At 66.9% G+C, this 57,455-nt stretch carries 51 protein-coding genes and 1 riboswitch; of the genes, 20 read left to right on the forward strand and 31 right to left on the reverse strand.

What is annotated here, in order from left to right:
- Positions 1-142: 142 nt before the first annotated feature.
- The 3 genes from iolB to iolC are packed head-to-tail and all read right to left on the reverse strand — an operon-like array spanning position 143 to position 2,957.
- Positions 143-1,018, reverse strand: a complete 876-nt coding sequence (gene iolB / locus OSB52_RS13850; RefSeq protein ID WP_266062254.1) for a 5-deoxy-glucuronate isomerase — start codon at positions 1,016-1,018, stop codon at positions 143-145.
- A 12-nt stretch (positions 1,019-1,030) separates the two neighbouring features.
- Entirely contained in the window at positions 1,031-1,972 is a 942-nt protein-coding gene (locus tag OSB52_RS13855; protein WP_266062256.1) for a Cgl0159 family (beta/alpha)8-fold protein, read from the reverse strand.
- Positions 1,965-2,957: a 5-dehydro-2-deoxygluconokinase gene (gene iolC / locus OSB52_RS13860; RefSeq protein WP_266062257.1), complete on the reverse strand. Its 993-nt coding sequence runs from the start codon at positions 2,955-2,957 to the stop codon at positions 1,965-1,967. Before iolC ends, OSB52_RS13855 begins: the two co-directional genes overlap by 8 nt.
- A gap of 201 nt (positions 2,958-3,158) precedes the next feature.
- Between iolC and OSB52_RS13865 the strand changes: the two genes are divergently transcribed.
- From OSB52_RS13865 to OSB52_RS13890, 6 genes are all read left to right on the forward strand, one after another.
- The gene (locus OSB52_RS13865; RefSeq protein WP_266062259.1) at positions 3,159-4,388 is read left to right on the forward strand and encodes a Gfo/Idh/MocA family protein; all 1,230 of its coding nucleotides are present in this window, start codon (positions 3,159-3,161) and stop codon (positions 4,386-4,388) included.
- Positions 4,361-5,821 (forward strand): MFS transporter, encoded by a 1,461-nt coding sequence (locus OSB52_RS13870; protein WP_372512433.1) that lies wholly within the window; start codon positions 4,361-4,363, stop codon positions 5,819-5,821. Before OSB52_RS13865 ends, OSB52_RS13870 begins: the two co-directional genes overlap by 28 nt.
- Positions 5,822-5,982: 161 nt before the next feature.
- Positions 5,983-7,008, forward strand: a complete 1,026-nt coding sequence (locus OSB52_RS13875; RefSeq protein ID WP_235725112.1) for a substrate-binding domain-containing protein — start codon at positions 5,983-5,985, stop codon at positions 7,006-7,008.
- A gap of 22 nt (positions 7,009-7,030) precedes the next feature.
- Positions 7,031-8,089: an ABC transporter permease gene (locus tag OSB52_RS13880; RefSeq protein ID WP_235725111.1), complete on the forward strand. Its 1,059-nt coding sequence runs from the start codon at positions 7,031-7,033 to the stop codon at positions 8,087-8,089.
- 7 nt (positions 8,090-8,096) lie between these two features.
- The gene (locus tag OSB52_RS13885) at positions 8,097-8,909 is read left to right on the forward strand and encodes an ATP-binding cassette domain-containing protein (RefSeq protein WP_235725110.1); all 813 of its coding nucleotides are present in this window, start codon (positions 8,097-8,099) and stop codon (positions 8,907-8,909) included.
- A 154-nt stretch (positions 8,910-9,063) separates the two neighbouring features.
- Positions 9,064-10,212 (forward strand): LacI family DNA-binding transcriptional regulator, encoded by a 1,149-nt coding sequence (locus tag OSB52_RS13890; protein ID WP_266062262.1) that lies wholly within the window; start codon positions 9,064-9,066, stop codon positions 10,210-10,212.
- A gap of 96 nt (positions 10,213-10,308) precedes the next feature.
- Here OSB52_RS13890 and OSB52_RS13895 read toward each other — a convergent pair whose 3' ends face one another.
- The 6 genes from OSB52_RS13895 to OSB52_RS13920 all read right to left on the reverse strand — a co-directional run bounded on the left by OSB52_RS13895 (position 10,309) and on the right by OSB52_RS13920 (position 17,254).
- Positions 10,309-11,691 carry an NAD(P)/FAD-dependent oxidoreductase gene (locus OSB52_RS13895; protein ID WP_266062264.1) on the reverse strand — a complete coding sequence of 461 codons (1,383 nt, stop codon included), beginning with the start codon at positions 11,689-11,691 and terminating at the stop codon, positions 10,309-10,311.
- 26 nt (positions 11,692-11,717) lie between these two features.
- A riboswitch (ZMP/ZTP riboswitch) is annotated at positions 11,718-11,798 on the reverse strand.
- Between the two features lie 437 nt (positions 11,799-12,235).
- A complete protein-coding gene (locus OSB52_RS13900) occupies positions 12,236-13,234 on the reverse strand; it encodes a Gfo/Idh/MocA family protein (protein WP_266062266.1) in 999 nt (332 codons plus the stop codon).
- Entirely contained in the window at positions 13,231-14,121 is an 891-nt protein-coding gene (locus OSB52_RS13905) for a sugar phosphate isomerase/epimerase family protein (RefSeq protein WP_235725106.1), read from the reverse strand. The genes OSB52_RS13900 and OSB52_RS13905 overlap by 4 nt, the downstream gene beginning before the upstream one ends.
- Positions 14,122-14,191: 70 nt before the next feature.
- Positions 14,192-15,235 (reverse strand): Gfo/Idh/MocA family protein, encoded by a 1,044-nt coding sequence (locus tag OSB52_RS13910; RefSeq protein ID WP_266062269.1) that lies wholly within the window; start codon positions 15,233-15,235, stop codon positions 14,192-14,194.
- Positions 15,235-16,029: an SDR family oxidoreductase gene (locus tag OSB52_RS13915; protein ID WP_266062271.1), complete on the reverse strand. Its 795-nt coding sequence runs from the start codon at positions 16,027-16,029 to the stop codon at positions 15,235-15,237. Before OSB52_RS13915 ends, OSB52_RS13910 begins: the two co-directional genes overlap by 1 nt.
- A 31-nt stretch (positions 16,030-16,060) precedes the next feature.
- Entirely contained in the window at positions 16,061-17,254 is a 1,194-nt protein-coding gene (locus OSB52_RS13920) for a phytanoyl-CoA dioxygenase family protein (RefSeq protein WP_266062272.1), read from the reverse strand.
- Positions 17,255-17,412: 158 nt separating this feature from the next.
- Here OSB52_RS13920 and OSB52_RS13925 point away from each other — a divergent pair, with 158 nt between their 5' ends.
- The 3 genes from OSB52_RS13925 to OSB52_RS13935 all read left to right on the forward strand — a co-directional run bounded on the left by OSB52_RS13925 (position 17,413) and on the right by OSB52_RS13935 (position 20,734).
- A complete protein-coding gene (locus tag OSB52_RS13925; protein WP_266062274.1) occupies positions 17,413-18,435 on the forward strand; it encodes a LacI family DNA-binding transcriptional regulator in 1,023 nt (340 codons plus the stop codon).
- A 77-nt stretch (positions 18,436-18,512) separates the two neighbouring features.
- Positions 18,513-19,916 carry a chloride channel protein gene (locus OSB52_RS13930; protein WP_266062276.1) on the forward strand — a complete coding sequence of 468 codons (1,404 nt, stop codon included), beginning with the start codon at positions 18,513-18,515 and terminating at the stop codon, positions 19,914-19,916.
- Positions 19,917-20,002: 86 nt separating this feature from the next.
- Complete coding sequence (locus tag OSB52_RS13935) at positions 20,003-20,734, forward strand: GntR family transcriptional regulator (RefSeq protein WP_235725130.1); 732 nt, start codon at positions 20,003-20,005, stop codon at positions 20,732-20,734.
- A gap of 273 nt (positions 20,735-21,007) precedes the next feature.
- On the opposite strand, the gene rsgA is transcribed toward OSB52_RS13935, so the two are convergent.
- The 5 genes from rsgA to OSB52_RS13960 are packed head-to-tail and all read right to left on the reverse strand — an operon-like array spanning position 21,008 to position 25,727.
- A complete protein-coding gene (rsgA, locus tag OSB52_RS13940; protein ID WP_266062278.1) occupies positions 21,008-22,051 on the reverse strand; it encodes a ribosome small subunit-dependent GTPase A in 1,044 nt (347 codons plus the stop codon).
- Between the two features lies 1 nt (position 22,052).
- On the reverse strand, positions 22,053-23,318 hold the full coding sequence (aroA, locus tag OSB52_RS13945; protein WP_266062280.1) for a 3-phosphoshikimate 1-carboxyvinyltransferase: 1,266 nt from the start codon (positions 23,316-23,318) through the stop codon (positions 22,053-22,055).
- A gap of 48 nt (positions 23,319-23,366) precedes the next feature.
- Positions 23,367-23,753, reverse strand: a complete 387-nt coding sequence (locus tag OSB52_RS13950) for a VOC family protein (protein WP_235725098.1) — start codon at positions 23,751-23,753, stop codon at positions 23,367-23,369.
- Positions 23,754-23,990, reverse strand: a complete 237-nt coding sequence (locus OSB52_RS13955; protein WP_235725097.1) for a hypothetical protein — start codon at positions 23,988-23,990, stop codon at positions 23,754-23,756. It abuts the gene before it with no gap.
- A 33-nt stretch (positions 23,991-24,023) separates the two neighbouring features.
- A complete protein-coding gene (locus tag OSB52_RS13960) occupies positions 24,024-25,727 on the reverse strand; it encodes a nucleobase:cation symporter-2 family protein (RefSeq protein WP_266062281.1) in 1,704 nt (567 codons plus the stop codon).
- A gap of 115 nt (positions 25,728-25,842) precedes the next feature.
- On the opposite strand from OSB52_RS13960, the gene OSB52_RS13965 reads away from it, so the two are divergent.
- From OSB52_RS13965 to OSB52_RS14000, 8 genes are all read left to right on the forward strand, one after another.
- On the forward strand, positions 25,843-26,319 hold the full coding sequence (locus OSB52_RS13965; RefSeq protein ID WP_266062282.1) for an NUDIX hydrolase: 477 nt from the start codon (positions 25,843-25,845) through the stop codon (positions 26,317-26,319).
- A 149-nt stretch (positions 26,320-26,468) separates the two neighbouring features.
- The gene (locus OSB52_RS13970; RefSeq protein WP_266062283.1) at positions 26,469-27,629 is read left to right on the forward strand and encodes an XdhC family protein; all 1,161 of its coding nucleotides are present in this window, start codon (positions 26,469-26,471) and stop codon (positions 27,627-27,629) included.
- Between the two features lie 53 nt (positions 27,630-27,682).
- A complete protein-coding gene (locus OSB52_RS13975) occupies positions 27,683-28,573 on the forward strand; it encodes an FAD binding domain-containing protein (RefSeq protein WP_235725093.1) in 891 nt (296 codons plus the stop codon).
- Between the two features lie 52 nt (positions 28,574-28,625).
- Positions 28,626-29,153 (forward strand): (2Fe-2S)-binding protein, encoded by a 528-nt coding sequence (locus tag OSB52_RS13980; protein ID WP_235725092.1) that lies wholly within the window; start codon positions 28,626-28,628, stop codon positions 29,151-29,153.
- Positions 29,150-31,561 (forward strand): aerobic carbon-monoxide dehydrogenase large subunit, encoded by a 2,412-nt coding sequence (locus OSB52_RS13985; protein WP_235725091.1) that lies wholly within the window; start codon positions 29,150-29,152, stop codon positions 31,559-31,561. The genes OSB52_RS13980 and OSB52_RS13985 overlap by 4 nt, the downstream gene beginning before the upstream one ends.
- A 21-nt stretch (positions 31,562-31,582) precedes the next feature.
- Complete coding sequence (locus OSB52_RS13990) at positions 31,583-32,533, forward strand: XdhC family protein (protein ID WP_266062287.1); 951 nt, start codon at positions 31,583-31,585, stop codon at positions 32,531-32,533.
- Entirely contained in the window at positions 32,530-33,408 is an 879-nt protein-coding gene (locus tag OSB52_RS13995) for an AAA family ATPase (protein ID WP_266062289.1), read from the forward strand. The genes OSB52_RS13990 and OSB52_RS13995 overlap by 4 nt, the downstream gene beginning before the upstream one ends.
- Before the next feature lie 13 nt (positions 33,409-33,421).
- Entirely contained in the window at positions 33,422-34,627 is a 1,206-nt protein-coding gene (locus tag OSB52_RS14000) for a vWA domain-containing protein (protein ID WP_266062292.1), read from the forward strand.
- Positions 34,628-34,659: 32 nt separating this feature from the next.
- Here OSB52_RS14000 and OSB52_RS14005 read toward each other — a convergent pair whose 3' ends face one another.
- The 3 genes from OSB52_RS14005 to OSB52_RS14015 form a co-directional block, all read right to left on the reverse strand.
- Complete coding sequence (locus OSB52_RS14005; RefSeq protein WP_235725087.1) at positions 34,660-35,628, reverse strand: LysR family transcriptional regulator; 969 nt, start codon at positions 35,626-35,628, stop codon at positions 34,660-34,662.
- Positions 35,629-36,104: 476 nt separating this feature from the next.
- The gene (locus OSB52_RS14010) at positions 36,105-38,216 is read right to left on the reverse strand and encodes a heavy metal translocating P-type ATPase (protein ID WP_266062394.1); all 2,112 of its coding nucleotides are present in this window, start codon (positions 38,214-38,216) and stop codon (positions 36,105-36,107) included.
- Between the two features lie 88 nt (positions 38,217-38,304).
- Entirely contained in the window at positions 38,305-38,586 is a 282-nt protein-coding gene (locus OSB52_RS14015) for a DUF1490 family protein (protein WP_266062294.1), read from the reverse strand.
- A gap of 404 nt (positions 38,587-38,990) precedes the next feature.
- Here OSB52_RS14015 and OSB52_RS14020 point away from each other — a divergent pair, with 404 nt between their 5' ends.
- Positions 38,991-39,401: a L,D-transpeptidase gene (locus OSB52_RS14020; RefSeq protein ID WP_235725085.1), complete on the forward strand. Its 411-nt coding sequence runs from the start codon at positions 38,991-38,993 to the stop codon at positions 39,399-39,401.
- A 25-nt stretch (positions 39,402-39,426) separates the two neighbouring features.
- On the opposite strand, the gene OSB52_RS14025 is transcribed toward OSB52_RS14020, so the two are convergent.
- The 7 genes from OSB52_RS14025 to OSB52_RS14055 all read right to left on the reverse strand — a co-directional run bounded on the left by OSB52_RS14025 (position 39,427) and on the right by OSB52_RS14055 (position 47,484).
- The gene (locus tag OSB52_RS14025; protein ID WP_235725084.1) at positions 39,427-40,041 is read right to left on the reverse strand and encodes a TetR/AcrR family transcriptional regulator; all 615 of its coding nucleotides are present in this window, start codon (positions 40,039-40,041) and stop codon (positions 39,427-39,429) included.
- 41 nt (positions 40,042-40,082) lie between these two features.
- Entirely contained in the window at positions 40,083-41,894 is a 1,812-nt protein-coding gene (locus tag OSB52_RS14030) for a hydroxysqualene dehydroxylase (protein WP_266062295.1), read from the reverse strand.
- 198 nt (positions 41,895-42,092) lie between these two features.
- Entirely contained in the window at positions 42,093-43,589 is a 1,497-nt protein-coding gene (locus OSB52_RS14035) for a PH domain-containing protein (RefSeq protein ID WP_266062297.1), read from the reverse strand.
- Positions 43,576-44,076: a PH domain-containing protein gene (locus OSB52_RS14040; protein ID WP_235725081.1), complete on the reverse strand. Its 501-nt coding sequence runs from the start codon at positions 44,074-44,076 to the stop codon at positions 43,576-43,578. Before OSB52_RS14040 ends, OSB52_RS14035 begins: the two co-directional genes overlap by 14 nt.
- Positions 44,077-44,114: 38 nt before the next feature.
- Positions 44,115-44,897, reverse strand: coding sequence for an SGNH/GDSL hydrolase family protein (locus OSB52_RS14045; RefSeq protein ID WP_235725080.1), 783 nt, complete (start codon positions 44,895-44,897; stop codon positions 44,115-44,117).
- Between the two features lie 3 nt (positions 44,898-44,900).
- Complete coding sequence (locus OSB52_RS14050) at positions 44,901-45,662, reverse strand: SDR family NAD(P)-dependent oxidoreductase (protein WP_235725079.1); 762 nt, start codon at positions 45,660-45,662, stop codon at positions 44,901-44,903.
- Positions 45,663-45,708: 46 nt separating this feature from the next.
- The gene (locus tag OSB52_RS14055; RefSeq protein ID WP_235725078.1) at positions 45,709-47,484 is read right to left on the reverse strand and encodes an acyl-CoA dehydrogenase; all 1,776 of its coding nucleotides are present in this window, start codon (positions 47,482-47,484) and stop codon (positions 45,709-45,711) included.
- A gap of 107 nt (positions 47,485-47,591) precedes the next feature.
- Between OSB52_RS14055 and OSB52_RS14060 the strand changes: the two genes are divergently transcribed.
- Positions 47,592-48,173, forward strand: a complete 582-nt coding sequence (locus tag OSB52_RS14060; protein WP_372475213.1) for a TetR/AcrR family transcriptional regulator — start codon at positions 47,592-47,594, stop codon at positions 48,171-48,173.
- Positions 48,174-48,378: 205 nt separating this feature from the next.
- Here the strand turns inward: OSB52_RS14060 and OSB52_RS14065 are convergent, their stop codons facing one another.
- The 6 genes from OSB52_RS14065 to OSB52_RS14090 all read right to left on the reverse strand — a co-directional run bounded on the left by OSB52_RS14065 (position 48,379) and on the right by OSB52_RS14090 (position 54,723).
- Positions 48,379-49,629: an HNH endonuclease gene (locus tag OSB52_RS14065; protein WP_266062300.1), complete on the reverse strand. Its 1,251-nt coding sequence runs from the start codon at positions 49,627-49,629 to the stop codon at positions 48,379-48,381.
- Positions 49,630-49,871: 242 nt separating this feature from the next.
- Entirely contained in the window at positions 49,872-51,017 is a 1,146-nt protein-coding gene (locus OSB52_RS14070) for a helix-turn-helix transcriptional regulator (RefSeq protein WP_266062301.1), read from the reverse strand.
- Positions 51,018-51,115: 98 nt separating this feature from the next.
- A complete protein-coding gene (locus OSB52_RS14075) occupies positions 51,116-52,501 on the reverse strand; it encodes an FAD-binding oxidoreductase (protein ID WP_266062303.1) in 1,386 nt (461 codons plus the stop codon).
- A 98-nt stretch (positions 52,502-52,599) separates the two neighbouring features.
- Positions 52,600-53,010 (reverse strand): RidA family protein, encoded by a 411-nt coding sequence (locus OSB52_RS14080; RefSeq protein ID WP_235725073.1) that lies wholly within the window; start codon positions 53,008-53,010, stop codon positions 52,600-52,602.
- 109 nt (positions 53,011-53,119) lie between these two features.
- Positions 53,120-54,025: a carbohydrate kinase family protein gene (locus OSB52_RS14085; protein WP_235725072.1), complete on the reverse strand. Its 906-nt coding sequence runs from the start codon at positions 54,023-54,025 to the stop codon at positions 53,120-53,122.
- Positions 54,022-54,723 (reverse strand): class II aldolase/adducin family protein, encoded by a 702-nt coding sequence (locus tag OSB52_RS14090; RefSeq protein WP_308191723.1) that lies wholly within the window; start codon positions 54,721-54,723, stop codon positions 54,022-54,024. The genes OSB52_RS14085 and OSB52_RS14090 overlap by 4 nt, the downstream gene beginning before the upstream one ends.
- Before the next feature lie 156 nt (positions 54,724-54,879).
- Here OSB52_RS14090 and OSB52_RS14095 point away from each other — a divergent pair, with 156 nt between their 5' ends.
- Positions 54,880-55,545, forward strand: coding sequence for a DUF6891 domain-containing protein (locus OSB52_RS14095; RefSeq protein ID WP_372512434.1), 666 nt, complete (start codon positions 54,880-54,882; stop codon positions 55,543-55,545).
- Positions 55,546-55,597: 52 nt separating this feature from the next.
- On the opposite strand, the gene OSB52_RS14100 is transcribed toward OSB52_RS14095, so the two are convergent.
- Positions 55,598-57,379, reverse strand: coding sequence for a sigma-54-dependent Fis family transcriptional regulator (locus OSB52_RS14100; protein ID WP_504925957.1), 1,782 nt, complete (start codon positions 57,377-57,379; stop codon positions 55,598-55,600).
- Between the last annotated feature and the right edge of the window lie 76 nt (positions 57,380-57,455).

Genomic DNA, 57,455 nt, shown 5'->3' on the forward strand with positions numbered 1-57,455 from the left:
CCTCGGACTACTCGATCCACGGATCTCGATACGCCCTCGGCTAGCGCCTCGGACTACTCGATCAGCGTCGTGAGGATCGCGAGTGGTGTGCCGTTCTGCTGATCGAGTAGCCGCGAGCGTGCGAGTGGCGTATCGAGATCCATCAGCGTGTCCGCTTCTCGTGCAGGGGTAGTCGGGGATCGACGTCCTGGTGTTCCCAGCTGCCGCGCAGCCACGTGTGGGCCGGGTCGTCACAGATCTTCCAGGCGCGCTCGTCGCCGGGCCCGGCCATCACGTTGAGGTAGTACATGTGGTAGCCCGGTGCCGCGATCGACGGCCCGTGGTAGCCGTGCGGCACCAGGACGACATCGCCGCTGCGGACCTCCTCGAGCACCTCGATCGGACGTTCGGGCGTGCCGTAGACCCGGTGATAGCCGAATCCCGGTGAGCCGTCGGCGCCCTGATCGATCTCGAAGTAGTAGATCTCCTCGAGTTGTGATTCGTTCTCGGAGTTCTCGTCGTGTTTGTGCGCGGGATAACTCGACCAGTTCCCGCCCGGTGTGATGACCTCGCACGCGATGATCGAGTCGGCCTCGAAGACGCCGGCGGTGCCGAAGTTGTGTACCTGACGGCTACAGTTGCCGGCTCCGCGCAACTCGATGGGAACGTCGGCGGCCGGTACGTAACGGAACGGCAGACGGGCCTTCGCCCGTGCGCCGCACAGCGCGAACCGTCCGCCCGCTGCACTGGTCACGGTGAACTCGGAGTCGCGTCCCACGTAGGCGAAGTCGCTGGGCCCGTCGAACACGCTCGCGCGCCCCGCGAGGTCGAAGGTGACGCCGCCCGAGGACACGCTCGCCGACCCGGCGAGCGGTACGACGATGATCTCGTCATCGCCGGTTCGCCGTGTGATCGACTCACCGGCACCAAGCTCGACCACGAACAACGACGACTCGGTCCAGCCGGCCGACTCCGGTGTGATGTCGACGGTCAGCGGCACAGTGCCGGTGCCGGCCGGGATGTAGTACTTCGAGTTCACGCGAGTCTCCTCTCAGCTCACCAGGTTGACTGCGGTGTCGACCGCGGTGGCCACGTCGTCGTCGGCCGGGTACAGCAGCGTGCGTCCCACGATCAGTCCGCGAACCGATGGGATGCGCAGTGCGCGTTCCCAACTCGCGAAGGTTTCGTCCGGCGCCGTCTGCGGGTCGCCGCCGAGCAGCAGGGTCGGCAGCGTGGTGGCGTCCATGACGCGTTCCATCTCGTCGACCACCGGCAGCTTGAGCCAGGTGTAGGCCGAGGTGGACCCGAGTCCCTGGATGATGTGCATCGACTTGATCACCGCGTCGGCGGTCAGGTCGTTGCGAACCCTGCCGTCGATCCGAGACGACAGGAACGGCTCGAGCATCGCGATCGATTCGCCGGCGGCGAGCTCGTCGACGGCTGCTGCACACGCGGTCATCATGTTGAGCGTCCCCGGATCACCGAGGTCGACCCGACAGAGCATCTTCGCGCCGTTGAGGCCCGCGTCGATGGTCCACTTGGCGGTGGCGGCGGTCATCCGGTCGTCGAGTTCGAACGACGCCCCGGCCAACCCGCCGCGGTTCATCGAACTGAACACCACCTTGTTGTCCAGTGCGCCCAACAGCAGCAGGTCCTCGAGGATGTCCGAGGTGGCCAGGACGCCGTCGACACCCGGGTTGGCCAACGCGGTCCGCAGCCGGTCGAGCAGGTCGGATCGGCTGTTCATCGCTGTCGGGTTCGACCCGACCGACAGCGCCCCGCGGGCTGGGTGATCGGCGGCGACGATCATCAACCGGTCGTCACCGGTGACCGTCGGGCGTGGGCGCCGCTGCGCCCACGCCTCGGCGATCGCCTGCGGTCGGGTGGCCCGGATCGCGGTGACCTCGGCGTAGGTGGAGCACAGCGGGGAGACCAACGCAGCTGTGTCCAAAGTGGTTGCGGGAAAGTCCGCCTGGGTGGCGAGCTCAGACATTGAGTTTCTCCTGTGCGTTTGTGGCGAGTGCGGCCACCTCGTCGGCGGTGGGCATGGCGGTCGAACACTCGAGTCGGCCGGCGACGATGGACCCGGCGGCGTTGGCGTGACGGAGGATCTTCTCCAGTGGCCACCCCTGGAGCAGGCCGTGGCAGAGGCTGCCGCCGAAGCTGTCGCCCGCGCCGAGTCCGTTGACGACGTCGACGGGAATCGGTGCCACCTCGATGCTCTCCGAGCGGGTCTTGCCGAGTACACCCTTGGGCCCTTGTTTGACAATGGCCAGTTCGACACCCAGGTCGAGCAGCGCGTCGGCGGCCGCATGCGGATCGGTCTCGCCGACGGCGACCTCACATTCCTCGCGGTTGCCGACTGCCACTGTGACGTGCGACAGGGCTCGGCGTACCTGCTCGGTGGCCGATGCCGGCGAGGACCAGAACATCGGCCGGTAGTCGAGGTCGAGTACGGTCAGCGACTGCCGCCCGCGAGCCTCCCACGCCGCGAAATGCGCGCTGCGCGATGGTTCCTCGGACAGGCCGGTGACCGTCGACCAATACAACCGGGCATCGTGCACGGCCGCGGTGTTGATGTCGGCGACCTCGATCTGCAGGTCCGGGGCGGTCGGTTTGCGGTAGAAGTAGAGCGGAAAGTCGTCCGGGGGGAAGATCTCGCAGAAGGTGACCGGCGTGGCGTACTCGTCGTCGACGCCGACGAAGCGGTTGTCGACGCCCAGACGTGCGAGTTCGGCGCGGACGAATCGGCCGAACGGGTCGTCGCCGACTCCGGAGATCAGCGCGCTGCTGTGTCCGAGGCGGGCGGCGGCCACACTGACGTTGGCGGCGCTGCCACCGAGGAACTTGCCGAAGCTGCTCACCTCCTCGAGGCCCACGCCGATCTGCTGCGGATAGATGTCGACGCCGCTGCGGCCGATGGCGACAACGTCGAACGTCGGCGCCTGGGCCGAGTCGGAGGGCTGTTGTGCGGTCACGTACTGCTCCCTGCTCGTGGTTGGACAGGTGGGGCCCGGCGGTGCATCAGCGGGGCTCTCGTATCCACTGGCATCCACTGTGCGTCAGGCCACACCACAAAGTCAAGACTTTGTCCTGACATTCTTACCTGGCATAGTGAAGTGGGAGAGATCACAGACCCCGAACCGTAATCTCGGGTGAGACGAAATGGAGCTGATGAGATGACCGTGGAGACCCCCGCCAGTGCCGCTACCGGTGCGGCCGCACGCGACGACGTGCACGACGAGGCGGGCGTCGTCCTGCCGGTCGGGATCATCGGGTTCGGGTGGATGGGTCGGGCGCACGCTCAGGCGTACGCGCGTATCCGCCATCACTATCCCGACCTCACGCCGGTGCCGCGGCTGATGGTCATCGCCGACGAGGTGACCGATCGGGCGGCATCGGCCGCCGTCCAGTTCGACGTGCCGGCCACGGTGGCCGATTGGCGTGAAGTGGTGGCGGACCCGACCATCGGTGCGGTCAGCGTGACCGCTCCCAACTTCCTGCATCGCGATATCGGCTGTGCCGTCGCGGCGGCGGGCAAGCACCTGTGGATAGAGAAGCCGGTCGGGTTGTCCGCCGCCGACGCGCGGGCGGTGGCGTCGGCGGCCGCGACGGCCGGGATCCGAACAGCCGTCGGGTTCAACTACCGCAACGTGCCGGCGGTGGCGGCGGCGCGTGAGCTGGTGGCCGCCGGCGAGATCGGTGAGGTCACCCACGCCCGGTTCAGGTTGTTCAGTGACTATGCCGCACATCCCGACGGTGCTTTGAGTTGGCGCTTTCAGCGCGATCGCGGCGGTAACGGGGTGCTCGGCGACCTCGCATCCCATGGCGCAGATCTGGTGTGGTTCCTGTTGGGTGACATCGCGTCCCTGGTCGCCGACACCGCGATCTTTGTCGCCGAGCGCCCCAGGCCGACCGCAGCGACGGCCGGTCACCAGCTCGCCTCCGGCGGTGAGCGCGGTCCGGTCGAGAACGAGGACTATGTCTCGGCGCAGTTGCGCATGGCCGGCGGTGCCCGATGTGTGCTCGAGGCCAGCCGGGTGTCCGTCGGTGCGCAGAACTCCTACGGGTTCGAGATCCACGGCACCAAGGGGGTCGTGCGGTGGGACTACCGGCGGATGGGTGAACTGGAGGTCGGTGCCGGCGACACCTATCAGGATCTGTCGGTGGCCACGCGATTCGTTGGTCCCGGTAGCGGCGACTACGTGGCGTTTCAGCCCGGCGCGGCCAATCCGATGAGCTACGACGACCTGAAGGTGATCGAGGCGGCCCGCTTCTGTGGATCGATCGCCGATCCCACGCGCGCCGGCGCCACCATCGACGATGCGGTGCGCGCGGCGGAGGTGCTCGATGCGATGACCACATCGGTGCGTGAGGGCACCTGGGTCGCTCCCGCGTCGATGAGGTGAGCGTGCGGCGTCTCCTCGGGCGGGCGGGCACCGCCCGGGTGTCTGCGGACTTCCCGTATGCGCTCGCCCTGCTCGGGGCCGGGGCGATGTTCATGGAGATCCTCGACGCCACCATCGTCGCGACCGCGCTGCCGGCCATCGCCGCCGATCTCGGAGTGCGTCCGCTCGATGCCACGGTGATCGCGACCTCCTACCTGATCACCCTCGCGGTGCTGATCCCGCTGTCGGGGTGGGTTGCCGATCGGTTCGGTGTGCGCCGCGTGTTCCTGGTCGCGGTCGCGGTGTTCACCCTCGCGTCGGCGGGCGCTGCGCTGGCCCCGGATCTCACGGCCCTGGTGGCGATGCGGGTGCTGCAGGCGGCCGGCGGCGCGATGATGGTGCCGGTCGGTCGGCTGGCGGTCCTACGCACGGTGCCGCGCGGTGAGCTGGTGCGGGCGATCGCCTACCTGACGTGGCCGGCCCTGGTGGCGCCGGTGGTGGCACCATTGATCGGCGGTGCGATCGTCACGCATGCATCATGGCGGGTCATCTTCGCGATCAACCTGCCGATCGGTCTGGTCGGCATCATTGCCGCGTTTTGCTGGTGTCGGCCCGCGGACTCGGACACGGCACGACGCCGACTCGATGTGCTCGGGGTGCTGTGCACCACCGCGGCGGTCGGCGCGGCGATGTTCGCGGCGCAGGAACTGACTGCTGAATATCCGCGCTGGTGGGTGGTCGCCATCGGCGTACTCGCGGGGTCGGTCCTGGGCGTGGTGGCGCTGCGGCGGATGCGGTCGGCCCCGCATCCGTTGCTGAATCTCGACGTGCTGCAGGTGCGTTCCTTCGCCGCGGTGGTGGGGTTCGGCACGGTGTACCGCATCGGGATCAGCGCGGTGCCGTTCTTGTTGCCGTTGCTGTTCCAGCTGCGCTTCGGCTGGTCGGCGGTGGCCGCGGGCGCGATGGTGACCGCGCTGTTCGTCGGCAACGTCGCCATCAAGCCGCTGACCACACCACTGATGCGGCGCTGGGGCATCCGACGGGTGCTGGTGGCGGACCTGACGGCGTCGGTGGTGTCCTTCGGGGCTCTCGCATTGCTCAGCGCAACCACGTCGGCGGTGGTGATCGGCACGGTCTTGGTGATCTCCGGGGTGCTCCGCTCGATCGGCTTCTCCGCGTACAACACCCTGGCGTTCGCCGACGTCGGGCCCTCGGAGCTCAGCGATGCGAACGCGGTGCACGCCGCGGTGCAGGAACTCGGCGCCGCGTTCGGGGTTGCGCTTGCCGCCGTGGCGATCTCGGTGTTCGCAGGTCTCGATGTGCTGCCCGCCGGCGCCTACTCGGCGGCCTTCGTGCTGCTCGGGGTGCTGATGGCGGTCTGTGTGGTTGGGGCCGCGCGCCTGCCCACGGCGGCCGGTGAGCGAGCATTGCGGACGGTTCCTACCACCGCTTAGATCCGAATGTCTGGACAAAGTCTTGACATCGCCGGTGTGACGGGTATTACATCTAGTCCACAAGAGTGTTCGCCCGAACAGCACATCCCGGCAGGTTCCCGATCCGGGAACCCACGGACAGGGCGCCGATGACACTCTCGGATCGAAGGGAAGAGACAACGATGCACTCCACTGAACGTCGTCGGATCCGGCGGCCGCGTCGGCTCGTCGCGATCGCCGCCGCATGCGCATCCGCGATGCTGATCGTCGCCGGCTGTTCCAGCACGGGTGGTGCCCCTGACGATGACGGCGGCGACGGTGGCGGGACCGGCAACGCGGGCACCCCGGAGTTGACGATCGCGATGATCACCCACGAGGTGCCGGGTGACTCGTTCTGGGACCTGATCCGCAAGGGCGCCGAGATGGCCGCCCAGAAGGACAACGTCAATTTGCAGTACTCGTCGGACCCGGAGGCGCCCAATCAGGCCAACCTGGTGCAGACCGCCATCGACAGCAAGGTCGACGGGATCGCGCTGACCCTGGCCAAGCCCGACGCGATGGCTCCGGCCGTGCAACGCGCGATCGACGCCGGCATCCCGGTCGTCGCCTTCAATTCCGGTTTCGACAACTGGAAGGAAATGGGCGTGCAGCAGTACTTCGGCCAAGACGAGACCCTCGCCGGCCGCACTGCCGGCGAACGTCTGACCCAGGAGGGTCGCAAGAAGGTGCTCTGCGTGATCCAGGAGCAGGGGCAGGTCGCACTCGAATCCCGCTGCGCCGGTGTGCGTCAGGGCTTCACCGGAGGTGGCTTCGAGATCCTCAACGTGAACAGCAAGGACATGCCGTCGGTGGAGGCCACGATGACGGCGAAGCTGCAGCAGGATCCGTCCATCGACACCGTGGTGACCCTGGGCGCGCCCATTGCGCAGACCGCGGTGCAATCCAAGGGCAACGCCGGCTCACAGGCCGAGATCGTCACCTTCGACACCAACGCCGCTCTGGTTCCGCTGATCCAGAACGGTGAGGTCAAGTGGGCGGTGGATCAGCAGCCGTACGTGCAGGGCTATGAGGCCGTCGACGCTCTCTGGCTCAACCTCACCAATGCGAACACCATCGGCGGCGGCGAGGCCGTGCTGACCGGACCGGCCTTCATCGACGAGTCGAACATCGACGCCGTGGCCGAATACGCCGAGAACGGCACCCGCTGACGCGGGCCGCTGGAGGGAAACCATGAGTACTCAAGCAGATCTCGACCTGTCCACGCACAAACCCATCACCGACGAACGGGTGAAACGCCAGAAGCCCCTGCAGCGGCTGCTGCTGCGGCCGGAGATCGGCGCGCTGTTCGGTGCGATTGCCATCTTCATCTTCTTCCTCATCGTGGCGCCGCCGTTCCGAACGCCGGAGGCACTCGCGACAGTGCTGTACGCGAGTTCGACGATCGGCATCATGGCCTGCGGGGTCGCGGTGTTGATGATCGGTGGCGAGTTCGACCTCTCCACCGGTGTCGCGGTGACGTTCTCGTCGCTGGCCGCATCGATGCTCGCCTACAACCTGCATCTCAATGTGTGGCTCGGAGCGTTCCTCGCGCTGATCCTGGCGTTGGCCGTCGGCTTCTTCAACGGCTTTCTGGTCATGAAGACGAGGATCCCCTCGTTCCTGATCACACTGTCGACGTTCCTGATGCTCACCGGTATCAACCTGGCGGTCACCAAGCTGGTGACCGGCCAGGTGGCCACCCCGTCGATCTCCGACATGCAGGGATTCGACTCCGCGCACAAGGTGTTCGCCTCGTCGTTCACGCTCTTCGGGGTGTCGGTGCGGATGACTGTGGTGTGGTGGATTCTGTTCACCCTCGTCGCGACCTGGGTGCTGATGCGCACCCGCGTGGGTAACTGGGTCTTCGCGGTCGGCGGCAACCAGGACTCGGCGCGGGCCGTCGGTGTGCCGGTCACCCGAGTCAAGATCGGCATGTTCATGTTCGTCGGCTTCTGTGCCTGGTTCGTCGGCATGCACCTGCTGTTCGCTTTCGACACGGTGCAGTCCGGTCAGGGCGTGGGTAACGAGTTCTTCTACATCATCGCCGCCGTCGTGGGTGGCTGCCTGCTCACCGGTGGGTACGGCACCGCGATCGGTGCGGCCATCGGCGCCTTCATCTTCGGCATGGTCAACCAGGGCATCGTGTATGCCGGATGGAACCCCGACTGGTTCAAATTCTTCATGGGTGCGATGCTGCTGTTCGCGGTGATCGCCAACAACAGTTTCCGCAACTACGCGGCCAAGAGGTGATCGCACAATGAGCTCAGCCATTGAAACCCGTTCCGAGTCGGACTCCAGCGGCGGTAAGGTACCGCTGATCGAGCTCCGGGACGTCGGCAAATCCTACGGCGCGATCATCGCGCTCAAAGGCATCAACCTGCGCGTGCACGCCGGCGAGGTCACCTGCGTGCTCGGCGACAACGGTGCAGGTAAATCCACCCTGATCAAGATCATGGCCGGGCTGCATCAGCAGACCGAAGGCGACCTGCTCATCGACGGTGCCCAAACCCATCTCGAATCGCCGAAGCACGCGCTCGGCAAGGGCATCGCGACCGTCTACCAGGATCTCGCGGTGGTCGGGTTGATGCCGGTGTGGCGCAACTTCTTCCTGGGTCAAGAGCTCCGCAAGGGGCCCTTCCGGATGCTCGACATCCAGTCGATGCGGGCGACGACCAAGGAAGAGCTGTACAAGATGGGCATCGACCTCCCCGATGTGGATGCGCCCATCGGCTCGCTCTCGGGTGGTCAGCGTCAGTGTGTGGCCATTTCGCGGGCCATCTACTTCGGAGCTCGGGTGCTGATCCTCGACGAGCCGACCGCCGCGCTGGGTGTCAAGCAGTCGGGCACCGTGCTGCGCTACATCTCGGCCGCTCGGGATCAGGGTTTCGGCGTCGTGTTCATCACACACAACCCGCATCATGCGCACATGGTGGGCGACCACTTCGTGCTGCTCAATCGTGGGCGCCAGAAGCTGGACTGCACCTACGACGAGATCACGCTCGAGGAGTTGACCCAGCAGATGGCCGGCGGAGACGAGCTCGACACGTTGAGCCACGAGCTGCGGCGCTGAGCCGATGAATCCGCCCGAGGCCCGCTCGGCCGATTCTTGGCCGGGCGGGTCTCGTGGTGGGCTAGTGTTCCGGTGCGGGGCGCGAGGTCGTGACGCGAGTCGTGCGACACAGGTTGTGTGACACACGTTGTGTGACAACAGAAAGAGGTACGCGATGTCGCGGCTGATCGGGGTGGTGTTCGGGGCGACGAGCCCGTTCGAGGCGGATCTGGTCGACCGCCTGTACGCATCCGCCGACGCGGCCGGATATCAACTTGCGCTCGGGCTGCACACATCGTCGCGTGGACGACCGCGCGCGGTCGCCGATCTCGTCGAGCAGGGGTGTGTCGCCGTGATCGTGATCGGTGCGGAATACGACGACCGGTTCGACGTGGAGGTCCCGATCGTGGTGCTCGGCGAACGACTTCCCCACCTGAGGGCGGTCACGGTGGGAACCGACGAGTGGCGCGGTGCGCAGTTGGCGGTGCAGCATCTCATCGACCTCGGGCACACCTCGATCGCGCATGTCGAAGGTGGCGATCACCCGTGTGCGTCAGAGCGCTTGCGTGGCTATCTCGGGGCGATGGCGGCGGCCGGCTACCGCGACGAATGCCGAACCCTGGTGGGTGATTACACCGAGGAAGCGGGTGCGTTGGCCGCCGAACGGCTCCTCGCCGAGGGCGATCTGCCGACTGCGGTCTTCCTGGCCAACGACCGGATGGCGATCGGGTTCATCGACGTCATGCGGCACAGTGGCATCCGGGTGCCCGACGACATGTCGGTCGTCGGTTACGACGATGGGCCGCACGCGGTACTCGGACATCTCAATCTCACCACCATCCGCCAGAACGTACCCGGCCTCGCCGCGGCGGCGGTGGACGCGGTCAAGTCGCTGGTCGGGGATTCTCCGGACCGCCCGGACACAGGTGGGTGCGGGTTCTACGGCGCCCGGTCGCTCGAGCCTGAACTGATGGTCCGCGCGACGACCGCCCCGCCCGACGACGCGCTGTCGGGCTCATCGCAGCCGGACCTGCTCCGCTGGGGACTGCTCGCCGACGAATGCGACGATCATCTGGTGCACGAACTCGGCACACCCGGCGTGCTGACCGGACCCATCGAAGTGGTGGCGAGTTCGTCGACGGCGGTGGCCTGGGTGATCGCCGATCGGCTCGGCATCATGGTCAGCTACGGCATCTACGAAGACCTCATCGATGACCCGGAGATCGACGCGATCTTCATCGCACTGCCGCCCGACGCCCGCGACACCTGGGCGCACAAGGCCCGCGAGGCGGGCAAGGTGGTACGCACGCGCGACGCCAGCTAAGAGTTCTTCCCCCAGAGATCATTTCGTCCCCCACAAGCAGGAGGGGGACGAAACGATACCCGGGGGAAGAACTCTATGACGTGTACCGAGGAACGCTCAGGCGGCGTCGTCGAGCCGAGTGCGTTCCTCGAGTTCCTCGATCGCGTTGCGCGCGAATACCTGTTGTTCGGTGACGGCCAGCTGCGTACGACTGCGGCTGGTGAACGCGAAGAACCAGTCGACGAGTGTGGTGAACCGGTTGCGGAAGCCCACGAGGTAGACCAGATGCAGCACCAGCCACCCGATCCAGGCCAGGAAACCCGCGAGCTCGATGTGGCGGGAGGTGCCCGGAACGGGGATCTTCGCCACCGCGCTGAAGCGGGCGATGGTGGCCATCGAGCCCTTGTCCCAGTAGGAGAACGGTTTCCGCGCCTCGGGTGACGTGCCCTTGAGGCCGTCCTTGATCGCCGATGCGGCGTACTTCGCGCCCTGGATCGCGCCCTGCGCCATACCCGGGACGCCGTCGACGGCCATCATGTCGCCGACGACGAAGACCTCGGGATGACCGGGCAGCGTCAGATCGGTGCCCACCTTCACCCGGCCGGCCCGATCGAGTTCGACGCCGCTCTGCTCGGCCAACTGGCGTCCCAATGGGCTGGCCGCCACACCGGCCGACCACACCTTGCACTGGCTCTCGATGCGTCGACGCGTGCCGTCGGCGTCGGTGACCACCAGGCCGTGGTAGTCCATGTCGACGACCATCGCACCCAGCTGGATGTCGACGCCATTGCGCGCCAACCGGTCCGTGGCCCGCTTGCTGAGCTTTCCGCCGTAGGGTGGCAGCACGGTGGGCGCGGCGTCGAGCAGGATCACCCGCGCATCGGCCGAGTCGATGTTGCGGAACGCGCCACGCAGAGTGCGGTTGGCCATCTCGGCGATCTGCCCGGCCATTTCCACACCGGTGGCACCGGCACCGATGACCACGAAGGTCAACAGGCGCGCCCGCTCCTCGGGGTCGGTGGACAGTTCGGCCTGCTCGAACGCGCCGAGAATGCGACCGCGCAACTCGAGTGCGTCGTCGATGGTTTTGAGGCCCGGGGCGAACTCGGCGAACCGGTCGTTGCCGAAGTAGGACTGATCAGCACCCGCGGCCACGATGAGGCTGTCGTAAGGCGTGGTGGTGACGCGCTCGAGTAGTCGGCTGGTAATCGTGTGACCGTCGAGATCGATGGACTCCACGTCACCGAGCACCACGCGCACGTTGTCCTGCTTGCGCAGGATCACTCGCAGCGGGGGAGCGATCTGTCCCTCGGAGATGACTCCGGTGGCGACCTGATACAGCAGCGGTTGGAACAGGTGATGGGTGGTGCGGCCGATCACCGTGACGTCGACGTCGGCCTTCGCCAACTGTCGTGCGGCGGTCAGTCCGCCGAATCCGGATCCGATGATGACGACGCGATGGCGGGCGCCGTTCATGTCGGGTTGCGTGCGGGAATTCATGGCAACTGTCCTCCAGCGTTCACCGTCGCAGACACCCAGGCGGTCGATGTCTGACTCAGTTCGCTCCACGCCGGTCGATCCCGGCTACGCCAGTCGCGATTTCTGATGCTACCCAAGACAACGGCCGCGGCGCGACCCGATATTCCTCGGGTAGATCACTTGTGTGTACGGGGGTCTGGTCTCGATACGCGACGGGCTCGCTGCGCTCGCACGTCGCTACTCGACCAGCGGTTGAGCCGGGCTCGCTGCGCTGGCACGTCGCTACTCGACCAGCAGTTGAGCCGGGCTCGCTGCGCTGGCACGTCGTTACTCGACCAGCGGTTGAGCCGGGCTCGCTGCGCTGGCACGTCGCTACTCGGCCAGGGGTTGAGCCGGGCTCGCTGCGCTGGCACGTCGCTACTCGACCAGCATTGGGCGGTGGTCGGGCGGTCGGGTTCGGGCGCGTCGGTTTGCGGCCGGCGGGGACGTTCCCCTGTTGCTGATCGAGTAGTCCGAGCCGCCAGGCGAGGACGTATCGAGATCCCCGCAGCGCGACTCGCACCACTCACCTCGGGTGCAGGCCGATCGCCCGGTACGCGGCGTCGAGGTAGCGCATGTTCTCCACCGCGTCGTCGAGGTCGATGGGCAGCGCCGCACCGGTGCGTACCGCGTCGGCGAACGCCTCGAGTTGGTAGGTGTAGGTCGACCGGATGCCGAGCCGTTCGACTCCGACCGTGCCGTCCCTCGAGGACACGATGGTCAGCCGATCGTCGCGGTTCGGGGCCAGATAGTCGTGCAGGAACAGGCTGCCTTCGTCACCGACGATCCGCAGGCTGAACACGAACTCGCCGGCCACCATGGACACCGCGTGCAGGCCGGCGGCGCCGTTGGGGTAGCGAAGATCCAGCACGCAGGACTCGTCGATCTGCGGGCTGGCCAGCGACGCGCGGCCGCCGGTAATCTCCGGCGGCCCACCACACCAGCGGCCGAGCAGGCGCGACACATGCAGCGAATAGCAGCCCAAGTCCATCAGCGCACCGCCGGCGAGGTCGTAGGACCATCGCGGATCGTTGTCGTCGGGAGGCGGCATGGCCATCACCACTTCGACGTGCGCGATGTCGCCGATCGCACCCGCGTCGAGCAGTTCAGTGGTGCGTGCCATCAACGGGTGGAACAGGTAGTGAAAACCCTCGAGGACCACAACGTCGGCTGCGCGCGCCGCGGCCGCCACCTCCTGTGCCTCGGATTCGTTCCGTGCGAAGGGTTTCTCCGAGAGCACCGGTTTCCCGGCCCGGATCGCGGCGAGGTTCCATGGCCCGTGCAGCGCGTTGGCGAGAGGGTTGTAGATGACATCGACCTCGGGGTCGTCGATCACTGCGGCATAGGAGTCGAGTACCCGCTCGACCCCGTACTTGTCGGCGAACGCCTCGGCACGACCGCGGTCGCGTGCGGCGACGGCCACCAATCGGTGTCCCAGCGTGCGGGCGGGCCCGACGATGGCCGACTCGGCGATCCGGGACGCGCCGAGCAGTCCGATCCGCAACGGTTCGGTCACCTCGGTCACACCCGCACCGGACGTGCAGCGGCCTTGCGCAGGAACGACATCGAGACCGCCACGTTACCTGCGGCGGCATCGCCGTCGGTTTCGTCGGTGAGGATGGTGTCCTGTTCGAGCACGTACCAGCCGTCGAACCCGGCGTCGACGAGCGTCGCGACGACCTTGGCGATCTTGGCCTCGCCCGCGCCGAGGGGCACGTACATCCCCTGCGCCACCGCGTCGGTGTAGGTCATTTCGCCGCGCTGCACCTTCTCGGCGAGTTCGATTCTGACGTCTTTGAGGTGGGCGTGGGTGATGCGGTCGGTGTAGGCCTGCGTCATCTCCAGCGGGTCGGTCCCGCCGATAAGCAGGTGACCGGTGTCGAGGCAGAGTCCGATGGTGGTGTTCTCCAATACCCGATACACCTCGTCGCGCTGCTCGACCATGGTGCCGACGTGCGGATGCAGCGCGGCGGTGACCCCTCGGGACGCAGCCAATGCTCCGAGCCGATCCAGGTTGGCCAGCAACGTGTTCCACTGCACCTCGGTGAGGTCGGGACGATCGTCGTATCCGTCGACGCCGGTGGCCGCGGCCAGCACCAGTACGTCACCGCCGGAGGTCTCCAGGCGGTCGAGCACCTCGTTCACCGCAGGAGCGGGATCGTGGTCGGCCTGGTGCAGCACCACTGGAACGAAGGACCCCACACACCGCAGGTCGTAGGCTGCCAGCGTGTCGCGCAGTTGCGCCGGGGCCGATGGCAGGAAGCCTTCGGGGCCTGTCTCGGCTGCGGTGACGCCGAGCTCACGCATCTCGCCGAGGACGCGTTCGGGGCTGAGTTGGTATCCCCATCCGGGGACTTCGCAGACACCCCACGAGATGGGGGCGGCGGCGATGCGGAGGTCGGTTGTAGTCATCAATGAATCCCTTTGGTGGTGCTCGGTGGTCTGGTGGTGCCCGGTCGTCGGATGAGTTCGTGCGACGGCGTCAGCGTGCTGGTACCAGCATGTCCCGGATCTCCTCGATCGGGACCGGCCGGCCGGTGTCGACCGACCGGGTGGCGGCTTCGGCGATCAACGAGACCTCCAGCGCATCGTGTGCGGTGCATGGTGCCGATGTCGTCGGGTTCGTCGACGGGTCCATCACCGATGCGCAGAAGGCAGCGAGTTCGGCGCGATAGGCGGCGGCGAATCGGTCCATGAAGAACCGGTGCGGTGCTGCGGCGGGAAAAGCGCAGTCGGCCTGCATGTTCCGTACCGGGGTGGCGGGGTCCCACCCGGCGACGACGCTGTCGGTGCTGCCGTGAACTTCCAGGCGGCAGTCGTAGCCGCGCGCGTTGTATCGGGTCACCGACACCACGCCGATCGTGCCGCGGGCGAATCGCAGCAGGATCGATGCGGAGTCCACATCGCCGACCTCGGCGAACATCGGATCGCCCTGGTTGCTGCCGGTGGCGCACACCTCCACCACCTCGTCATCGAGAAGCCAACGGACGGTGTCGAAATCGTGTACGGCGCAATCCCGGAAGATCCCGCCCGACGCCGCGATGTACTCGGCCGGTGGAGGTGCCGGGTCCAGCGTCGTCGACCGCACCGTGGTGATGAAGCCGAGTTCGCCGGCATCGACGGCTGTGCGGGCAGCCGCCATCGCGGGATCGAACCTACGGTTGTAGCCGATCGTCACCGGGACGTCGGTGTCGGCGACGCGGGCGACGACCTCGGCCGACTCGGACACCGACAACGCGATGGGTTTCTCGCACAGGGTGGGAATCCCTGCGGCGATGGCCTTCTCGATGAGTTCGGCGTGCGTGGGGGTGGCGCTGGCGATGACCACCGCGTCGACCCCGGAGTTGAACAGGCTGTCGGCATCGGAGGCGGCCCGTGCCGAGGCCAACCGGTCGGTGGTCGTCGCCACCGCCGCCGGATTCGCGTCGGTCACCACGAGCTCGTCCACCGACGGCAAAGCAGTGAGCGTGTCGGCGTGGAAGCCGCCGATCCGCCCGAGTCCGATGACCCCTACGGTCAGTCCCATCAGTCGATTCCTCCCATCACGATCTGGTCCCAGTCGATGACCGACCCGGTGACCACTCCGCTGCGCTCCGAGAGCAGAAAGACCACGAAGTCCGCGATCTCGTCGGGTTGTCCGAGCTTGCCCATCGGCACCGACGCGTTGGCGTCGTCGATCCAGCTGTCGTCGGCGCCGTGAAAGCGCTTCTGGATGTCGGCCTCGCCCTCGGTCTCGGTCCAGCCGATGTTGAGGCCGTTGATGCGGATACGGTCCCAGCGGTGGGCATGGGCGGCGTTCTTGGTCAGACCGACCAACCCCGCCTTGGTCGCCGAGTACGGCGCCAGAAACGATTGTCCGCCATGGGATGACATCGTGATGATGTTGACGATGCTGCCCGGCGCGTTGCGGCCGGCCATGTCGGCCACGGCGGCCTGCATGGTGAAGAACGGGGCCCGCAGGTTGACGGCGACGTGGCTGTCGAAGAGTTCGGGGGTGGTGTCGAGCAGGCTGCCGCGTGTGGTCGTGCCCGCCGCGTTCACCAGGGCATCGATGCGACCGAATTCGGCGATGGTGTCCGCCACGGAGCCGGTCGCTGCGCGCGGATCGGCGAGATCGGCGTGCACGAATCGCACCGGTGCGCCGTTGAACTCGGCGGCGAGTGACTTGCCTTTCTCAGTGTTGCGGCCGCTGAACACGACCGAGGCGCCGGCGTCGACGGCAGCGCGCACGATCGCGGCGCCGACGCCTTGCGTGCCGCCGCTGACCAGTAGTGCCTTGTCGGCCAACAGGTTGCTGCGGTGTCGTGGTTGATCATTCATTTCGGTGACGTCCTTGTCGGGAGAGCTCGGGTCAGGCGATGTGGCGGCGATCCAGTGTCGATAGCTCGGCGTCGAACTGCGCCGCGTCGAGTCCGTCGGCGATGGCCCGGGCGAACAATTCGGCCTGGGATTCTCCGGTCAACCCGGTCAACGGCTGGTCGAGATCGAGATTGCTGGGGAAGGGGTACCCCTCGGCCGACGCGGCGATCACGTTCGCGACCGCGCGATCGTCGGCGGTGCCGGCCAGCGTCTGTACCGACGGATAGATCCACCGCATGACCGCGGAGCGGTCCACGGCGTCCATCGCGCGGCCGAACGCCGAGGACACCTGTAGCAGATTCGCCATCCGCCTGATGTCCGACGATGTGTTGTGGCCGGCCGCGTGGAACAGGGCGGGGTTGAAGAAGACGGCATCGCCCGCCTGCAGGGGGAGCTGGACATAGTTCTGGGCGAAGTGTTCGCGGAACTCCGGCAGGTTGAAAGCGAGATATCCCTGCTCATAGGTCTGTGAGTACGGCAGATACATCGTTGGGCCGGACTCGATCGGCATGTCGACGTGGGCGACGGCGCCCTGCAGGGTCAGCGCGGGCGAGAGGCGGTGGATGTGGGCACGGAATGTCGCGGCGGTGTCGGTGGACATGAAGCCGAGGTGATAGTCGCGGTGCGGGTTCTGCGCCTCTCCACCCGGATTGACGACGTTGATCGCCGAGGTCACCTGATACCACGGACCCAGCCACGCCTCGCTGATCAGATTGAGGACGTCGTTGGAGTAGTAGCGGGTGAACAGTTCCGGCGCCCGTTGGGCGAACTTCTGCAATGCATTCCAGATGCGGTCGTTGGCGCCGGGTTTGGCGAAATGGTCGCCGTTGGCGACGCCGGCCGCACGCTGGTCGGCAATGATTTCGGTGAAGACCTCGGTGGATTCGGTGAGCGCATGGCGGTTGTCGAATGCGCTGGTGAACACCACGATGCCGGGGCCATTGAGCAGCGCATCGGCGAGTTCATCGGACAGGACCGCGCGGTCCTCGCCCGACAGGGCGGTCACGGCGGCCGAATCGTAGAAGAGAACCCCGCGCTCGGTGCTCGCGGCGTGCGGATAGTCGGCGAGGTCGGTGGGACGCCGGGTGGCCGCGATGAAGTCGTCGAGGCTGCACTCGCTCGCAGAGATCCGGTCGGCCCGGGGCGTCCGGGCGCTGCTGATGGTGCCTGCGCTGCGTACGGTCATCGCGCGCTCCTTGTCGGTGGTCGAGCCAGGTTCTGGCCGGTGGTCGTGGGGTGGATCGGGCCCTCGGCGATTCCGCCGTGATCACGTCACCAAGAATGGCAAGATCCTATTGTCCGGACAAGAGCGTATTTCCATCAAGAATCCCTCAGGAGTGGGGCGTGCCACATCGTTATCCCGTACGCGAGATCGCGCGTCAGGCCGGCGTGAGTGAGGCGACGGTCGATCGGGTGCTGCACCAACGTCCCGGCGTACGGGAGGGCACGGTCCTGCAGGTCGAACAGGCCATCGCAGACCTCGATCGGCAGCGCACCCAGCTGCGGTTGTCCGGTCGGCGGTTCTTGATCGACGTGGTCATGGAGACGCCTCGACAGTTCTCCGGTCTGGTCCGTTACGCCTTGGAGCAGGAACTGCCGGGGCTGCGGCCCGCGGTGATGCGGGCCCGCTTCCATCTGCGGGAAACCTGGCGGACCGCCGAGTTGATCGCGCAACTGGACACCATCGCCCGTCAGGGCAGCCACGCCGTGGTGCTCAAGGCGCCGGACACACCGGAGATCGCGGCGGCCATCGGCCGACTCACCGCCGCGCGCATCCCCGTCATCACCCTGGTCACCGACGTGCCGATGAGTACCCGGATCGCCTACGTCGGGATGGACAACCGAGCGGCCGGTGCCACCGCGGCGTATCTGATGTGCCAGTGGCTGCGTCGGGTCGACGTCGACGTGTTGGTGCTGACCAGTAGTTCGATGTCGCGCGGTGAGGAGGAACGCGAGATGGGTTTCCGGTCGGTGATGCGCAGCCACGACCCGAACCGCCGGATCGTCGAGGTGACCGATTCCGACGGACTCGACGAGACGTGCGCGGCGCTCACGGCACGGGTTCTCGACGCGAATGCCGATGTGGGGGCGGTCTATTCGATCGGCGGTGGCAACCGAGGGATCGTCTCGGCATTTCGTACCGCGAACCGTACGTGCGAGGTTTTCATCGGGCACGACCTCGGTGACGCCAACCGCACCCTGCTGCTCAGCGGGCACCTGACCGCGGTCCTGCACCACGATCTGCGTGCCGACATGCGCCAGGTCGCGCAGCTGGTGATGCGCTATCACGGCGCACTGCCGGGTGATCAGCGGCCAGTGGCATCGGGGATCCACGTGATCACGCCGTACAACCTTCCTGACGCGTGAGGATGTGACGGATCTCCGATCCCATGGCGATCGCCGATAAGGTGAGTCGGCCACCCGTCGGACGGAGGATGATGCCCATGAGCTCGATCGGCGATGCAGACGACCAGGACGGCGCCCCGGGGCAGCAGCCGGCATCGAGTACCGACGAGGTGACCGCCCAGAGCGTGCGGCCGAGCACCACCGCCGAACTGCATCCCGATCGCGCCGAGGGCGTCGTCTACCTGAAGCTGATCGGACTGGGCGCGGTGATCGGCATCCCGGCCGCTCTGTTGGCGTGGGGATTTCTCGGACTCGTGCATTGGCTCGAGGATCTGATGTGGACCGATCTGCCGCGGCATCTCGGAGTCGACGAAGCACCCTGGTATCTGGTGCTCGGACTTCCGGTGGCCGGGGCCATCGTGGTCGCGATGGCGACGGCATTCCTCCCCGGCGGAGGTGGTCACTCGCCGCTCGACGGTGTCGGCGTGACGCCCACACCGTGGCAGTACGCGCCCGGCATCGCACTCGCGGCGATCGGCACCCTCGCGTTCGGTGCGGTGCTCGGTCCGGAGGCGCCACTGATCGCCTTGGGGTCTGCGGTCGGCATGGTGGTGGTGCCGTTCGTGCGACTCCCGGAACAGGGGCATCGGGTGCTGGCCACCGCCGGCTCGTTCTCGGCGGTGTCGGCGCTGTTCGGTGGGCCGCTGGTGGCCGGACTGCTGCTGCTCGAGGCCGGCCTGGCGGCCGGGGCGGCGTTGCTGCCCGCACTGCTGCCGGGGCTGGTGGCTGCGGCTGTCGGCTATGTCGTGTTCATCGGACTCGGCGACTGGGGCGGGCTCGGCGTCATGTCGATGGCGGTTCCGCAGATGCCCGACTACGTCGGCACCCGCATCATCGATCTGCTGCTCGCCATCGTCGTCGGCGTGCTGGCGAGCGTGATCATGTTCCAGGTCAAGAAGGCCGGCACATTCGTCGACAAGGCCGCATCGATCGACAAGCGCCGCCGCTACGGCATCCTCGTCGCGGGCGGCGTCGCGGTGGGGGTGTTGGCATTGATCGCCCGGGCCCTCGGTGCCGACATCGACGACGTGTTGTTCTCCGGACAGACCGCCGTGCCGATGGTTCTGGCCGAGACCGGGGTCGGCGCACTCGTGGTGATCATCGCGTTCAAGGCGATCGCCTACGCGGTCTGTTTGGGCTGCGGATTCCGTGGCGGTCCGGTGTTTCCGGCGATCTTCATCGGGGTGGCCATCGCGTCGATAGGCTGTCTGCTCTTCGACTGCTCCATCACCTGGGCGCTGGCGGTCGGAGCCGCGGCCGGGATGACGGCAGGCACCGGATTCGTATTCAGCGCGTTGTTGTTCAGCGTGCTGCTGACCGGTTCGGTCGGCCTCGACGCCACGCCTGCGGCGGTGCTGGGTGTCATCGCCGCCTGGCTGACGACCGCCGCACTGTCCCGTCGTCGGCAGTCCGGCGGTTCGGCGGCCGAGGTGGTCACCTGAGGGTGACGCGCGCCGGCGGGCGCCTGTGGGAAACCTGGTCCGAACAATATTTGTTATGACATACTGACACGATGGCGGACCAGATCATGCAGATCCCGGTCGAGCTCGACCGGTCCACGCCGGTCCCGCTCTACCACCAGCTTGCCCAGGCCATCGAGGCCGCGATCGTCCGGGGTGACCTCGGTCCCGGGGATCGACTGGAGAACGAACTCGACATGGCCGGCCGGCTCAAACTGTCGCGGCCGACGATCCGACAGGCGATCCAGGAGCTCGTCGACAAGGGTGTGGTGGTGCGCAAGAGGGGGGTCGGCACACAGGTGGTGCAGAATCCGGTGCACCGTTCGGTCGAGCTGACCAGTCTCTACGACGATCTGACGACCGCGGGGATGCACCCCACCACCCAGCTGCTCGAGTATCGGATCGGCACGCCCGACGAGGAGTTGCGCACCGAGCTGGGTTTGCCGGTAGGGGCCGAGTCGGTGACAGTCAAACGTCTGCGCTGTGCCGGCGGAGAACCCCTGGCCCTGATGATCAACCATCTGCCGGCCGACATCTGCCCGCCCGCCGGAGAACTCGAGAGTGGTGGCCTCTACAAAGGTTTGCGTGGACGGGGTGTGCACATCCGGCTTGCGCGGCAACGTATTGGGGCCAAGGCGGCCGACGCCGACGAGGCGGCACTGCTCGGCGACGAACCGGGGTCGCCGTTGCTGACCATGCAGCGCACGGCCTTCGACGACGCGGGCAAGGTGGTCGAGGTGGGTCGGCACGCGTACCGGGCCGATCGGTATTTCTTCGAGACGACGGTGGTGGATCGCTGAGCCCCGCTGAGTGAGTGGGTAACCCGGTGATCGGGTAGCGGCCGAGGCGCCGACCGAGGTCGTGTATCGAGATCACTCGTGTGTCGCCAGTGGTCTCGATACGCCGCTCGCCCTAGGGGGCTCGCGGCTACTCGACCAGCGGTTGGTGGCTTGGTGGGTCGGACTAGTCGACCTGCGGGGTGGTGCGGTTCGGGCTACTCGACCAGCGGTAAGTGGCCCGGGCGTGTGCTACGCGACTTGCGCCTCGGCTGAGGTGACCAGTGGGTCTGGGGCCTACTCGGCCGGCTGATCGTCGGGGACCTCGTTTGCCTCGGCCACCTGTCCGGAGACCGCGAGCAGGAGCTGCCGCACCGCCATTGCGCGGCGATACGACGCGCCGGCGAGTTTGTCGAGCGCACACTCCGGATCGGCAGGCGGACCCAGATGCGTACAGCCGCGGGGACAGTCGTCGATGGCCTCACGCAGGTCGTCGAAGGCGTCGACGATGTCGTCGGGTCCGACGTGGGCGAGCCCGAACGATCGGATACCGGGTGTGTCCACCACCCAGCCTTGGGGCGACGAGTCCGCGCCGGGCAGGGGCAGCACCACCGATTGCGTCGAGGTATGCCGGCCCTTGCCAACCCCGGACACCACGCCGGTGGCCCGCTCTGCTTGCGGCACAAGACGATTGACCAAAGTAGATTTGCCTACCCCGGAATGGCCGACGAGCGCGGTGAGCCGGCCGGTGAGGATGGCGGTGATCTCGTCGAGCGCGTCGTCGCGGCCGCCGAGCACGATCGGCAGGTCGAGATCGGCGAAGGCTCTGGTGAATTCGGCGGGATCGGCGAGATCGGACTTCGTCAGGCACAGGATCGGTGTCAGGCCGCCGACGTAGGCGGCGGCCAACGCGCGTTCCACGAATCCGGTGCGCGGTGGTGGATCGGCCAATGCGGTGACGATCAACAGTTGGTCGGCATTGGCCACCACGATGCGTTCATACGGGTCGGTGTCGTCGGCGGTGCGGCGCAGCACGGTGGTGCGGTCGGCGACCTTGACGATGCGCGCCAGCGTGTCCGGCCGACCGGACAGATCGCCGACCACCGACACCTGATCGCCGACGACGACCGGCGTGCGGCCCAGTTCCCGTGCGCGCATCGCGGTGACCCGACGGTCCGGGTCGCCGTCGAGGACGCAGCCCCAGCGGCCACGGTCGACCGACACGACCATGGCCGAGCGGGCGTCGTCGTGGCTCGGTCGTTGTTTCGTGCGCGGTCGGCTGCCCTTGCCAGGACGTATCCGGACGTCGGATTCGTCGTAGCTCGAGGCGCGCCGACTCACGTCAGGGGTGCCCGATCATTTTCTGCCACATGCCCGGAAAGTCCGGCAGCGTCTTACTGGTCGTCTCCACATCGGACACCGTGAGGCCCTGCACCACCAGCCCGATCAGCGCACCTGCGGTGGCCATCCGGTGATCGGCGTAGGACTCCCACACCGCACCGTGCAACTGTCGGGGCACGATGCGCAGACCGTCGTCGGTCTCGGTGCAGTCACCGCCGAGCCGGTTGATCTCGGTGGTCAGCGCCGCCAGGCGATCGGTTTCGTGACCGCGCAGATGCGCGATGCCCGACAGCACCGATTCGCCGTCGGCGAGCGCGCACAGACCCGCCACGGTGGGGGTCAGCTCGCCGATGTCGCGCAGATCGATGCTGATCCCGGTGAGCTTCTCCGGCCCACGCACGGTCAGCGCACCGTCGGAGAACTCGATCGCACAACCCATCTCGGCGAGGATGTCGACGATCTGGGCGCCGGGCTGGGTCGTGGTCGCGGGCCAACGTGGCACGCTCACCGCACCCCCTGTCACAGCGGCAGCGGCCAGAAATGCGGCGGCGTTGGACAGGTCGGGCTCCACCTCACGGTCGATCGCCCGGATGGTCGACGGCGGCACCCGCCACGTCTGCGCATCCGGCCGCTCCACCGGCACCCCGCACTCGCCAAGCATCTGCACGGTCATGTCGATGTGCGGCATCGAGGGCACCGGTCCGCCGTCGTGGCGCACGGTCACCCCGTCGTCGAAGAGCGCGGCCGACAGCAGCAACCCCGAGACGAACTGCGACGAGGCCGACGCATCGATGGTGACCTCCCCGCCGGACGCGGACCCGGTCCCGGTGACCGTGAACGGCAACCGATCGCCGGTCACCTTCACGCCCAGGTCGCGCAGGGCGTCGAGGATGGTCGCCAGGGGGCGAGTGCGGGCCTGCTCGTCACCGTCGAAGGCGACCCGCCCGTCGGCGAATGCGGCCACCGGGGGCAGGAATCGCATCACGGTGCCGGCCAGCCCGCAGTACACGTCGGCGCCGACCATCGGGTGCGGTTCGATCGTCACCGCGGTGTCGTCGTCGGGATCGATCCGCACGCCGACGCCCAGCGCACTCAGGCCGCTGAGCATCAGATTGGTGTCGCGGCTGCGCAGGGTTCCACGCACCACCGAGGGGCCGTCCGCCAGGGCGGCGAGGATCAACGCGCGATTGGTGATCGACTTGGAACCGGGCAACTCGACGGTGGCCACCACCGGGGCGGACACCGTGGGCGCAGTCCAGACACTCATGCGGTCCAGTCTGTCACGGGCCAACGGTCACCGATCGGGGAGCAGCCGTCACCGGGTGTCCCGTCGCAGTGGGTGATCGGCAGGTACCTCCACGATGATGATCCGACGGTCGTCGGGGTCGCGCACATGCATCTCGATCAGACCCCACGGCTCGGTGCGTGCCTCCCGCACGATCGGGACGTCGGCGGCCCGCAACTCGTCCGTGGCGGCCGCCGCGTCACGTACCTGCAGCCAGAGCATGGCGTCGGCGCCCCCGCCGGTCGCCACCTGGTCGCTCATGTGTGCGGGTACCTCGATATAACCGGTGCCGGCGTGGAAGACCACTCCGCCCGGATACTCGCGGGCCACGGCCAGTTTCAACTGATCGCGATAGAACGCGGTCAGGCGTTCGGGATCGGCCGAACGCAACAGAATTCGGCTGCTCAGTACCTCCATCTACTGGCCCTCGGTGGACCCGTCGGTGCCACCGAGCGCATGACCACGGTTCAGGTCGTTGCCATGCCGGGCCGCTTCGTAGATGGCCTTCTCACGCGCGATGCGATCGGTTTCCCCGATGGGCTTGGCGTCACCGAAGGCGAACGTCGAGTCGTGCGGATACTCGTGCGGCTGGTCTGGGTCGTCGTCGATGAGGGCGTCGGCCGGCTGATGATCATGGCGGGGGCTGTCGGACATGACTAAACGATAAACCGAGTTGTGCTCGACCGATCAGGATCCGCGCCGGGAGAATCCGCCGTCGGTGTGCGAGTCCCAGCTCTCGATCAGCCGTAGCACCTTGGGATCGCCCTGCTCCTTGATCCAGTCACACAGGTCTTTCGGCGCGGCCGGGTTGGTGATGATGAACTGGTGCAGATCGGAGTCGTGTTCGGCCAGGTACCGCAGCGTCTCCGGTGGGCTGTCCGGGTTGGCGGCGGCCAGCGCGTCGCGGGGATCGAAGGCCGCGGCGCCCATCGTGTCGCCTGCCGACAGACCCAGGCCGTCCTTGGTGACCACCTCGATCTCACCGGTGTTGTGGTAATCAGCCGGGTCGGGTGAGGTGCTTCTGGTGTTGAGCAGCAGATTCAGCAGGATCGCCGTCAGTGCGCCCGCGGAGATGCCGGAGTGGAAAATGGTCTGGAACCAATCCGGGAACTGGTGATACAGGTCCAGCGACACGTTGACCGGCGCGTCGCCGAGGTCGCGGTTGGTGTAATACAGCTTGGCCTCGGTCAGCATCGCCACACCCACCGAGATGGCCACGACCAGCACGTTGGTGTTGTTGAACTTGACCTTGCTGAGGGTTCGCACACCGCTAGCGGCGACCATGCCGAACAGTGCGACACCGGCGCCGCCGAGCACCGGCATGGGGATGCCCTCGACGATGGCGGCCATCTTCGGCAGCAGCCCCAGGATGACCAGGATGATGCCCGCACAGGTCGCCACATGCCGGGTCTTGACGCCGGTGATGGCGACGAGCCCGACGTTCTGCGCGAACGCCGTGTACGGGAAGGTGTTGAATACGCCGCCGAGGACCGTGCCCAGTCCGTCGGCGCGCATACCGTCGGCCAGTTTCTGCGGGGTGATCTTCTTGTCGACGATCTCGCCGACTGCCACGATGTCGCCGGTGGTCTCGGTCATGATCACCAGCGCCACGATGATCAAGGCGATGATCGAGGAGATCTCGAACGTCGGCATCCCGAACTGGAAGGGTTGCGGAATGCCGATCCACGGGTTCTCGCCGACGGCGTCCCAGTTGGCCATCCCGAACGGTAGCGACACCAGCGTGCCGATGACCAGACCGATGAGCACCGACACCCGCTTGATGGGTTCGGGTCCGAACCGTTCGAGCGCGATGATCACCGCGAGGGTGAAGAAGCCGAACGCGATGGCCTTCGGTTCACCGAAGTCCTCGCCGGTGGCGGTACCGCCACCGAACCACCCGGCAGCCACCCGCATCAGGGAGACGCCGATGATGAGGATGATCGTGCCGGTGACCAGGGGCGGGAAGAATCGGATCAGTTTCCCGACCACGGGTGCGGCGAGGATCATGAACAACCCGCAACAGATCACCGAACCGTAGATCGCGGTGATGCCGTGGGCCTGGCCGATGGTGATCATCGGCCCGACGGCGGCGAAGGTGACGCCCTGCATGAGCGGCAGCCGCACCCCGAAACGCCAGAAGCCGACCGCCTGCAGGATCGTCGCTATGCCGGCGACGAACAGGTCGGCCATGATCAGGTGGACGATGTCGCCCTGCTCGAGTTGGCCCGCGCTGACCATCGCGCCACCCACGATCAGCGGTACGGCCACGGCGCCCGCATACATCGCCAGCACGTGCTGGATGCCCAACGGCAGCAGCTTGGCCAACGGCGGTATCTCGTCCACCGGGTGAGCTGTGGTCTTGCCGCGCTTGATCGTGTCGAGAGCCGCCATACGCAGATGTTTACGAGCCGGACGTTTCGGACAGTGCGCCGACATGTGACGGCCGTGTTTCCGCGAAAATATATCGGCCACAGTCACACCCCGCCGGGCCGGGCACAATGGTGCGATGGTCAGTCGCCGCCGAAGTGCCGGGCTCCTGCTGTACCGCCGCCGCGGCGGCGACGTCGAAGTCCTGATCGCCCACCCCGGCGGGCCGCTGTGGGCACGTAAGGACGTCGGCGCGTGGACGATCCCGAAGGGGTTGCTGGAACCGGATGAAGAGCCCGAGGCGACCGCCCGCCGCGAGTTCGCCGAGGAGATCGGGTCGCCGGCACCGACCGGCCCGGTCATCGAACTCGGCGACGTCACCCAGGCCAGTGGGAAAGTGGTCGCTGCGTTCGCCGTGGAAGGTGACATCGACACCTCGACCGTCGTCAGCAACACCTTCGAGATGGTGTGGCCACCGAGGTCGGGGAAGCTTCAGAGCTTTCCCGAAGTCGATCGGGCTGAATGGGTGGACCCGGAGACGGCGCGGGTGAAACTCAATCCGGCGCAGGTGGCGTTCGTCGATCGGCTGCTCGAAACTCTCGCATCACCACGCTGATCTGCAGGCGGGAGACCGAGTAGGGCGCCCTAACCTCAGCGATTACTGAGTTTCGTCTTGACGCCCGGCCGATCCGGCGCAAACTGAAGATGGTCACCATGGTGTGACGCCGGACACAGTGGCGTGTCCGCAGAGTCGAGGATGTGTGTATGCGAGACGTCTTGCCCACACTTGTTGAGCGCTGGCGCAACGGGGAGACGGTCGGGCTGACGACCGTGGTCGCCACCTACGGATCGGCGCCACGGCAGCCGGGGGCGGCGTCGGCCCGCCTGGCCGACGGCGGGGTGCTCGGCTCGGTGTCCGGCGGGTGCGTCGAAGGTGCGGTGTACGAACTCGCCGGTGACGTCGTCGAGTCCGGGACGGCGCAGACCGAGCGGTATGGGATCGCCGATGACGACGCGTTCGCCGTTGGTCTCACCTGCGGTGGCACCATCGACGTCTTCTGCGAGCCGGTCTCCCGCGAGACCTGGCCCGACCTCGACGAGATCGGCGCCGCCGTCGATGCCCGACGGCCTGTGGCCGTCGCGACGGTGACATCCAGCGATCAGCCGGACGTGCCGGTCGGGGCGCACCTGACCATCGCACCGGAGCGCGCCCGGGGCAGTCTCGGTGAACCCGAGCTCGATCGGGTCGTCGTCCAGGACGCGCGAGGCTTGCTGGACCTGGGGGAGACCTCGATCCTGCGCTACGGCCCGCAGGGTCTGCGCACCGGCGACGGCATCGCCGTGTTCGTCAACAGCATGGCGCCCTCGCCACGCCTGATCGTTTTCGGGGCCGTCGACTACGCCGCCGCCCTCGCGCATGCCGGAGCCGCACTCGGCTATCACGTGACGGTGTGCGACGCTCGCCCGGTGTTCGCCACGCCGGCCCGTTTCCCGGCCGCGCACGAGGTGGTCGTCGACTGGCCACATCGCTATCTGCGCGCCGAGATGGCTGCCGGCCGGATCGATTCGCGCACCGCGATCTGCGTGCTGACCCACGACCCGAAGTTCGACGTCCCGGCCCTGCAGGCCGCGTTCGAGTCGCCCGAGGGTGTCTACATCGGCGCCATGGGATCCCGGCGCACCCACGACGACCGCATGCGTCGGCTTCGTGAGGAGGGCGCCACCGACGCCGCTCTCGCCCGCCTGCACTCACCGATCGGACTCGACCTCGGCGGTCGCACCCCGGCCGAGACCGCGGTGTCGATCATGGCCGAGATCATCGCGGTTCGGCGCGGCGGAACCGGGGTCACCCTGACCAACCTCACCGATCACATCCATCCAGGCATCAGCCGGATCCAGCCGGACCCGACGAGAGTGGGCGGATGACCGGGTAGACCCGGCCGATTGGACGATCCCCCGATCAACGCAGAGGAGCCATCATGCAGGTACCGGCACCGTTCGAATACGAGCGCGCGACCAGCGTCGATCACGCCATCGGACTCCTCGGCCAGCTGGGCGACGAAGCCCGCCTGATCGCCGGAGGGCACAGTCTGCTGCCGATGATGAAACTCCGGCTCGCGACACCCGAGTACCTGATCGACATCAACGATCTGCACGACGAACTCGGCTACATCCGGTTCACCGACGACGATGTACGCATCGGCGCGATGACCCGACACCACGAACTGCTGGCCAGCGAACCACTGTTCGACACCTTCCCGATCTTCCGCGACGCCGAGCGGGTGATTGCCGACCCGGTGGTCCGTAACCGCGGCACCCTCGGCGGATCACTGTGTCAGGCAGACCCGTCGGAGGATCTGTCGAGTGTGTGCTCCACCCTTGATGCACGCTGCGTGATCCGAGGCTCCGACGGGGAGCGGGTGATCAGCATGGCGGACTTCCATCGCGGCCCCTACGAGACCGCCGTCGAACAGAACGAAATGCTCACCGAGGTGCGGGTTCCGGTCCGGCCGGGCGGCGCCAGCGCATATGAGAAGGTCGAGCGACGCGCGGGGGACTGGGCGGTGGTCGCCGCGGGTGCCGCGCTGTGGCTGACCGACGGCACCATTGCCGACGCCCGCGTCGGCCTGACCGCGGTCGGCGCCAACACCACCGACATCCCGGCGATCTCCGAGGCGCTGCGTGGCGCGGACCCGACTGAGCAGACTTGGCGGCAGGCAGGTGAGGTCGCCGCGCAGGCCTGTGATCCGGCCGCCGACGGTCGGGGCACCGTCGACTACAAACGCCATCTCGCGGCCGAACTCACCGCACGAGCCCTGCGCCGCAGCGCGCAACGACTCGGGGTCGAGGCATCGACCCCGGCCACCTGATCACCCGCCCATCCCGAATCCGCGAAAGATGCCGACCGGCAAGGAGAATCCGATGCAAGTGACGATGACCGTCAACGGCGAGTCGGTGACCCGCGACATCGAGCCGCGCCTGCTGCTCGTTCACTTCCTGCGCGACCACCTCGCCCTCACCGGCACTCACTGGGGCTGCGACACCAGCAACTGCGGGACCTGCGTGGTGCAGGTCGACGGACAGCCGGTGAAGTCGTGCACGATGCTTGCCGCGATGGCCGGCGGTCACGAGGTGCGGACCGTGGAGGGGCTCGAACAGGGCACCACGCTGGATCCGCTGCAGCAGGGATTCATGGAATGTCATGGGCTGCAATGCGGATTCTGCACACCCGGCATGCTGATGACGACCCGCGCACTGCTCGACGAGAACCCGAATCCCACCGAGCACGAGATCCGGGAGGCGATCAGCGGACAGATCTGCCGCTGCACCGGCTACACCACGATCGTGCGATCGGTGCAGTGGGCCGCACAGCACGGGGCCGCACACCAACCCGACGGCACGAGTGAGGCATCGGCCGCCGATGACGTTGCGGAAGAGGCACTTCGATGACCATCACCACTCCACCCGAACCGGCATCGGCGTCCGGACCCGACGACCTGGTCGACAACAATCACAAGCCGATGGGCTACGGCCGGATGCTGCGCAAGGAGGACCCGCGTTTCATCCGTGGACTGGGTCGGTACTGCGATGATGTGCAGTTGCCCGGGATGCTGCACATGGCGATTCTGCGGTCCCCGGTGGCGCACGCGAAGATCGTCAACATCGACACCACCGCGGCCGAGGCGCTGCCGAAGGTGAAGGCCGTCATCACCGGTGACACCCTGAAGGGTTTGGGACTGGACTGGATGCCGACCCTGTCGAACGACGTGCAGGCGGTGCTGGCGACCGACAAGGTCCGCTTCCAGGGCCAGGAGGTCGCGGCTGTCGTCGCCGAAGATCGCTATGCGGCACGGGATGCGCTCGAACTCATCGATGTCGACTACGAGATCCTCGACGCGGTCCACGATGTCCGCACCGCATTGGACCCGTCGGCGCCGGTGATCCGCGACGATCTCGAGGGCAAGAGCGACAACCACATTTTCGACTGGGAGACCGGCGACAAGGCCGCCACGGACGCGGTATTCGCCGACGCCGATGTGGTGGTCACCCAGGACATGGTCTACCCGCGCGTGCACCCCGCACCGATGGAGACGTGTGGCGCGGTCGCCGATTTCGATCGCGTCGACGGCAAGCTCACCCTGTGGTCGACGTCGCAGGCACCACACGCACATCGCACGCTGTACGCATTGGTCGCCGGCATCCCCGAGCACAAGATCCGTGTCATCTCACCGGATATCGGCGGCGGGTTCGGCAACAAGGTGCCCATCTACCCCGGTTATGTGTGCGCGGTGGTCGGGTCGATCGTCACGGGCAAGCCGGTCAAGTGGATGGAGGACCGGACCGAGAACCTCACCAGCACCGGGTTCGCCCGCGACTACGTGATGCGCGGCGAGGTCGCCGCCACGAAAGACGGACGGATCCTCGCCATCCGCACCAACGTCCTCGCCGACCACGGGGCCTTCAACGGGGTAGCTGCCCCGGTCAAATACCCGGCGGGATTCTTCGGCGTTTTCACCGGTAGCTATCAGCTCGAGGCCGCGTACTGTTCGATGACCGCGGTGTACACGAACAAGGCGCCCGGTGGTGTCGCCTACGCCTGTTCGTTCCGGATCACCGAAGCCGTCTATCTCGTCGAACGTCTGGTCAACTGCCTCGCCCACGAACTGCAGATGGATCAGATCGCGCTGCGGCGCAAGAACTTCATCCAGCCAGACCAGTTCCCGTACACCACCAAGACCGGGTGGATCTACGATTCCGGCGACTACGACGCCGCGATGACCGAAGCGATGCGGATCGCCGACTACGACGCCCTGCTTGCGGAGCAGGCCGCCAAACGCGAGCGCGGCGAGCTGATGGGTATCGGCGTGGCCTTCTTCACCGAGGCGGTCGGTGCCGGACCGCGCAAGGACATGGACATCTTGGGCCTGGGCATGGCCGACGGATGTGACGTGCGGGTCCACCCCACCGGCAAGGCCGTGGTCCGGTTGTCGGTGCAGTCCCAGGGGCAGGGGCATGAGACGACGTTCGCGCAGATTGTCGCCGAGGAACTCGGTATCGCCCCCGACGACATCGACGTCGTCCACGGTGACACCGACAACACACCGTTCGGGCTCGGTACCTACGGCAGCCGATCCACACCTGTCTCGGGGGCGGCGGCGGCGATGGCCGCCCGCAAGGTGCGCGACAAGGCGAAGCTCATCGCGGCGGGCATGCTCGAGGTCTCCGTTGCCGATCTGGAATGGGAGAAGGGGACTTTCGCCGTCAAGGGTGATCCGGGCACCACGGTGACGATCGCGGAGATCGCGATGAAGGCGCACGGCGCGGGCGACCTGCCACCCGGAGTCGAGGGCGGGCTGGACGCGTCGGTGGTCTACAACCCCGCCAACCTCACCTACCCGTTCGGTGCCTACATCTGTGTGGTCGACGTCGACCCCGACACCGCCGTGGTGAAAGTGCGACGGTTCATCGCGGTCGACGACTGCGGCACCCGGATCAACCCGATGATCGTCGAGGGGCAGGTGCACGGCGGGCTGACCGACGGTATCGGGATGGCCCTGATGGAGATCATCGAGTTCGACGAGTCGGGCAACTGTCTCAACGGGTCGCTGATGGATTACCTGATCCCGACCGCGCTCGAGGTGCCGCATTGGGAGACCGGACAGACCGTGACACCCTCGCCGCACCATCCGATCGGCGCCAAAGGCGTCGGCGAGTCGGCGACCGTCGGGTCACCACCCGCGGTGGTCAACGCCGTCGTCGATGCGCTGGCACCTTTCGGTATTCGCCATGCCGACATGCCGCTGACCCCGTCCCGGGTGTGGGAGGCGATGCAGGGCAGGGCACGGCCGCCGATCTGAGATCGTGACGACAGGAGCAGCATGACATCCGAACACGGCAGATCGCTGGACGAGATGGCCGCCGACCTCACCGATCGGCGCAGACCGTTTGCGCGCGCCACCGTGGTGCGGGCGCAGCCGCCGACATCGGCCCGGGCGGGCGACCAGGCGTTGGTGATGGCGGACGGAGAGATGTTCGGATTCGTGGGCGGCCAGTGCGCGGTCGAATCGGTGCGCCAGAGTGCCGTCGACTCGATCGCCGCCGGTGAAGGGGTCCTGCTGCGGGTTCTGCCCGAAGGCGCCGAGACGTATCCGGAGACCTCTGGCGCGCGGGTCGCGGTCAACCCATGTCTGTCCGGGGGTGCGCTGGAGATCTTCATCCAACCGGTGGTGCCCACCCCGATCATTCAGGTCGTCGGGGACAAGCCGATCGCGTTGGCCATCGTCGACCAGGCCCGGTTGCTGGGTTGGGCGGTGAGCCGGGTGGACCCGGAAGCCGCCGGCGTGTGGGAGTTCACCGAACCCCATGGGGTGGTGGCCTCGATCATCGCCAGTCACGGCGGTGATGAGGCCGCGGCGATCCGCACGGCACTTGATCACCACGTGCCGTTCGTCGGACTGGTGGCAAGCGTGAGGCGCGGCGCGACGGTACTCGACGCGATGGATCTGTCGGTGACCGACCGTGCATGCGTGCACACCCCGGTCGGCCTCGACATCGGTGCACGCACGCCGCCGGAGATTGCGCTGTCGGTGCTGGCTGCGGTGGTGGCGGCCATCCGGCGCGACGGTCTGGCCGGCACCGGCGCACCCGAGGATGCCCCAGCTGTAGTCGAGCCTCGACGCGAGGTCGACCCGATCTGCGGGATGACCGTGATGGTGTCCGCCGATACCATCGAGTATGACGACGAATCCGGCTCACATTGGTTCTGCTGCAAAGGATGTCGGGACACCTTCGTCGCGCGGTCGGCGGGTGGGTTGCAGGCGGCTCAATGACGTCGCCGTTGTTCTCCTCGGCCGACGACGTCGCGCGCCACCTCGATGCCGTGGATTATCTCGCCGACGAAGGTCTGGCGACTGCGCTTTTCCTGGCGACGTCGCTGCAGATGCCGATCCTGCTGGAAGGTGAACCGGGGGTGGGTAAGACGTCGGCGGCGACCGCACTGGCCACCGCCCTGGACACCGACCTGATCCGCCTGCAGTGTTATGAGGGGCTGGCGGCCCATGACGCCCTGTACGAATGGAACTATCAGCGTCAACTGCTGGCCATCAAGATGTCGGAGTCGCGGGGTCAGGATTTCTCCGACGCGGATCTGTATGCGCCCGAGTTCCTCTCGGAACGGCCGCTGTTGGCGGCGATCCGGCACCGCGGAGCCCGCCCGCCGGTTCTGCTGATCGACGAGATCGACCGCGCCGACGATGAATTCGAGGCATTGCTGTTCGAGTTCCTCGGTGAGGGCGCGGTCACCGTGCCGGAACTCGGCACCATCCGGGCACAGCGTCGGCCGCTGGTGGTGCTGACATCCAACCGCAGTCGTGAGCTCCACGAGGCGTTGCGGCGGCGCTGCCTCTATCACTGGATCGTCTATCCCGGTGCGGCGCAGGTGGTCGCGATCTTGCGGCGCACGGTCTCCGGCGCCTCGGCACCGCTGCTGGAAGACGCGTCGGTGTTCGTCGGTCGGGTGCGGGAACTCGACCTCGACAAGCCGCCGGGTATCGCCGAGGCGATCGACTGGGTGTCGGCCCTGATCACCCTCGGTGTCACCGAGTTGGTCGCCACCACGGTGGCGCCCACGCTGGGCACCCTGGTCAAGACGCCCGACGACCACGAGACGCTGCTGGCGGCGCTCGAACACGGTTCCGTGCTCTGAAACGGCGCCCGGAATGACCAGAGCGGCGATCGTGGCGCATGTCGACCGGGCGGCTTTTGCGGCCGGTTTCATCGACCGGCTGCGAACCGCGGGGCTGCCGGTCGGTCACGCCGATGCCGCAGTATTGTGCCGCGCACTCGACGTGCTGGGGCGAGCCGTGCTGTCGGATCGACGGCAGCTGTATTGGACGATGCGGATCACGCTGGTGCGTAGGCAATCCGACCTGTCGACGTTCGATGCCGTGTTCGCCGCGGTGTTCGACGATGCGGTCTTCTCGCTGGATCCGGTCGCGATGCGCAGTCGGTCGGGGCAACAGGACCGTCCGGTTGCCAGGGATGCGGCCGGACGTGGGGGTGCGGGAGACACGTTGCCGTGGGCGACGCTGCCGCGCATGTCGGTCGTCGACGAGTCGGCCGCCGGAGATGACGATGGTTCACCGGTCTGGGTGCCTCGTCCCAGCGCCATCGAAGCGATTTCCGGACTGCCCTTCGACCGGTTGGACACCGCACAACTGCGGCAGGTCGAGGCATGGTTGGACGGCGCGATCGCAACGTGGCCCCGTCGACGCGGGCGTCGGGAACGAACGCGCGTCGATGGTAGGCGAATCGACCTGCGCGCCACATTGGCACGTTCCCGGTACACCGGATGGGAGCTGGCCGACGTTGTCTATCGCGGGGCGATGTGGCGCGATCGCCGCGTGGTGATGATCTGCGACGTGTCTGCGTCCATGCAGGCCTACACCAGCGCCTACCTGCACGTCATGCGTGTACTGACGCGATACGGACGCGGCGAGACCTTCGCGTTCGGCACCACGCTGACTCGGATGACGCCGATGCTGGCCCGCTCCTCGGTCGACGACGCCATCGAGAAGGCGAGTGCGCAGGTGACCGACCGATTCGGCGGAACCCGGATCGCGTCGAGCCTGCAGGCACTGGTCGCCTCCCGCCACGGGCAGACGCTGCGCGGAGCGATCTGCGTGATTGCCTCCGACGGTTGGGATTCTGACGATCCGGCGCATATGACACGCGCGATGGCGCGGATAACGCGCCGAACCTTCGCGGTGGTCTGGCTCAACCCGCGCGCCGGTGCCGACGGGTACGAGCCGCTCGTGGGCGGCATGGCTGCCGCCCTGCCGTACTGCGACCGCGTGCTCCCGGCGGCGACAGTCGCCGACCTCGCCGATCTGGTCACCGCGGTGACCGAGCTTCGCCGGCGATGAATGGTTCACGGACTCGATTCCACCAGGTGACGTCAATTCCACAGGGTGACATAGACCGCGGGCCGGAAGTTCTTCACCGGTACACCCGAACCGCGCAGCATGGCCTGGATCGCCCTCGGAGTGGTGACGAAGCGCATGAGTTCACCGGCCGTGCGGGTGGCGTCGTGGGCGAGGGTCGTCGCGCTCCAGGTGGCGCGCCGGTGCACACCCGCACCTGAGACGCGGGTGAGGCGCCCGGCGGCCAGATCGGAGTGCACCGCGAAGGTCAGCGCCAGCGTCAATCCGGTGCCGCGTTGGGTTTCCTCCCAGGCGGCGGCGTCGCTCTGGAAGATCCGCTGGGATTCCTCGGCGATGCCGAGATCGGCCAGCATCTCGGGAATGGCGCCGCGTTTTCCGGTGGCCGATGGGCCGAGATTCCAGGTGGCGTAGGCCAGTTCCTCCGGGCTCGCCCGCCGCTCGGTGAACCGATGGCTCGGGGCCGCCATCACCTCGATGTCATAGGTCAGGAACTCGCGGCTGCTCAGCGCCGGGACGGCCGCCGTCGTCTCCGATTCCAGCGGTGCCGGTCCGATGGCGATGTCGACGGCACGCGAGGCGAGCAGGGTGGCGAACTGATCTGGCGGCTGGACGGTGAGTTCCACCCCGAGGTCCTTTGCGCGGCGCGTGAACAGATCGATCAACCCGCCGGCGGCGTGCTCGGCGAACAGGCTCGACGCGGCGAGGCGAATTGTCCGCTGGCCACCGGCAGCGGCTTCGACTTCGCTGACCGTTTGGTCTTGCAGGCCCAGGATCTCCACTGCGCGCGCCGCGAGCCGCAAACCCCCAGGGGTGAACGCCAGTCCGGAATGTGTGCGTCGGAACAACTGGTCGCCCAGGCTCTTGCGTAGTTGGGCGACATGCATCGACACCGCCTGCTCGGTGAGGCCGAGTTCTGCTGCTGCTTGCTTGACCGACCCGGTCCGCACGATGGCGACGAATGCGCGCAGTTGGGCCGATGTCATGGACCCCATGGTATTTGAGGCCGCGCCGCGGTGAGCCGATCGATCGCGGCATGATCTGCCGCGAGTTGTCGGTGAATGCCGCTCCACATCACAAACGGGAATGATTACCATTAATGATTTGAAGGTCGATAACGAACGAGGCGGTCCGATGGTGACCGTGTGTGCCGGTCACCGATGCAGAGCGCTCTGGCAATTGCTCGACGAATCGTCGTCAGATCCCGACGATGTCATGCCCCAACGCACCTCGGATCAGCTCAAACACGCCATCAGGGACACCCCGCCGAGTGTCGAGAGGTTCCGCGGACGCTCCGCTCCGTTGTGATCAGGCCGCACGGCCGTCGATGACTGCACCCGTCTACCCGTTCACCGCCGTCCTTGGGTCCGGCGCCCTCAATGGAGGACTGTTGCAGACCGCCGTTGAGGCGGAGTCTCGATCCATTTGGCCGATGTGCGAGTTATCCCGACAGCGTGGCTTCTCAGTCACTGACGACTCGATAGCGGATCAACCGAGAGCTATTGAGCACCACCGCAACCGACGAGGCGTTGTGCAGGATCGCCGCGATGACAGGAGAGAGCGCGCCGCCCGCGCCCACGATGAGCCCGACCGCATTGACCGCGATCGACATCCCATAGTTTTGCCGAATCACGTCCACCGTGTGGCCGCCGAGATCGCGGATGTCGAGAAGTTTGCGGAGATCGTCACCCGCAAGGGCGATGTCGGCCGTCTCCACCGCGACATCGGTGCCGGCGAGACCCATCGCGATACCGACGTCGGCGGCAGCGAGGGCCGGTGCGTCGTTGACACCGTCACCGACCATGGCCACCACGTGTCCGCGGGCCTGGAGTTCGTGGACCAGCGCAAGCTTGTCGTCCGGAGTGACCTCGGCCGCCCACTGGTCGATGCCGAGTTGGCCGGCGATGGTCGCGGCAGTGACCGGATGGTCGCCGGTGAGCATGGCGATCTCCGTGACACCGTCGGCGCGCAGGGCGTCGAGGACGGCCCGCGCCTCCGGCCGCAACTCGTCGGACAGACTGACGAGGCCGACGAGTTGTCCGTCGACGGCGAGGAGGAGAGGGGTCTCGCTGGCGTGCCGCAGCTTGTCGACCCAGTCGAGGGCATCCTCGTTGATGGCGACGCCGTGATTCTCCAGCAGAGACGGGCTCCCCAGGAGCAGTTCGCGCCCATCGTCGGCTCGGGTGCGCATGCCGAGTCCGACGATCACCTCGCACTCTGCGTGGGTGGGAATCTCGATGCGGCGCTCTTCGGTCGATCGGATGACCGCCTCGGCCAGTGGGTGGCGTGAATGGATCTCCGAACTCGCGGCATAGGCGAGGATCTGTTCGGGTTGCCAGTCGTCGGAGAATGCCACCACATTGGTGACGATCGGTCGTCCCACGGTGAGCGTCCCGGTCTTGTCGAACACGACCGCGGAGATGCGGCTGGACTCCTCGAGGTGCGAGCCGCCCTTGATCAGGATGCCGCGGCGGGCGCCGTTGCCGATGGCACCACTGATCGCGGTCGGCGTGGACAGGCCAACCGCGCACGGGCAGGCGATCAGCAGCATGGTCATCGCCCGGCGCAGATCTCGAGTTGCCAGCAGTGTCAGCGCTGACAGCGCGAACGACGCGGGTACGAATCGGCGGGAGAAGTTCTCGCCGACCGTCTGGATCGGAGCGCGGTCTCGTTGCGCCTCCTCGACGCGGGTGATGATGCGGCCGATGGCGGTGTCGGGGCCGACGGCGTCTGCCTCCACGACGATGCGGCCCGTCATGACGACCGATCCGGCCTGTATCCGGTCGCCGGTGTGTTTGGCGACCGGCAGGTTCTCGCCGGTCAACGCCGATTGATCGACCACGGCTTCGCCATCGACGATGACGCCGTCGACGGCCACCGCGATCTGTTCGTGCACGACGACGTGATCGCCAACGTGCAGTGCGTCGATCGGTGTCTGAACCTCGGTGCCGTCGTCGAGGCGTACCCAAGCGGCGTCCTGGGTGCCGCGCAACAGATCGGATATCGCGCGCCGGGTTCTCCGCAGCGTGAGGTCCTGTAGGAACTCGCCGATGTTCAGCAGCCACAGCACCGTGAGCGCCACGACATTCTCCCGCAACAGCAGACTGGCGATCGTCGCCGCGGATACCAGCGCGTCGGTACCGGCACGGCCACCCCGCAGCGACCGCAGAGCGCCCTTGAGGAACGGGTATCCCGAGAAGATGGTGATCGCGGTCGCCGCGGTACGGGTCGTCGGTCCGAGGAACGGGGGATGGCGGAAGACGTACCGACGAACGCCGAGCAGTACCAGTGCGCCCGCGCCGATTCCCATGCGGAGGAGATCGCTGTTGGTGATCTCCGCCGAGTGCGGCGGGCGCTGGGGGACATGCTCGGGGTCGGTGAGGGCAGCGGCTTCGATCGCGTGCATGACGGCGGTACGGTCGGTTCCGTTCCGTAGCCAAACGACGACCGACGCCGTCCGCGGATACGCGTGAACGGCGCGCACACCGTGTACGTGCGCGACGCTCTCTTCGATCGCCACCGCCCGCTGGTCGCCGGTGTGGCGATCCGCGCAGCGCAGCCACGGCACGGTCATGCGGACTCGGCCGGCGGCATCGGAGCGAGTGGCGATGTGTCCCGTCGGATTGTCCAACGCTGTGGCGGTGGTCGTCGTGCTCACCCGGTCAGTGGTCGTGGTCGTGCGGGACTGCAGTACCGGGCGGTGTCGACTCCTCGCCTAGGCGACCTTTCGCCTCTGCCACGATGTCCGAGGTGTTCAGCCGGACCGATTCGGCAACCTCTTCGGCCTTGCGGGTGCCGCGAATGCCCCAGGTGGTGGCGATGACAGCGCCCTCGCGCAGCGGCGCCCGACGGACGACGGCGCGTGCAGCATCGTAGGCGGCGGCGCCGACCAAGCCGGTGGCGACGGTGGCGCCCGCTTTCGCGAGTAGTCCGTGGATCGACACTGAAGTTCTTCCTGCAGTATTCGTCGGCAAACAGACTTCCATACGACGTCATTCTTGTCGGAATCGTTTCCATTACAGCATGAGCGTCCGGCAATTCGGAAATCGTTGTCGATAAGGGGTAGCGTTGGTCTCGACGTCGCGTGATTGCCGTGGCGCTCAACCTGCCGGCGCCGCAACTGCTATACGTACCTGCGAGATATCGAACTGTGAACTGGGTCAATACAATTCGCTCGAAAGACTCTGCCGACGCCAGGGACGCTGCCTGGTCGCTGCTGCTGGTTGTCGCTGCTCTGGCAGTCACCGCGCTCGTGGTGGTTCACCTCAGCGCTTCGCCCGCTCAGCCGAGCGTGGACGAACGTTCCGCGCAGAGTAGCGACGATGCTGCGACCGGTCAGGTGTCGCCGATGGCGCAGGTTCTGAACTGTGAGGGCAACACTGATGCCCGATTGATCACAGTGAGTCTGAGCGAGCAGAGTCTTGCGCTGTGTGAACACGACAATCCCGTCGGATACTCACCGGTCACCACGGGCCGGGTGGCGCTCGGTGACGGAACGCCGCTGGGCACCTGGCACATCAACAGCCGCGAGACAGATCGGTTCCTGACCGGTCCGGACTATCGGGTCTTCGTCAACTATTGGCTGCCGTTCGTCGGTGACTACGGATTCCACGACTCGTCGTGGCAGGACTTCGCTTACGGCGATACAACCGCATACAAATCGCGCGTATCGCGCGGCTGCATACATGTACCGCGACCGGAGATGGACAAGCTGTACCAATGGGTTCGCATCGGGACGACGGTGACCATCGTCCCCTGATCGATGGCATCTCGCCGTTCGGGAGTCACAGGAGATACGTCCTTGTCATCGACTTCCACAACTCGAGGTGTGGGTCGGTGGTCGGATCGCGGCGGTCGATGAGATAGGTGGTGGCCACCCCACGCATGCTCGACAACAGCAGCGGGTACAGCTCGGGGTACCGCGGTCGGGAGGTCAGTTCGTCGCCGAGGAAACTGGCGACGGCGCTACGCACCGTCGGTCCCAGGCGCCGTTCCGTCGGCACCAGTGCGTTGCGGAGCTGCTCGTTGGTCCGTGCGGCGATCCACAGTTCCATCGATGCGACGAAATACGGTTGGTGAAACGTGGTCCAGCCCAGTTCGATCGCGGGCCCGATCCGTTCGGCGGGATCACTGGGCCAGTCCACCTGTTCGGGCATTTCCGCGATGCGGGTGCGTGCGAGATGATCGACGGCGGCCATCAGAAGGCTGTCTCGGGAGGGGTAATGATGCAGTAGCCGGCCCCGCGTCACACCTGCTTCGGCCTGAATCGCCAGTGTGCTGGTCTTGGCGTAGCCGCGTTCGACCAGTATGCGGAGCGCGGCATCGAGGATCTGGGACCGGGTGCGCTCACCGCGTGGCCGGGTGGCCGGGTGGTCGGTTGCGCGCGGCGAGGGATCCATGCCGCGAGTCTAGTGTCGACGCGGCGCGCTGTGCTGCGGCGTCAGACGTCGAGGACATGCGGTTGACCCGCGCGATAACGCTTGCGGTCTTCGTCCTTGAACGGATCGAGCATCGGCAACTCCCACAACGGGAAGACCGGCGCGGGCCGTGCGGGACTGTCGGCTGCCGCGAGGATCGCGTTGGTGGCTCGTCGACCGGATTCGTTGGCTCCCTCCATCGTCGCCAGATCGATGTTGGTCCGGACGTGGTCGCCGGCGATGAAGAAGTTCGGCAGCCGGGTGTGCGCGGTGGGACGATCCGCGTAGGAGCCGGCGGTGTTGACCATCAGCGGGGTGGCGTTCTGGATGGTCGGGGACCAGGTGATACCCGGGTCCAGCGACCAGCTGACCAGTTCCTCATCGCGCAGGATCGGCTTTCCGCCGGCGTTCATCGCCCGGCTCATCTGCGCCCACACCTCGCGCGCGATCTCCTTGCGGGTGCACTGTTTCGCGGTCTTGCCGTAGAGGATTCCGGGCTTCTCCCATTCGGAGATGTCGATGGACAGGCAGTCGCGCACCGTGCCGTCCCCGTAGGTCTTGGCGAAGTCGACATTCCACGGCTTCGCCTGGAACAGTCCCGTCAGCGCCCATGGGGTTCCGAGTGATGCGATGTGGCTTGGCGGTACCTCTGCCTCGCGCGACAGGAAGTACTGGATGCCGACCATCCAATCGTCTTGGAGACGACGGATTCCGGCCAGTGTTGGATCGGCACCCACGAGGTCGGGGGTGAGCAACGGCTTGAGGCGGTCGATGGGCATCGCCGCGACGAACCAGTCGGCGGTCACCGTGCTGCCGTCGCTCATGGCGGCGCCGGTGATGCGCCTGCCGGACACCTGGAATCGGCTGACGCCGGTTCCCATGGCGAATCGCACCCCACGCGACCGGAGGTAGGCGACCCACGGATCGATCCAGGTGTGGTTGGTCGGCCCGTTGAGGATCCGGTCGACGCCACCGTTGACCAGCTCCGCGTCGTACTGCCCGACCAGCCCGGTGGCGGAGGTGGCCAGCGCCAGGCCGATCTGGCCGATCGTGCGAGCAGACGCGGTGTGTGACTTCGCCGCGACCAGGGCACGTGTGAGTGCGCCCGCCAGGTAGGCGCGGTAGGCGGGCGACTTGCCGTCTGCTTTGACGAACTGCAGCCACGACTGCTTCTCCCACTGGCCCAGGCGTCGTTCCTCGCAACTGGTCGCGATGACGAGCTCGCGAGCCACGAAGTAGGCCAGCTCATGCGGCGGGATGTCCACCACGAACTTCAGACCGGTGGTCAGTGCGTTGCGCAGGTTCTCGAGGTTGACGATGTCGGCGGCATGGTCAACGAAACCCATGATCGAGGCGGGGGCCGACACCGGCGCGTACCCCGCGTCGTCGAATGCGACGACCGCGGCTTCGACGTTGACCAGGTGACGGTTCTTGACGTCGCCGCCACCGGCGAGCGGAATGCGCTCCATCGTGTCCGGAACATGTTGGTAGCAGCCTGGATAGAAGCGGAAGCCGTGTTCTCCCGGCAGATGGTGACGACCGCCGCGTGCGGTGTTCGGCACATCGTGGCTACGCGCCTTGCCGCCGAGGAAGGCGGGCTCGTACACGGTCACCCGGAATCCGCGTTCGATCAGTTCGTGCGCGGCCGCCAGCCCTGACATCCCGCCGCCGAAGATGGCCACCTCGCGGCCCTTGCTCTGGCCGACGCGCGGGACCGCTCGGGCCGACGGCACCGCCACATTCGGTAAGGCGACCGCGGTGCCGGCCAGCACCGCTGCGGCAGCCGCACCCGTGAGTGCGGAACGTCGATTGATGTCGTTTCGGTCGATGTCCATGGCCCCGTCCCTTGACAAACCAGTCAGTACTGACTGATGTGATTTCTACCACTCTTGGAGCGACCGTGGGACGAGTTGGCTAAACAGTCTCAAAAAAGTTGGTCGAGTGTCTCAGTGGGCGCGTGGTGCGTGTCGGACGAGGCCATTGGGAGCCACTCGACGGGAAACAGCGCCCACTCGACGGGAAACGGCGCCCAGTCAACGGGTCTGACTGAGGAAGGGCGCGACGAGGCCGGGGGAGACGGTGTCGATGACGTGTGCGGACGACTCGGGTGCGAGGTCGACCATCGCGTAGGCCTCGGTGCCGGCGGCGGTCGCCAGCACCAGCGTCTCGACGCCGCGGCGACGCTGGAACAACGATGCGCGCGAGGCCCAGCCGACGACACCGTCGCGGGCCACGGCGTAGCGATGACGCGCGACCCGCGGTGGGGCGACGACCACCGACCGATCAGTGATCCGGTATCCGAGATTGCGGTAGCGCACCACGCCGAGGCCGCTGCCGCCGATCGCAGCGGCGATGGCGACGGCCAGCCATGGCCAGGTCAGCGGGCCCGCGACGGCGGCGATCACCAGAACGGCGATCAGAGCGCCGCCGAGGAAGCCTCGGGTGAGGCGTCGCGACCGGGCCCCGGAACCGTGTCGGATCAGCGGCACCGTGAGTTCGTCGCCGTCGTGGGTCACCAGCCGGCCGACACGGATCGCTTCGTCGGCCGGTGCGGGTGGCAGCAACAGTGGGCTCTTGGACGAGCCGGTGGCGATGGCATGCAGACGTGCTCCATGCAGCGGCCGCATCAAGATCGGTTCGTGAAGGTGGACGCCGCGAATCCGTTCCTCATCGAGGCTGGTCGCGTTGGTCGTCAGGAGTCCGCGCCGAATCCGCAACGTCGCGTCGTCGCCGTTGCGGCTCAGATCGAAGTTCCAGTACCCGAGTACGTAGCCCGCGACCGACAGCACCGCACCAACGACGAGCACGGCCACGACTGCCGTCGTGACGAGCAGCGGTACCGGAATCGCGCGGAGCCGGTCGGCGGTGCTCTCGGCGATGTCGGCCCCACGTTCATAGAGGCCGGCCTCACCGGCGATCTGCGCGGCGAGCCCACCGACGGCGGCGGCCGCGGCGAGCCCTGCCATCGAGAACGGTGCATAGCGCAGCCAGGACAGCCGAAAGCGTGAGAGCTGCTGGGGAGCCGACACGCGATCGGAGGGTGTAGCGGTCTGGGCGCTGTCGCGCGCCGCGGTCGCCATCAGGGATTCGTGCAATCCGTGGGCTTCGGGTGCACCGATCGCGTTGAGTTCCACCACCGACGACTGCTTGTCACCGCCGGTACCGATCCGGACCTTCTGCAGGCCGAGGATGCGCAGCGGGAGCGATGCGGTGAGGTCCACGCTGCGCACGCGGTCCCGGCGGGCGGTGGCCACCTTCTTGGTCAGCCACCCGCTGCGCACCCGCACGTGTTCGTCGGTCACCTGATAGCGGGTCGTCAGCCACGGGACCAGGGCGACCACCACCACGGCGACGACGCCGAGCGCCAGCATGAGCAAAGGCGCGTTGCGGCCGGCGAAGACGATCGCCAGTGCCACCGGGATCAGCTGCGGCAGTTGCTCTACGGGGCGGACCGCCATCATCCAGGGGGACAGACGATGCCACTGGTCGTGGCGGTCGACGACGATGGCGCCGGGGTCAGGTCGCGTCATCGGTGTCGGCCTGCGTACGCGCGGTGAGGTCGGCGGCGGTGGTGCGTGCGACAGCTGAGTCGAGTCCGACGATACGGATGGTGCCCGCCGAGGATGCGGTGGTGACGGTAAGCGTGGCGAGGTTGAGCAACTGTTCGATCGGGCCGGCCGCCGTGTCGACGACCTGGATACGTGCGATCGGGATCATCACGCGCGACCGGGTGAACCATCCCGATTGGGTGTACACGGCCTCGTCACTGATCTCCCAACGGTGAAACCGATAGCGCCACATCGGTACGACCGTGACGTAGAACGCAGTGACCAGCGCACAGACGATCGCGGCGATGACGGCGATCAGCCGCACCTGATCGACGAGCGCCGCGACGATGACGCAGGCAGCGAGCAAGGGGAGCCCCGCCAACAGGGGCGTCATCCGCCACATCGTGATCGACCGTCGATCGACTCGGTGGGCGGGTTCGCGCAGGAGCAGCGCAGGGGTGTCAGCCATGTCATCGACAGTCTACGAACTCCGGTGCCCTACGCGTCTCAGCCGACCGACGTCGTGTCGACCGTGACCCAGGTCGGATGCTTCGCCGTTCGATCGTCACCGGATGAGCGACCACGCAGGCGCCGGATTACCCAGGGTGTGAGATGGGTGCGGACGAATCGTAGATCCTCCACGGCGCGACCGCGACCGGCAGCGGCGAGCGGTGGATCCGGGATCGGCACCGTGTGCACGCCGAGCGCAGCCAACAGCTGTGCGGCGACACGCTGATGGCCGACGGGGTTGAGATGGAGTCGATCGTCGGACCAGTACCCGGGTCGGCGGAGCTCGGCATCGTGGAAGAGATCGACGAACCTCACACCCATCTCCTCGGCGAGCGCCGCCGTCGCAATGGTCAGCGTCTCCCCGCGGGTCCGGATGGTGTCACCGAACGGCAGTCCGCCGGACGGGTCCGCGCCGGCGAGCAACAGCACGTCGATCCCGGCTTCGACGCAGCGGCGCACCGCGATCCTGGTCAGTTCGATCAGTCCGTCGGGATCGATACCGCGCCGCAACATGTCGTTGCCGCCGCCGTTGAACGTCATCAGCGTCGGCAGTGGATCGAGGGCCAGTGCCGCGTCGACCTGCTCGGTCGCGATCGGCGCCAACAACCGGCCACGGATCGCCAGATTCGCGTACTCGATGTGGCCATGGTGCAGGGCGAGCCCGTCGGCGACCAGATCTGCCCACCCCCGCGCCTGCTCGCCGACCAGCGCTCCGCCCAGACCTTCGGTGAAACTGTCGCCGACCGCGACGTATCGAACTGGATTCGTCTGCTGCCGCATGGTTTAGGTGACGGTGATGCCGCCGTCGACCGGGATGGTCTGCCCTGTCACGTACCCGGCGGCAGGTGAGGCCAGCCAGATGGCGGCGGCGGCCAGTTCCTCGCCTTGTCCGATGCGGCCGAGCAGGATGCGCGGTGCCTGGGAATCGATGTAGCCGTCTTGGTAGCTGTCGGTCATCTCGCTGGCGAAGAATCCGGGGGCGATGGCGTTGACCCGAATTCCCTTGCGTGAACCCCACTGCTGGGCGAGATCTCGGGTCAGCCCGATGACACCGGCCTTGCTGGCCGAGTACGCGGCCTGGGGGAGCCCGGCAGTGGTGAGTCCGAGGATGCTGGAGATGTTGATGATTGCGCTGCCCGGTTGCATGACGCGCGCACACGCCTGCGCCATCCAGTACGACCCGTTCAGGTTGATGTCGATGACCGATCGGAACTGATCGGGCGTCTCGCGGGTCGCCGGCACCGCCGTCCCGATACCAGCGTTGTTGATCAAGATGTCGACGTGGCCGAACGCCTCCATCGCGGCGTCGACGACGGCTTGGCATTGGTCGGGATCGGCGATGTCGGCGGGCACGCTGAGGGCTTTGCGGCCCCGTGCTTCCACTTCGGCGGCAGTGTCGGCCAACTTCTCGGCACGCCGTGCGGCGAGCACGATGTCGGCGCCCGCCTCGGCGAAGGCCTTGGCGAACGCCACCCCGAGCCCCGACGACGCGCCGGTCACGATCACGACCTTGTCGGTCACGTCGAACAGATCTGTTATAGACATGCAGTTCTCCTCAATCTCGTGGCGTGGCGTGGCGTGGCGGGCCCCGCTACAGCCAGGCCGGGTCGGTGTCCAGGGTGGTCCGGTCCAGTGCCGCGACCAACTCGAGCTGTGTGCGGGTCTTGGGCAGTTCGTAGCCGAAGAAATAGCGAGCCGCTGCGCGTTTGCCGTCATAAAAGTTCCCGGTCTTCGCGCCGACGGCCAGGAGCTGTTCGAGCCACATCCAGGCCACCACGATGTGGCCGGCGGCCTCGAGATAGGTGGTGGCGTTGGCCAGGGCGACGGCCGGATCGCCCGTCGACCAGGCGGCCGCCGTGGTCGCCACGAGGTGGTCGACGGCGGTGCGCAGCTGTTCGCCGAACGCTGCGGTGTCGGGCTCGGCGATGGCGCGATCGATGGTGGCGCCGACGGTGTCGGTCAGCAATGCCAACCCGGCACCATCGGCCATGACGACCTTGCGGCCCAACAGATCCAGGCCGTGAATGCCGTGGGTGCCCTCGTGGATCGGGTTCAGACGGTTGTCGCGGTAGTACTGCTCGACATCGAATTCCTTGGTGTAGCCGTACCCACCGTGCACCTGGATGGCCAGACTGTTGGCCTCCAGACACCACTGCGATGGCCAACTCTTGGCGATCGGGGTGAGTACGTCGAGCAGCAGGCCCGCGCGCGCTTGCTCCTCGTCGGAGCCGGTCTGTTGCAGATCGACGAGCTTGCTGCAGTACAGCTCCAGTGCCAGCGCGCCCTCCACATAGGACTTCTGCGCCAGCAGCATCCGCTTGACGTCGGAGTGCTCGACGATCGGTATCGGCTTGCTCGCCGGGTCCTTCTGATCGACCGGACGGCCCTGGGTGCGCACCTTGGCGTATTCGAGTGACGCCTGATAACCGGCGTATCCCAGTGCGGTGGCGAGGAATCCGACCCCGATGCGGGCCTCGTTCATCATCTTGAACATGTACGACAACCCGCGGTGTTCCGCGCCGACGAGGTATCCGACCGCGCCGGGAATGTCGGTCGGGGTGTGCGTTCCGTCGCCGAAGTTCAGCAGAGTGTTGGTGGTGGCGCGATTGCCCATCTTGTGATTGAGCCCGACGAGCGCCACGTCATTGCGGGTGCCGTCAGCGAGATACTTCGGCACGATGAACAGTGAGATGCCCTTCACGCCCGGTTCGCCGCCGGGTGCCTTGGCGAGCACGAGGTGCACGATGTTCTCCGACAGTTCGTGCTCACCGGCGGAGATCCACATCTTGGTACCGGTGATGCGGTAGGAGCCGTCGGACTGCGGCTGCGCCTTGGTGGTGATGTCGGCCAGCGACGATCCAGCCTGCGGTTCCGACAGGCACATGGTCCCGAAGAAGCGGCCCTCGACCATCGGTCGCACCCAGGTGTCGATCTGCTCGGGGGTGCCGTATTCGGCGAGCAGGTTCGCGTTGCCGACGGTGAGGAATGCGTAGGACGACATCGCCGCATTGGCGGCCTGGAACCAGGCGCTCGAGGCACGACTGATCACCGTGGGCAACTGCATCCCGCCCAGTGCCTCGTCGAAGGAGCCTGCGGTGAGGCCGGCCTTGACGAACTCGGCGATGCCGGAGGTGATCTCGGCCGGCAACACGACCTTGCCGTCCTCACCTACGTAGGGTTCGTGCTGGTCGCCGAGCTTGTTCACCGGGGCGAAGCGCTTGGTGGCGAGGTCTTCGCTGAGCTCGAGCACCGCGTCGAACGTCTCCCGGGAGTGCTCCTGAAAACGAGTGCGAGCGGTGAGGGCCTCGGCGTCGAGCCACTCGTAGAGCAGGAACTCGAGATCGCGACGGGAGAGTGGTGCGGCCATGATGCTCCTTCGTTGGCTAAGCGATCGCTCATCTCCTAAGCGCTCGCTTATGATGCATCGTACAGTGCGATGAGGTCAACAAGGCCCTTGATCGAGTGAGGTGCGAGATGCCGGTGACGACGCGGGACTCTGCGGCCGCCGAACGGATTCGTCAGGCCGCCATCGCATCGTTCGCCGAGGTGGGCTACGGCGGGACGTCGACGCGGCAGATCGCCAAACGGCTGAACATGAGCGCCGCGGCGATGTACCCGCACTACAAGTCGAAGGAAGAGCTGCTCTACGCCATCGCAATGGATGGTCATCAGGGCGTTTTGTCGGCACTGCGCAAGGCCGACAACGACTCGCTGCCTGCGGCCGAACGGCTGCGGATCGTGATCGAGGAGTTCACCCGCTGGCAGGCCGAGCATCACGAACTGGCCAAGGTCGTGCAATACGAACTGCATGGCCTCACTCGCGAGCACTATCGGACGATCACCGCGATCCGCCGCGAAACCTCCGACGTGCTGGCCGCGATCGTGCATCGCGGGATCGACTCCGGTGAGTTCACCGTTACCGCGGCGGACGATGTAGTGCTGGCCCTGTCGTCGTTGTGTGTCGACGTGTGCCGGTGGTTCCCGTCGCGCACTCACCAGGATCCGGTGGAGCTCGGTGCAGCCTACGGGGAGCTTGCGGTCCGTATGGTGCGGTGATCGCCACGCGCATACGGTTTTCGGGCAATGTGGCCGCCGGCGCAAGGTGTCGCGTATCGCGCACCACCCTGGTTGGCGTGCAACTGTGGTGGCCGTCGGGTACGCGACACCGTTGCGGCGCCGTTGTTTCACGCTATGGAGTTTTCAAGGGACGGTTGCGGTCCCGACCGGGGTCGGGTGCGTGGGAAGACTGTGACTGCGTCGCTCAGGCGGCGGCGGGTAGGTTGTCGAGGTTGAGGGTGCGTCGGTTGTAGGCCGGTATCGGCCGACGTGTGGGGTCGACAGCGACGGGTGGGAGGAGCCAGGGATGTCGGTCGTGGCCCATGATCACTTCCCACCCGTTGTGGTGGATGTCGGCATGGCACGACGGGCACAGCAGACAGCCGTTGTCCAACACCGTGATTCCACCATCAGCCCAATGCACGAGGTGATGGCCCTGGCAGCGGGAGGCCGCCACACCGCATTTGATGCAACACTCGTCGCGTTTGTGCAACGCTTTACGCAGATGGGCTGGGAACAGGCGTTTGTCTTTACTCATCTCCATCGGCACCGCCTCACCATCGACGATCGCGACCGTCGCGGTGCTGTCACACGTCAACGTGCGCAGCATGGCTTCGGTGATCGACCCCAGGAACGGTAGTTCGGCCAGGTCAGGAGTATCGGCGGGCACCGACACCAGCAGTTGGTGACGGGGTGCGGAGGCCGCATCACCGCTGCGGGCAGCGATATCCAAGAGCGCTTCGAGGGCGTCGGCATGCCGGCGCTCGGGGCCGCGGGCGTCGGGTGAGCCGTCGGGTTCAGGGCGGGGTGCCGCCAACTCTTCCATTGCGGCCGAGAATTTTTCGCCGACTTCGGTGTTGAGGTCGGCGCGCACTTGCAGGCGTCCGTCACCGTCGACATCGTGGGTGAGCGTGTTGAGGTTGCGGTCCTCGGATGCCGGTAGCCCACCGGTGTCGGCGGCGGCCACCTGGTTGCCCAGACGACGCGCACGTTTCACGATGTCGGCGGGGGTGGCGCCGGAAAAGAATTGCGCGAGAAGTTCGGTCACGATATTTAGACGCGCCACATCGTCGAGCGGTTCCGCCGATCTTTTCCCGACATGCTCGACCCCTTTACCCACCGCATCCACATGTTCGGCAGAGATCGCCCCGTCGGCGGCATGCGCGGCCAGAGTGGGCAGGTGCTCGCGTGCTGTAGCGATACGGATCAGACGGGAGGCGACCGCCGGTGCCAGCCCCATCACGATCAACAACTCACTGAGTTTGCGGCCGTGGTCGCGGGCCACACCGAGTCGGTCGAGATGGCCGACCACCGTCGCGGCGTGATGGTCGATCAGATTACGCAACGTGACCAGAGCGGTCATCGCATCAAACGCTGCCCGCCCCGACATGTCGTCGTCGAAGCGCAGCTCACGCAGTGAATCAGTAATGGATGTGAGATCCCCCGAAGTTCTCATGATTCCAAGGTAATCGAAAGAATGTTCGACGTCAAGGAAGTCCTGGTGAGAATTAGTCTGCGACAGAACGTTTGGATGGGCGCGCAGTGAAAAATGCTGTTTTCATTGGACTTTGGTAAACAGGAGTCACAGGAGTTACGCGTTGTGGGTAGAAATCACCGTGAGAAGACAATTCGCCCGAACGTGCGGCAAGTTCGGCTGGATAAGCACTCGACGGCATCAACCACTGACGGCACCGTCGGTCACATCAGCTCCGATGGGCCGGCGGAGTAAGACCCCGATGGCAGCAGCGGATCGTTCATCCGGGGTGCGTATTGGTCGAAATAGACGCGCGCGATCAGTTCGCGGCGGCTGCGCACGCCCGCCTTGTCGAAGATCGACTTGAGATGATCCTGGACGGTATAGGCGGATACGTGCAGCGTTGTGGCGATGTCCTTGGTTGCGACCCCCTGCAGCACCATCTGGGTGACGTCGCGCTCGCGCGACGTGAGGCCGAAGGCGGCTACCACGAGTGGCACGATCTCCGGCGGCCGTGCCTCCTCGATGGTGACCACCACCTCGCCTACGCGATCGACGGTGCTCGACAAGGGCGAGGCGTGCACGAGAAGCCACATGCCCGATGCGCCGCGTACCCGCAGCCTCGGTGGGACATCGGATTCGCCCCGCCCGTACCGGCGTGCGGCGCTCACCAGGCCGGTGATCACCGACGTCGCGGCACCACTGTTCGCCCCGGACAGCAGATCGGCCACCCGCTCCTCGGCGCCAGCGCTCATCTGGATCATCTGATTGGAACTGTCGACGATGAGTACGCAGGGTCCTGAGGGCGTCGTCTGTGGCTCCGCGACGATGCTCGCGAGCAAACCCGTGCGGACGCCCCGCGCGAGCGGCTGTGACAACGTCCGCAGGAATTCGATCTCGCTCGGGATGAACGGCTTCTCGTCGAGCTCGCGGAAGAAGGCGATGCCACCCCACACCTGGTCGCCGTCACGCAGGATGAGCCGCGCTTCGTCGGTGAAGTCATAGTGCGGCCGCATGAACTCGTGCATGCGGGGTGAATCCTGGGTTCGGCCCGCCGTCAGGTCGTGCATGCCGACGGCATCGACACCGGCGCGGGCGAGCTGCCGAAACGACGAACACTCCGGTGCCCCGTACTCCCGCAGTCCCCACTCGTCGTCGTGCTCGTTGCGCCCCAACAGGTTTCCGTACTTGCGGGTGCTGGTCAGCAGCAGAGTGTTGGGATCCACGGTCGCCATACACGCCGCCGCGTGCGGTACGGCGCGAATCAGCGAACCGATCGCCTCACCGAGAAAGTCGCCGACGTCGAGACCGGCGCGGGCGAGTACGTCGACATCGCTGCGTACGCGCTCGGCAGTCAGACTCGTCGTCATGAAAAGATTCTCCGTTTTCGCAGGTCATCTGTCTATCCCAGATCTTTGGGAGACCCCGCGGCGAGGGTGCGCGGTGCACCCCCGCCGTCAGTGTGTGATCAGCCGATCCGGGTGAACATCCCCGCGGGGTCGTGGCGACGTCGGATCTCCTCGAGCCGCGACCAGTCGGCGGCCGTCCAGAGTGTGGACAGCTCGGCGGCCGGGGTCTGGCCCGCGAAGTTGAGCAGGCCGTCGCTCGCCCACGGGGAGAGGGCGCCGTTGACGGCAGCGACGTGGGACCCTGCCTGATCGCCCAGCGGTCCCGCGGGTACCCCGATCGCCATGACGCAATACCGGGCTGCACGCCCGGTCACCGCGTTGGGCACGCCCTGCGGCGAGGCGAGCGCACCGCCGAGCAGCCGGATCTCGACGATGGCCAGCGGACTCGCGACCTGCGGGCCGGCGACGGCCAACACCGCGTCGACGGCCTCGGCCGGTAGATCACGGATACCGCATCCGCGCTCGACGCTCGGTAGCGGACCGGGCGGGTCCATGTGCACCGCGTCGAGGGCAGCCGTCGGCAGGACGTCGACGTTGCTCAACAGCACCGGTCCGGCGGACATCATCGGCGCCAGCATCTGCGTACCCACGGCGGGATCGCCGGTGTAGGTGAAGCGCAGGTGTACGACAGTTTGTCCCTGCAACGGTGGTGGCAGATTCGGATCCGGTGGGAGCCGCACGATGGCCACCGACGACCCGGCGGTGTCCGGCAAGGTGGGCGCCCAGTCGCGCCACGCGTGCAGCACCTGCTCGGCCGCATCCCCGCCGAAGAAGACACCACCTCCGTAGATGGTGGCCAGATCGACCAGATCGAATTCGATCGCGGTGACGATGCCGCATCCGTCGCGGCCTCCGAGCAGTGCCCAGAACAGGTCGGAACCCGCACCCGCGTCGACCGTCCGGATGACACCGTCGGCGGTCACCAGTTCGATACGTCGTACCCGGTCGGCGGCGAAGCCGAATTGCCGTCCCAGCGGGCTGAGTCCACCACCGAGCGTGTAGCCGACGATGCCCACTGATGACGACGACCCGGCCAGCCCGGTCAGCCCGTGCGGTGCCGTTGCGGTGGCGAGATCGCGCCACCGGACCCCGGCGGCGACCCGGGCGGTCTTGGCCGCGGCGTCGACCTGGATGTCGGTCATGCGGGAGGTGGTGATGGTCAGGTGGCCACGGCCGGAGATGGCGGGCCCGTGTCCGGTGGCCCGGACGCCCACACGCAGTCCGTTGGCGCGGGCATAGCGCACTGCCTCGGCGACGTCGGCCGGCGACGTCGCGCCCACGACGACGGCCGGCGCGGGTGTGGCGGCCGCGTTGAAACCGGCCAGTTCGGTGGGGTAGTCGGCGTCGTCGGGGGTGAGCACCGGGCCGGCGACGGCCGCGTCGAGTTTTGTGACGTCGAGGGGACCGGCGGGCGGGATGTGTTCTTCGGGGGTGGTGATGGACATGGTTTCTCCTTGGATGAATCGGTGTTGCGTTGATGAGTTACGTTGGGGGACCGTGGTTGCGGTGAGAGGGCCGCACAACGGGATTGGGACGACGAAACTCAGCGCCCCGCCTGCACCGCGATCTCGACGGCGAGACCGGGTAGCGCGAGGGCGGTGACCCCGACCAGGGCGGCCGGCGGGGTGGCGCCGTGTACGTCGAGTCGTTCGGTGAGCGCCTCATACGCGGCCAGGGTGGCTGCGACGTCGGTGGTGTAGATGGTCATCATGAAGACGTCGGCGAGGGTCATCTGCGCCGAAGCGAGGATCTCTTCGATGTGGTGGACCGCAAGCGACAGTTGGGCCGCCACGTCGCCCTCGTGCACGACGGTGCCATCGTCGGCGACAGAAGCCTGCCCGGCAATGCTCAGCACTTGGCTGGGGGCAGGTCGCAACTGGGCGTGGTCGAAGCGGAACGGGGCGTTCCAGGTCGTCGGGTTGATGGCAACGATGGTGTCGGTTGGTGTGTTCATGGTTATGAGCCTGGCTCGTCGCCGCCACGTTGCCCATCCCGATCAACCGGGGAATCGCGCACCCAGAAACCTGGGGGTCGGTCATCCGACCGACCCCCAGGTCACCGACTCAGCGCTCGCGCGACACGGTGTCCCACGACATCTCGCCGTGGTCCGAACCCAATCCTGTTGCCACGATTCCGGCCACCGCGCAACCGATCTCGGCCGACTCGAGCAGGGAGAGTCCGTGTACGCGCGCGGCGAGGAAACCGGCCGAGAAAGCGTCGCCGCAGCCGCTCGTGTCCACGACGTCGACATCGTGTGCGGCTGCGTGGTCGGTGGTCTCGGCGGTAACCACATAGGCGCCGTCTGCGCCGGCGGTCGGTGCCACGGTTGCGACGCCGCGATCGATCAGCCGGCGACAGGCGGCCACCAGATCGCTCTCGCCGGTCAGTCCACGTATCTGGTCGTCGTTGGGCAACAGGTAGTCGAGGTGGGGCAGCACCGGTTCGAGCCAGGCGAGGACACCCGGATCGCCGTCGGTGAGGATGTCGGCGGACACGGTGACACCGGTTGCGCGGATGTCGGCGAGCAGCGGCGCCAGCTCCGGCGGGTTGAGCAGTTCGGGAGCACCTACGTGGACGTGATCGACCGTGGTCAGCAGGTCGCGAGGTGCATCGGGAAGGGGGTAGGCGAGGTTGGCGCCCGGAACATGCAGCGCCGGCCGGTCACCGTTGCTGCGAATGGGCAGCACGCTCATCGAGGTCGGCTGGGCGACGGCCACCAGGTGGTCGGTGTGCACGCCGAACCGTCCGAGCATCATCCTCAGCATGCCGGCGGGGTCGTCGTCGCCGACCGCGCCTACGGTGTGGACCTCGACGCCCAGTTTGGCCAGGGTGATCGCGGTGCCGCCGGCCGGGCCGGCCGCCGACATCCGGATACTCTGCACCAGCACGGCACCCTGACCGTCCGGGATCTCATCGACCGGTTGTGCCAGCACGTCGAGAACATGCGCGCCGAGCGTCGCTATCCTCATGTCTTCCTCCCGGGAAATGGTGAGTACTGTCGTTGCAGCGCCGTGGCGATCACCTCGACGACCTCGTCGGAGGTAAGGGATGCCGGCGTCGCCACCGCAGCCGAACGCAGGTAGATGTCGGCCAGCCAATCGACGAGTTCGATACGCTCGCAGGCCATGTCGATGTCATCGCCATAGGCGACCGATCCGTGGTTGCGCATCAGCGCCGCAGTCCGGTCGATTAACGCGGCGGCCACCGCGTCGCCGAGTGCCTCGCTGCCGAAGACCGCGTAGGCGGCCACCCGGACCGACCCGCCGGTCAACGCCGCCGTGTAGTGGACCACCGGCAACTCGTCGACGATGTTGGCCACCGCGATCGACGCCACCGGGTGGGCATGGGCGACCGCGCGTGCCGTTGTGCGCCGGTAGATGTCGAGGTGGATTCGCAGTTCCGACGTCGGGCGGTGGACGGTGTCCTCGACGACCGTACCGTCGAGATCGACGAGGACCATGTGGTCGGCGGTGACGTCGGCCAATCGGCAGCCCGACGGCGTCAAGATCACGGTGTCGCCACACCGGATCGACAGGTTGCCACCGGTACCGTGTGTCATCCCGGTCCGGTGCAGCCGGTGCGCTGCAGCGGCCAAGGCGGTGCGTTCGTCTACGAAGGACAGCGGCCCGGACGGGTCGTGGCCGGAGGATGCATCGCTGGGGGACACGTCGGTGAGCGTACGCGACCGGTGTCGGTCGAACAGCCGAAGTCGTGGTGGCGACGAGTGCTCGGCGGTCCTTCGAACGAACGAAACCCCGTCGAGCCGGAACCCCGACGCCTGCCGGTGCGTCCAAACTTCGTGGGGATCGACGATGGGAGCGTGATGCGGGGAGAACGTCTCACCGATCTACGACAGCTGATCAGGTCGCGACTGGCGCCGGGGTTCACCGACCTCGACGAGGTCGAGTCCGACGCGCGCGATTGGGCCGAGGACAACGGTGCGTCGGCCGACGAGGTGACCGCCGAGGTACGACGAATGTGGGTCGCCCGACGTGCGGACGAGGCTGCGTGGAACGACACCGGTGACTTCGGCCGGTTGAGTGCCGCGTTCGCCGAACTCGATGCCGCAGGCGTCCTGGCCCGGATGAACTTCGCCTGCTGCGCGCGCTGTGCGACTGCGCTCATCGACGCCGAACGCACCCCGGCGCCCGAGCGCGACGACTGGTACAAGTTTCGTGAGTGGGCCTATGTCTTCTTCGCCGAGGCCGACGCAGGCCACATCGCCGACGACGACCCTGTTCTGTCCCTGTCCTACAGCGGTTTCCGGCCGCACGAATCCGTATCGGAATCGGTACTGGATGCGATGTCGGACGGCGACACCGACGCCGAACACCTCGCCTACGAGCAGACCGAGACGATGTTGGCCGAACAGATCGTCGCAGTGCTGCGCAGCCACGACCTCGAGGTGATCTGGTCGGGCGGACATCATGACCGGATCGATGTGCGGATCGGTGCCTGGCGCAAGCCGTTGCCGGGTGCGCCCGAGTAGGCAGAGCGCCGGGTGCGCACAGCGGTGGGTGGTGCCACCGCCATCCGAGCTGTCACACGTCGATGCCGAATTCCTTGATCTTGCGGTAGATCGTGGCGCGTGAGATACCCAGCGCGGCAGCGGCGGCCGGTTTGTGCCCACCGTTTTCCTCTAGGCTTCGGATGATCGCGTCGCGTTCCATGGCCTCGATCCGGGTGAGCGTGTGTCGACTGAGGGCGCGGCACGTCGGCGGAAGCTGGTTCACGTCGATGACACCGGATCGTTGGTGGGTGACGATCTGGCGCAGGATCTGCCGGAGTTCGGCGACGTTTCCGGGCCAGCTGTACTTGGTGAGCTGACGCATGGCCGCCGACGACACCGTCAGCTCGCGTCCGCGGGTGAGTTGCCGCAGCAGCGCCGGGATCAGGTCGTGCAGATCTTCGATGCGATGGCGCAGTGGCGGGATGGGCACCGTGTGGGTGAAGAACGGGAGCAGGATGGCCGCGGCATCCGCGTCGTGCAGTGCATCGACGGTCACATCGCCGACTGTCACCCCCACCCAGCCGGCCCCTTCGCGGCCCTGCAGCATGTCGGCGATCGTGGCCAACGTGTCGCCGTCGAGCGTGTCGATGTCGCGCAGTATCACGCTGAAGTCGTCCCGGTCGAGTTCGCTGTCGAGGGCGTCGAGGGACTCCGGTATCTGGAGATCGGCCGCCGCAAACACCCGAACGTTGCCCCGGGTCAGGGCGGCTCCGGCGCGCAGCACAGTGGATCGTCCGGTGCCGGTCTCGCCGGACACGGCGAGCCAGTCACCCGCGCGGAGGTAGCGGACCACCCGATCACAGGACTGATGCCACGACGAACTACGCCCCACGACGCCGGGCAACGCCGAGCCGCGGCGCCGGGCCATGGGCGGTTCTGTGTGTTTGCCGGTATCGATCAGGTGCACGTGGAAGATGGCCATTCCCGCTGTTTCATCCCAGAACTCTGGGATCGGTGACAGTCGCGCGACCCGCCCGCTGGCCATCGTGCCGACCCGGCGCGATGCCGTGGTGTCGAGCGTCTGATCGACGGCGTGCTCGAGCAGCGAGATCTGATCTTGGGGATCGATGGCCAGCCGCAACCGCCGATTCATCAGCACGACCTCGCCCGCGATGGCCAACACCATCATCTGCGGTGCACGTCGACAGGTGGTCAGGTATGCGTTCAGCAGCCGCGACTCGCGTTCGCTCGCCTGGGACAGCATCCGCTGTTCGATCTGTGCCGTCGCCGACTTCGCGAGCGACAGCAACAACGGGCCGCCGTCGTCGGCGAGTCCGGTGAGATCGAGCGCACCCACACACGTCCCGGACACGGGGTGCACGATCGGCACCCCTGCGCAGGACAGGTCGGCGAGGACCCCGGCGTAATGCTCGGAGCCGCGGACCAGGGTGGCCTGCCGATTCTCCAGTGCGGTCCCGATCCCGTTGGTGCCGGCGTGTTCCTCGCGGTAGCTGTAGCCGGGGGCCAGACTCACCTCGTCGAGCCTGCGCTCGAGCGGCCGATGTGCCGTGGCCCGCGACAGCACGACCCCATCCGCGGAGGTCAGGATGATGCTGACCGGTTCGGCGGACAGGTCGTCGGCGAGCTGTCGGATGACTGGACGGGCCGCGCTGACCAGCGGACTCTCCAGGTTCGGTTCGCGCACGAACGGTAGTTCCAGACGATCGGCGTGCACGTTGAAGTCACGCGATCGGCGCCACGACGTCGAGATGCTCTCGCGTACCCCGACCGGCATGTTGTCGTCGGACAGGAATCGCTCCCGTGCCGCAGCGACCGCGGTCGGTGGTTTCGGTGATGTCGGCTGAAATCCCACAGACAAACAAACTCCTCTGTGATGTGGACCGCGCTGTGATGCGGATCTCACACCGGTTCGAGTCTAACGTCTCGCG

Source organism: Gordonia aquimaris (assembly GCF_026262595.1).
Classification (GTDB): Bacteria; Actinomycetota; Actinomycetes; order Mycobacteriales; family Mycobacteriaceae; genus Gordonia; species Gordonia tangerina.

Excerpts from the sequence above, each read along its gene's own strand:
- OSB52_RS13970 (WP_266062283.1), top strand. The coding sequence starts at position 26,469 with ATGCGAGACGTCTTGCCCACACTTGTTGAGCGCTGGCGCAACGGGGAG.
- OSB52_RS13920 (WP_266062272.1), bottom strand. The coding sequence starts at position 17,254 with ATGACCGTACGCAGCGCAGGCACCATCAGCAGCGCCCGGACGCCCCGG.
- OSB52_RS14035 (WP_266062297.1), bottom strand. The coding sequence starts at position 43,589 with ATGACGCGACCTGACCCCGGCGCCATCGTCGTCGACCGCCACGACCAG.
- OSB52_RS13930 (WP_266062276.1), top strand. The coding sequence starts at position 18,513 with ATGAGCTCGATCGGCGATGCAGACGACCAGGACGGCGCCCCGGGGCAG.
- OSB52_RS13880 (WP_235725111.1), top strand. The coding sequence starts at position 7,031 with ATGAGTACTCAAGCAGATCTCGACCTGTCCACGCACAAACCCATCACC.
- OSB52_RS14030 (WP_266062295.1), bottom strand. The coding sequence starts at position 41,894 with ATGGACATCGACCGAAACGACATCAATCGACGTTCCGCACTCACGGGT.
- OSB52_RS14025 (WP_235725084.1), bottom strand. The coding sequence starts at position 40,041 with ATGGATCCCTCGCCGCGCGCAACCGACCACCCGGCCACCCGGCCACGC.
- OSB52_RS14080 (WP_235725073.1), bottom strand. The coding sequence starts at position 53,010 with ATGAACACACCAACCGACACCATCGTTGCCATCAACCCGACGACCTGG.
- OSB52_RS14000 (WP_266062292.1), top strand. The coding sequence starts at position 33,422 with ATGACCAGAGCGGCGATCGTGGCGCATGTCGACCGGGCGGCTTTTGCG.
- OSB52_RS14070 (WP_266062301.1), bottom strand. The coding sequence starts at position 51,017 with ATGACGACGAGTCTGACTGCCGAGCGCGTACGCAGCGATGTCGACGTA.
- OSB52_RS13915 (WP_266062271.1), bottom strand. The coding sequence starts at position 16,029 with ATGAATGATCAACCACGACACCGCAGCAACCTGTTGGCCGACAAGGCA.
- OSB52_RS13950 (WP_235725098.1), bottom strand. The coding sequence starts at position 23,753 with ATGGAGGTACTGAGCAGCCGAATTCTGTTGCGTTCGGCCGATCCCGAA.
- OSB52_RS14045 (WP_235725080.1), bottom strand. The coding sequence starts at position 44,897 with ATGCGGCAGCAGACGAATCCAGTTCGATACGTCGCGGTCGGCGACAGT.
- OSB52_RS13875 (WP_235725112.1), top strand. The coding sequence starts at position 5,983 with ATGCACTCCACTGAACGTCGTCGGATCCGGCGGCCGCGTCGGCTCGTC.
- OSB52_RS13895 (WP_266062264.1), bottom strand. The coding sequence starts at position 11,691 with ATGAATTCCCGCACGCAACCCGACATGAACGGCGCCCGCCATCGCGTC.
- OSB52_RS13905 (WP_235725106.1), bottom strand. The coding sequence starts at position 14,121 with ATGACTACAACCGACCTCCGCATCGCCGCCGCCCCCATCTCGTGGGGT.
- OSB52_RS13885 (WP_235725110.1), top strand. The coding sequence starts at position 8,097 with ATGAGCTCAGCCATTGAAACCCGTTCCGAGTCGGACTCCAGCGGCGGT.
- OSB52_RS13980 (WP_235725092.1), top strand. The coding sequence starts at position 28,626 with ATGCAAGTGACGATGACCGTCAACGGCGAGTCGGTGACCCGCGACATC.
- OSB52_RS13995 (WP_266062289.1), top strand. The coding sequence starts at position 32,530 with ATGACGTCGCCGTTGTTCTCCTCGGCCGACGACGTCGCGCGCCACCTC.
- OSB52_RS14085 (WP_235725072.1), bottom strand. The coding sequence starts at position 54,025 with ATGAGGATAGCGACGCTCGGCGCGCATGTTCTCGACGTGCTGGCACAA.
- OSB52_RS14075 (WP_266062303.1), bottom strand. The coding sequence starts at position 52,501 with ATGTCCATCACCACCCCCGAAGAACACATCCCGCCCGCCGGTCCCCTC.
- OSB52_RS14005 (WP_235725087.1), bottom strand. The coding sequence starts at position 35,628 with ATGACATCGGCCCAACTGCGCGCATTCGTCGCCATCGTGCGGACCGGG.
- OSB52_RS14020 (WP_235725085.1), top strand. The coding sequence starts at position 38,991 with ATGGCGCAGGTTCTGAACTGTGAGGGCAACACTGATGCCCGATTGATC.
- OSB52_RS14065 (WP_266062300.1), bottom strand. The coding sequence starts at position 49,629 with ATGAGAACTTCGGGGGATCTCACATCCATTACTGATTCACTGCGTGAG.
- OSB52_RS13990 (WP_266062287.1), top strand. The coding sequence starts at position 31,583 with ATGACATCCGAACACGGCAGATCGCTGGACGAGATGGCCGCCGACCTC.
- OSB52_RS13975 (WP_235725093.1), top strand. The coding sequence starts at position 27,683 with ATGCAGGTACCGGCACCGTTCGAATACGAGCGCGCGACCAGCGTCGAT.
- OSB52_RS13985 (WP_235725091.1), top strand. The coding sequence starts at position 29,150 with ATGACCATCACCACTCCACCCGAACCGGCATCGGCGTCCGGACCCGAC.
- OSB52_RS13890 (WP_266062262.1), top strand. The coding sequence starts at position 9,064 with ATGTCGCGGCTGATCGGGGTGGTGTTCGGGGCGACGAGCCCGTTCGAG.
- OSB52_RS13965 (WP_266062282.1), top strand. The coding sequence starts at position 25,843 with ATGGTCAGTCGCCGCCGAAGTGCCGGGCTCCTGCTGTACCGCCGCCGC.
- OSB52_RS14060 (WP_372475213.1), top strand. The coding sequence starts at position 47,592 with ATGCCGGTGACGACGCGGGACTCTGCGGCCGCCGAACGGATTCGTCAG.
- OSB52_RS14010 (WP_266062394.1), bottom strand. The coding sequence starts at position 38,216 with ATGACCGTGCCGTGGCTGCGCTGCGCGGATCGCCACACCGGCGACCAG.
- OSB52_RS14095 (WP_372512434.1), top strand. The coding sequence starts at position 54,880 with ATGCGGGGAGAACGTCTCACCGATCTACGACAGCTGATCAGGTCGCGA.
- OSB52_RS14050 (WP_235725079.1), bottom strand. The coding sequence starts at position 45,662 with ATGTCTATAACAGATCTGTTCGACGTGACCGACAAGGTCGTGATCGTG.
- OSB52_RS13865 (WP_266062259.1), top strand. The coding sequence starts at position 3,159 with ATGACCGTGGAGACCCCCGCCAGTGCCGCTACCGGTGCGGCCGCACGC.
- OSB52_RS13910 (WP_266062269.1), bottom strand. The coding sequence starts at position 15,235 with ATGGGACTGACCGTAGGGGTCATCGGACTCGGGCGGATCGGCGGCTTC.
- OSB52_RS13960 (WP_266062281.1), bottom strand. The coding sequence starts at position 25,727 with ATGGCGGCTCTCGACACGATCAAGCGCGGCAAGACCACAGCTCACCCG.
- aroA (WP_266062280.1), bottom strand. The coding sequence starts at position 23,318 with ATGAGTGTCTGGACTGCGCCCACGGTGTCCGCCCCGGTGGTGGCCACC.
- OSB52_RS13955 (WP_235725097.1), bottom strand. The coding sequence starts at position 23,990 with ATGTCCGACAGCCCCCGCCATGATCATCAGCCGGCCGACGCCCTCATC.
- OSB52_RS14040 (WP_235725081.1), bottom strand. The coding sequence starts at position 44,076 with ATGGCTGACACCCCTGCGCTGCTCCTGCGCGAACCCGCCCACCGAGTC.
- OSB52_RS14055 (WP_235725078.1), bottom strand. The coding sequence starts at position 47,484 with ATGGCCGCACCACTCTCCCGTCGCGATCTCGAGTTCCTGCTCTACGAG.
- OSB52_RS13855 (WP_266062256.1), bottom strand. The coding sequence starts at position 1,972 with ATGTCTGAGCTCGCCACCCAGGCGGACTTTCCCGCAACCACTTTGGAC.
- OSB52_RS13935 (WP_235725130.1), top strand. The coding sequence starts at position 20,003 with ATGCAGATCCCGGTCGAGCTCGACCGGTCCACGCCGGTCCCGCTCTAC.